General features: G+C 71.1%; 56 protein-coding genes and 1 pseudogene. 23 read left to right on the top strand and 34 right to left on the bottom strand.

What is annotated here, in order from left to right:
• Positions 1-164: 164 nt before the first annotated feature.
• Complete coding sequence (locus AB0447_RS21785; RefSeq protein ID WP_366478357.1) at positions 165-926, bottom strand: isoprenyl transferase; 762 nt, start codon at positions 924-926, stop codon at positions 165-167.
• Positions 927-1,051: 125 nt separating this feature from the next.
• Between AB0447_RS21785 and mgrA the strand changes: the two genes are divergently transcribed.
• Entirely contained in the window at positions 1,052-2,089 is a 1,038-nt protein-coding gene (mgrA, locus tag AB0447_RS21780) for an L-glyceraldehyde 3-phosphate reductase (protein WP_366478356.1), read from the top strand.
• Between the two features lie 131 nt (positions 2,090-2,220).
• Here mgrA and AB0447_RS21775 read toward each other — a convergent pair whose 3' ends face one another.
• Positions 2,221-2,985: an A24 family peptidase gene (locus AB0447_RS21775; RefSeq protein ID WP_366478355.1), complete on the bottom strand. Its 765-nt coding sequence runs from the start codon at positions 2,983-2,985 to the stop codon at positions 2,221-2,223.
• A gap of 97 nt (positions 2,986-3,082) precedes the next feature.
• On the opposite strand from AB0447_RS21775, the gene AB0447_RS21770 reads away from it, so the two are divergent.
• The 3 genes from AB0447_RS21770 (at position 3,083) to AB0447_RS21760 (ending at position 5,785) form a co-directional block, all read left to right on the top strand.
• Positions 3,083-3,547 (top strand): DUF192 domain-containing protein, encoded by a 465-nt coding sequence (locus tag AB0447_RS21770; RefSeq protein ID WP_366478354.1) that lies wholly within the window; start codon positions 3,083-3,085, stop codon positions 3,545-3,547.
• A gap of 39 nt (positions 3,548-3,586) precedes the next feature.
• The gene (locus AB0447_RS21765; protein ID WP_366478353.1) at positions 3,587-4,204 is read left to right on the top strand and encodes an SMI1/KNR4 family protein; all 618 of its coding nucleotides are present in this window, start codon (positions 3,587-3,589) and stop codon (positions 4,202-4,204) included.
• A 300-nt stretch (positions 4,205-4,504) separates the two neighbouring features.
• On the top strand, positions 4,505-5,785 hold the full coding sequence (locus AB0447_RS21760; protein WP_366478352.1) for an extracellular solute-binding protein: 1,281 nt from the start codon (positions 4,505-4,507) through the stop codon (positions 5,783-5,785).
• Positions 5,786-5,968: 183 nt separating this feature from the next.
• On the opposite strand, the gene AB0447_RS21755 is transcribed toward AB0447_RS21760, so the two are convergent.
• A complete protein-coding gene (locus AB0447_RS21755) occupies positions 5,969-6,577 on the bottom strand; it encodes a hypothetical protein (RefSeq protein ID WP_366478351.1) in 609 nt (202 codons plus the stop codon).
• 157 nt (positions 6,578-6,734) lie between these two features.
• Between AB0447_RS21755 and AB0447_RS21750 the strand changes: the two genes are divergently transcribed.
• On the top strand, positions 6,735-7,874 hold the full coding sequence (locus AB0447_RS21750; protein WP_366478350.1) for a serine hydrolase domain-containing protein: 1,140 nt from the start codon (positions 6,735-6,737) through the stop codon (positions 7,872-7,874).
• On the opposite strand, the gene AB0447_RS21745 is transcribed toward AB0447_RS21750, so the two are convergent.
• The 3 genes and pseudogenes from AB0447_RS21745 to AB0447_RS21735 all read right to left on the bottom strand — a co-directional run bounded on the left by AB0447_RS21745 (position 7,865) and on the right by AB0447_RS21735 (position 11,034).
• Entirely contained in the window at positions 7,865-8,194 is a 330-nt protein-coding gene (locus AB0447_RS21745; RefSeq protein ID WP_366478349.1) for a nuclear transport factor 2 family protein, read from the bottom strand. The two genes, AB0447_RS21750 and AB0447_RS21745, sit on opposite strands and share 10 nt — an antisense overlap.
• Before the next feature lie 208 nt (positions 8,195-8,402).
• Positions 8,403-9,234: pseudogene (locus tag AB0447_RS21740) on the bottom strand (polysaccharide deacetylase family protein).
• A 198-nt stretch (positions 9,235-9,432) separates the two neighbouring features.
• Positions 9,433-11,034 carry an MDR family MFS transporter gene (locus AB0447_RS21735; protein ID WP_366478348.1) on the bottom strand — a complete coding sequence of 534 codons (1,602 nt, stop codon included), beginning with the start codon at positions 11,032-11,034 and terminating at the stop codon, positions 9,433-9,435.
• Between the two features lie 105 nt (positions 11,035-11,139).
• Between AB0447_RS21735 and AB0447_RS21730 the strand changes: the two genes are divergently transcribed.
• Together AB0447_RS21730 and AB0447_RS21725 are read left to right on the top strand one after the other, a co-directional pair.
• Positions 11,140-11,715: a helix-turn-helix domain-containing protein gene (locus AB0447_RS21730; protein WP_366478347.1), complete on the top strand. Its 576-nt coding sequence runs from the start codon at positions 11,140-11,142 to the stop codon at positions 11,713-11,715.
• Positions 11,716-11,884: 169 nt separating this feature from the next.
• On the top strand, positions 11,885-12,931 hold the full coding sequence (locus tag AB0447_RS21725) for an SGNH/GDSL hydrolase family protein (RefSeq protein WP_366478346.1): 1,047 nt from the start codon (positions 11,885-11,887) through the stop codon (positions 12,929-12,931).
• Here AB0447_RS21725 and AB0447_RS21720 read toward each other — a convergent pair.
• Entirely contained in the window at positions 12,928-13,344 is a 417-nt protein-coding gene (locus AB0447_RS21720; RefSeq protein ID WP_366478345.1) for a nuclear transport factor 2 family protein, read from the bottom strand. The genes AB0447_RS21725 and AB0447_RS21720 overlap by 4 nt on opposite strands.
• 104 nt (positions 13,345-13,448) lie before the next feature.
• Here AB0447_RS21720 and AB0447_RS21715 point away from each other — a divergent pair, with 104 nt between their 5' ends.
• The 3 genes from AB0447_RS21715 to AB0447_RS21705 all read left to right on the top strand — a co-directional run bounded on the left by AB0447_RS21715 (position 13,449) and on the right by AB0447_RS21705 (position 16,140).
• Positions 13,449-13,994: a helix-turn-helix domain-containing protein gene (locus AB0447_RS21715; RefSeq protein ID WP_366478344.1), complete on the top strand. Its 546-nt coding sequence runs from the start codon at positions 13,449-13,451 to the stop codon at positions 13,992-13,994.
• Positions 13,995-14,098: 104 nt separating this feature from the next.
• Entirely contained in the window at positions 14,099-14,674 is a 576-nt protein-coding gene (locus AB0447_RS21710) for a Uma2 family endonuclease (protein WP_366478404.1), read from the top strand.
• Between the two features lie 275 nt (positions 14,675-14,949).
• Entirely contained in the window at positions 14,950-16,140 is a 1,191-nt protein-coding gene (locus tag AB0447_RS21705) for a S8 family peptidase (RefSeq protein ID WP_366478343.1), read from the top strand.
• 34 nt (positions 16,141-16,174) lie between these two features.
• On the opposite strand, the gene AB0447_RS21700 is transcribed toward AB0447_RS21705, so the two are convergent.
• The 14 genes from AB0447_RS21700 to AB0447_RS21635 form a co-directional block, all read right to left on the bottom strand.
• On the bottom strand, positions 16,175-16,807 hold the full coding sequence (locus tag AB0447_RS21700) for an OmpA family protein (RefSeq protein WP_366478342.1): 633 nt from the start codon (positions 16,805-16,807) through the stop codon (positions 16,175-16,177).
• A gap of 4 nt (positions 16,808-16,811) precedes the next feature.
• Positions 16,812-17,399: a hypothetical protein gene (locus AB0447_RS21695; protein ID WP_366478341.1), complete on the bottom strand. Its 588-nt coding sequence runs from the start codon at positions 17,397-17,399 to the stop codon at positions 16,812-16,814.
• A 31-nt stretch (positions 17,400-17,430) separates the two neighbouring features.
• Entirely contained in the window at positions 17,431-18,069 is a 639-nt protein-coding gene (locus AB0447_RS21690; protein WP_366478340.1) for a pilus assembly protein TadG-related protein, read from the bottom strand.
• Between the two features lie 2 nt (positions 18,070-18,071).
• Positions 18,072-18,257, bottom strand: a complete 186-nt coding sequence (locus tag AB0447_RS21685; protein ID WP_366478339.1) for a hypothetical protein — start codon at positions 18,255-18,257, stop codon at positions 18,072-18,074.
• Positions 18,258-18,364: 107 nt separating this feature from the next.
• Positions 18,365-19,051, bottom strand: a complete 687-nt coding sequence (locus AB0447_RS21680; protein ID WP_366478338.1) for a response regulator transcription factor — start codon at positions 19,049-19,051, stop codon at positions 18,365-18,367.
• Complete coding sequence (locus AB0447_RS21675; protein ID WP_366478337.1) at positions 19,051-20,478, bottom strand: histidine kinase; 1,428 nt, start codon at positions 20,476-20,478, stop codon at positions 19,051-19,053. Before AB0447_RS21675 ends, AB0447_RS21680 begins: the two co-directional genes overlap by 1 nt.
• A 2-nt stretch (positions 20,479-20,480) precedes the next feature.
• Positions 20,481-21,374, bottom strand: a complete 894-nt coding sequence (locus AB0447_RS21670; RefSeq protein WP_366478336.1) for a DUF5936 domain-containing protein — start codon at positions 21,372-21,374, stop codon at positions 20,481-20,483.
• Positions 21,375-21,377: 3 nt separating this feature from the next.
• Entirely contained in the window at positions 21,378-22,316 is a 939-nt protein-coding gene (locus AB0447_RS21665) for a type II secretion system F family protein (RefSeq protein ID WP_366478335.1), read from the bottom strand.
• Entirely contained in the window at positions 22,313-23,650 is a 1,338-nt protein-coding gene (locus AB0447_RS21660) for a CpaF family protein (RefSeq protein ID WP_366478334.1), read from the bottom strand. Before AB0447_RS21660 ends, AB0447_RS21665 begins: the two co-directional genes overlap by 4 nt.
• A 4-nt stretch (positions 23,651-23,654) precedes the next feature.
• Complete coding sequence (locus AB0447_RS21655; protein ID WP_366478333.1) at positions 23,655-24,278, bottom strand: TadE/TadG family type IV pilus assembly protein; 624 nt, start codon at positions 24,276-24,278, stop codon at positions 23,655-23,657.
• Complete coding sequence (locus AB0447_RS21650; RefSeq protein WP_366478332.1) at positions 24,278-24,673, bottom strand: TadE/TadG family type IV pilus assembly protein; 396 nt, start codon at positions 24,671-24,673, stop codon at positions 24,278-24,280. The genes AB0447_RS21655 and AB0447_RS21650 overlap by 1 nt, the downstream gene beginning before the upstream one ends.
• 3 nt (positions 24,674-24,676) lie before the next feature.
• Positions 24,677-26,014 carry a P-loop NTPase gene (locus tag AB0447_RS21645; protein WP_366478331.1) on the bottom strand — a complete coding sequence of 446 codons (1,338 nt, stop codon included), beginning with the start codon at positions 26,012-26,014 and terminating at the stop codon, positions 24,677-24,679.
• A gap of 7 nt (positions 26,015-26,021) precedes the next feature.
• A complete protein-coding gene (cpaB, locus tag AB0447_RS21640; RefSeq protein WP_366478330.1) occupies positions 26,022-26,723 on the bottom strand; it encodes a Flp pilus assembly protein CpaB in 702 nt (233 codons plus the stop codon).
• 39 nt (positions 26,724-26,762) lie between these two features.
• On the bottom strand, positions 26,763-27,596 hold the full coding sequence (locus tag AB0447_RS21635) for a hypothetical protein (RefSeq protein WP_366478329.1): 834 nt from the start codon (positions 27,594-27,596) through the stop codon (positions 26,763-26,765).
• A gap of 348 nt (positions 27,597-27,944) precedes the next feature.
• Here AB0447_RS21635 and AB0447_RS21630 point away from each other — a divergent pair, with 348 nt between their 5' ends.
• Together AB0447_RS21630 and AB0447_RS21625 are read left to right on the top strand one after the other, a co-directional pair.
• Entirely contained in the window at positions 27,945-29,636 is a 1,692-nt protein-coding gene (locus AB0447_RS21630) for a glycoside hydrolase family 18 protein (RefSeq protein WP_366478328.1), read from the top strand.
• Positions 29,637-29,746: 110 nt separating this feature from the next.
• The gene (locus tag AB0447_RS21625; protein WP_366478327.1) at positions 29,747-31,081 is read left to right on the top strand and encodes a M14 family metallopeptidase; all 1,335 of its coding nucleotides are present in this window, start codon (positions 29,747-29,749) and stop codon (positions 31,079-31,081) included.
• Positions 31,082-31,136: 55 nt separating this feature from the next.
• Here the strand turns inward: AB0447_RS21625 and AB0447_RS21620 are convergent, their stop codons facing one another.
• Entirely contained in the window at positions 31,137-31,559 is a 423-nt protein-coding gene (locus AB0447_RS21620) for a RidA family protein (RefSeq protein ID WP_366478326.1), read from the bottom strand.
• Complete coding sequence (locus AB0447_RS21615) at positions 31,556-32,302, bottom strand: IclR family transcriptional regulator (RefSeq protein ID WP_366478325.1); 747 nt, start codon at positions 32,300-32,302, stop codon at positions 31,556-31,558. The genes AB0447_RS21620 and AB0447_RS21615 overlap by 4 nt, the downstream gene beginning before the upstream one ends.
• Positions 32,303-32,549: 247 nt before the next feature.
• Here AB0447_RS21615 and AB0447_RS21610 point away from each other — a divergent pair, with 247 nt between their 5' ends.
• Positions 32,550-33,833 carry an alanine racemase gene (locus tag AB0447_RS21610; RefSeq protein WP_366478324.1) on the top strand — a complete coding sequence of 428 codons (1,284 nt, stop codon included), beginning with the start codon at positions 32,550-32,552 and terminating at the stop codon, positions 33,831-33,833.
• A 2-nt stretch (positions 33,834-33,835) separates the two neighbouring features.
• On the top strand, positions 33,836-35,410 hold the full coding sequence (locus AB0447_RS21605) for a D-aminoacylase (protein ID WP_366478323.1): 1,575 nt from the start codon (positions 33,836-33,838) through the stop codon (positions 35,408-35,410).
• Between the two features lie 193 nt (positions 35,411-35,603).
• Here the strand turns inward: AB0447_RS21605 and AB0447_RS21600 are convergent, their stop codons facing one another.
• Entirely contained in the window at positions 35,604-36,959 is a 1,356-nt protein-coding gene (locus tag AB0447_RS21600) for a carbohydrate-binding protein (protein WP_366478322.1), read from the bottom strand.
• A gap of 236 nt (positions 36,960-37,195) precedes the next feature.
• Between AB0447_RS21600 and AB0447_RS21595 the strand changes: the two genes are divergently transcribed.
• Positions 37,196-37,390, top strand: coding sequence for a hypothetical protein (locus tag AB0447_RS21595; protein WP_366478321.1), 195 nt, complete (start codon positions 37,196-37,198; stop codon positions 37,388-37,390).
• 116 nt (positions 37,391-37,506) lie between these two features.
• Here the strand turns inward: AB0447_RS21595 and AB0447_RS21590 are convergent, their stop codons facing one another.
• Both AB0447_RS21590 and AB0447_RS21585 read right to left on the bottom strand, forming a co-directional pair.
• A complete protein-coding gene (locus AB0447_RS21590) occupies positions 37,507-38,424 on the bottom strand; it encodes a LysR family transcriptional regulator (RefSeq protein ID WP_366478320.1) in 918 nt (305 codons plus the stop codon).
• Positions 38,425-38,746: 322 nt separating this feature from the next.
• Positions 38,747-39,724, bottom strand: coding sequence for a helix-turn-helix domain-containing protein (locus tag AB0447_RS21585; RefSeq protein WP_366478403.1), 978 nt, complete (start codon positions 39,722-39,724; stop codon positions 38,747-38,749).
• 98 nt (positions 39,725-39,822) lie between these two features.
• Between AB0447_RS21585 and AB0447_RS21580 the strand changes: the two genes are divergently transcribed.
• The 4 genes from AB0447_RS21580 to AB0447_RS21565 all read left to right on the top strand — a co-directional run bounded on the left by AB0447_RS21580 (position 39,823) and on the right by AB0447_RS21565 (position 42,410).
• On the top strand, positions 39,823-40,797 hold the full coding sequence (locus AB0447_RS21580; protein ID WP_366478319.1) for an NADP-dependent oxidoreductase: 975 nt from the start codon (positions 39,823-39,825) through the stop codon (positions 40,795-40,797).
• Between the two features lie 55 nt (positions 40,798-40,852).
• On the top strand, positions 40,853-41,545 hold the full coding sequence (locus AB0447_RS21575) for an alpha/beta fold hydrolase (RefSeq protein WP_366478318.1): 693 nt from the start codon (positions 40,853-40,855) through the stop codon (positions 41,543-41,545).
• A gap of 105 nt (positions 41,546-41,650) precedes the next feature.
• Entirely contained in the window at positions 41,651-42,100 is a 450-nt protein-coding gene (locus AB0447_RS21570) for a nitroreductase family deazaflavin-dependent oxidoreductase (protein WP_366478317.1), read from the top strand.
• A gap of 61 nt (positions 42,101-42,161) precedes the next feature.
• Positions 42,162-42,410, top strand: a complete 249-nt coding sequence (locus AB0447_RS21565) for a hypothetical protein (RefSeq protein ID WP_366478316.1) — start codon at positions 42,162-42,164, stop codon at positions 42,408-42,410.
• A gap of 23 nt (positions 42,411-42,433) precedes the next feature.
• On the opposite strand, the gene AB0447_RS21560 is transcribed toward AB0447_RS21565, so the two are convergent.
• The 5 genes from AB0447_RS21560 to AB0447_RS21540 all read right to left on the bottom strand — a co-directional run bounded on the left by AB0447_RS21560 (position 42,434) and on the right by AB0447_RS21540 (position 48,685).
• On the bottom strand, positions 42,434-43,603 hold the full coding sequence (locus AB0447_RS21560) for an aminotransferase class V-fold PLP-dependent enzyme (RefSeq protein WP_366478315.1): 1,170 nt from the start codon (positions 43,601-43,603) through the stop codon (positions 42,434-42,436).
• A 14-nt stretch (positions 43,604-43,617) separates the two neighbouring features.
• Complete coding sequence (locus AB0447_RS21555; protein ID WP_366478314.1) at positions 43,618-44,886, bottom strand: SidA/IucD/PvdA family monooxygenase; 1,269 nt, start codon at positions 44,884-44,886, stop codon at positions 43,618-43,620.
• 2 nt (positions 44,887-44,888) lie between these two features.
• A complete protein-coding gene (locus AB0447_RS21550) occupies positions 44,889-46,103 on the bottom strand; it encodes an ATP-grasp domain-containing protein (protein WP_366478313.1) in 1,215 nt (404 codons plus the stop codon).
• Between the two features lie 3 nt (positions 46,104-46,106).
• Positions 46,107-47,312, bottom strand: a complete 1,206-nt coding sequence (locus tag AB0447_RS21545) for an MFS transporter (protein WP_366478312.1) — start codon at positions 47,310-47,312, stop codon at positions 46,107-46,109.
• A 74-nt stretch (positions 47,313-47,386) separates the two neighbouring features.
• Positions 47,387-48,685: a DinB family protein gene (locus AB0447_RS21540; RefSeq protein WP_366478311.1), complete on the bottom strand. Its 1,299-nt coding sequence runs from the start codon at positions 48,683-48,685 to the stop codon at positions 47,387-47,389.
• A gap of 831 nt (positions 48,686-49,516) precedes the next feature.
• On the opposite strand from AB0447_RS21540, the gene AB0447_RS21535 reads away from it, so the two are divergent.
• Both AB0447_RS21535 and AB0447_RS21530 read left to right on the top strand, forming a co-directional pair.
• On the top strand, positions 49,517-50,692 hold the full coding sequence (locus AB0447_RS21535; RefSeq protein ID WP_366478310.1) for a lysine 2,3-aminomutase: 1,176 nt from the start codon (positions 49,517-49,519) through the stop codon (positions 50,690-50,692).
• Complete coding sequence (locus tag AB0447_RS21530) at positions 50,679-51,614, top strand: GNAT family N-acetyltransferase (protein WP_366478309.1); 936 nt, start codon at positions 50,679-50,681, stop codon at positions 51,612-51,614. Before AB0447_RS21535 ends, AB0447_RS21530 begins: the two co-directional genes overlap by 14 nt.
• 8 nt (positions 51,615-51,622) lie before the next feature.
• Here the strand turns inward: AB0447_RS21530 and AB0447_RS21525 are convergent, their stop codons facing one another.
• The 3 genes from AB0447_RS21525 to AB0447_RS21515 all read right to left on the bottom strand — a co-directional run bounded on the left by AB0447_RS21525 (position 51,623) and on the right by AB0447_RS21515 (position 53,508).
• Positions 51,623-52,072 (bottom strand): rhodanese-like domain-containing protein, encoded by a 450-nt coding sequence (locus AB0447_RS21525; protein ID WP_366478308.1) that lies wholly within the window; start codon positions 52,070-52,072, stop codon positions 51,623-51,625.
• 131 nt (positions 52,073-52,203) lie between these two features.
• Positions 52,204-52,680 carry a macro domain-containing protein gene (locus AB0447_RS21520; protein WP_366478307.1) on the bottom strand — a complete coding sequence of 159 codons (477 nt, stop codon included), beginning with the start codon at positions 52,678-52,680 and terminating at the stop codon, positions 52,204-52,206.
• Between the two features lie 87 nt (positions 52,681-52,767).
• Positions 52,768-53,508: a pentapeptide repeat-containing protein gene (locus tag AB0447_RS21515; protein ID WP_366478306.1), complete on the bottom strand. Its 741-nt coding sequence runs from the start codon at positions 53,506-53,508 to the stop codon at positions 52,768-52,770.
• Between the two features lie 431 nt (positions 53,509-53,939).
• Here AB0447_RS21515 and AB0447_RS21510 point away from each other — a divergent pair, with 431 nt between their 5' ends.
• Entirely contained in the window at positions 53,940-54,473 is a 534-nt protein-coding gene (locus AB0447_RS21510; RefSeq protein ID WP_366478305.1) for a SigE family RNA polymerase sigma factor, read from the top strand.
• A gap of 9 nt (positions 54,474-54,482) precedes the next feature.
• Positions 54,483-55,355, top strand: coding sequence for a hypothetical protein (locus AB0447_RS21505; RefSeq protein ID WP_366478304.1), 873 nt, complete (start codon positions 54,483-54,485; stop codon positions 55,353-55,355).
• The last annotated feature ends 558 nt before the right edge of the window (positions 55,356-55,913 follow it).

Here is a 55,913-nt window from a genome sequence, read left to right as displayed (position 1 = left end):
GCCGTCCGCTGAGACTCGACACCCGTGGATCGGGCGTCGACCTGCCAGTGATATTCCCTCGAACGTGCACAGCCATGCCATGGCATATGACGGACGCTCGGTGAATCCCTGGTGAAGGCCTTGCGAGGGGTGCGTGCGGGGCGGGCGTGGCTCCCGAGGAACCGTCAGGTGCCGTAGCGCCGGTGCCGGGCCGCGTAGTCGCGCAGCGCCCGCAGGAAGTCGACCTTCCTGAAGGCCGGCCAGAAGACCTCGCAGAAGTAGTACTCGGAATGGGCGCTCTGCCAGAGCATGAATCCGGACAGCCGCTGCTCGCCGCTGGTGCGGATCACCAGGTCCGGGTCGGGCTGGCCGCGGGTGTAGAGGTGCTCCGAGATGTGGTCGATGTCGAGGATCTCGGCGAGCTCCTCGATCGAGGTGCCCTTCTCGTGGTGCTCCAGCAGCAGCGAGCGGACCGCGTCGGCGATCTCCTGGCGGCCGCCGTAGCCCACGGCCACGTTGACGAGTATCCCCTTGACGTCGGCGGTGCCCTGCTCGGCTTCCTTCAGCACGGCCTGGGTGTGCCCGGGCAGGATGTCCAGATTGCCGACGTGGTGGACGCGCCAGCGCCCGTCCGCCGCGAGGTTCCGTACGGTGTTCTCGATGATCGCCAGCAGGGGGCGGAGCTCGACCTCCGGCCGGTCCAGGTTGTCCGTGGACAGCATCCACAGGGTGACGACCTCGACGTCGGTCTCCTCACACCAGCCCAGGAGCTCCGAGATCTTGTCGGCCCCGGCCTGATGGCCCTGCTCGGTGGTACCGCCGGACGCCTTCGCCCAGCGCCGGTTGCCGTCCAGGATGACGCCGATGTGCTTGGGCACCGCGGCATGGTCGAGGCGGCCTTCCACCCGGCGTGCGTACAGCCTGTACACCAGGTCGCGCAACTTCACGATCCTCCAGCCCCTCCGTGCAATGCCCCCGTGCGAATTGCGGTCCCCCGAGTGCGCCACATTACTGCGCACGGGGAGGGCTGGCCCAACTCGGTCTGTCACAAGTCCGTGATAGGGAGGACAACGTGACTGATACCAATCTCTATCGGGCAGAGGCCTCGCGGTACGACTCCATGGAGTACCGCCGCACCGGGCGCAGCGGCCTCAAGCTCCCCGCGATCTCCCTCGGCCTCTGGCACAACTTCGGTGACGACAGGTCCCTGGAGTCCCAGCGGGCCATCCTGCGGCGGGCCTTCGACCTGGGTGTGACCCACTTCGACCTGGCGAACAACTACGGGCCGCCGCCCGGCTCGGCCGAGCTGAACTTCGGCAAGATCTTTGCGCAGGACTTCGCGGCGCACCGCGAGGAGCTGGTGATCTCCACCAAGGCCGGCTACCTGATGCACCCCGGCCCGTACGGGGAGTGGGGCAGTCGGAAGTACCTGATGGGCTCGCTCGACGCCTCGCTGAAGCGGATGGGCCTGGATTACGTCGACATCTTCTATTCGCACCGGTTCGACCCGGAGACCCCGCTGGAGGAGACCATGGGCGCGCTCGCGTCCGCGGTCCGGCAGGGCAAGGCCTTGTACGTCGGCATCTCCTCCTACACCGCCGAGCAGACGGCGGAGGCGGCCGGGCTGCTGCGCGAGATGGGTGTCCGCCCGCTGATCCACCAGCCCTCCTACTCCATGATCAACCGCTGGACGGAGGAGGACGGTCTGCTCGACACCCTGGAGGAGGCGGGCATGGGGTGCATCTCCTTCGTGCCGCTCGCCCAGGGGCTGCTCACCGGCAAGTACCTGAAGGGCATCCCGGAGGGCTCGCGGGCCGCCCAGGGCAAGTCCCTGAACCCGGACCTGCTCTCGGACGAGGTGGTCCGCCGCCTCAACGGCCTCAACGAGATCGCGGCCCGGCGCGGCCAGTCGCTGGCCCAGCTGGCACTGACCTGGGTGCTGCGGGACGAGCGGATGACCTCGGCGCTGATCGGTGCGTCGAGCGTGTCGCAGCTGGAGGAGAACGTCGCCGCATTGGCCGGCGCCCCGCTGTCCGAGGCCGAACTGAAGGAGATCGACACCTTCGCGGTGTCCACCCCCGGCACCAACATCTGGGCCCAGCGCGGCTGACCTGCGCTTTTGCACCGGACGGGGCGGGAACAGAAAACGGGCCGGTCCGTGGGGGGGATACGGACCGGCCCGAGGGGGGGGTTCCACCATAACCCTTCGTAAAGCCTGCTGCGTGCATTGGCGCGCGACGATTACGCTCCGAATCCGCCCAGCAGCACTCCGGTAAGGGCGCCGCCGGCCATGAAGGGGCCGAACGGAAACGCCGTACGACGCCCCGCGCGCCCGGTGAGGAGCAGTCCGAGGCCGTACAGGGCGCCGTAGAGGAAGCCGAGGAACGCCCCGGCGATCCATACCCCCCACCCGTACCACCCAAGAGCGACCCCGAGCGCGAGCGCGAGCTTGACGTCTCCGAATCCGATTCCGGCCGGGTTGATCGCGAACAGCAGCAGGTACGCCGCGCCGAGCCCGGCCCCGCCGGCCACCGCGGCCGGCCAGGACCCGCCGGCCCCGGGCAGCGGGGCGACCGCGCCGAGCCCGGCCGCGACGGCGGCGGCCAGCGGCAGGGTCAACACGTCGGGCAGCCGGTGCACGGCGAGGTCCACGAGGGCGAGCAGCACCAGTACGGGCGCCAGCCCGACGAGGACGGCGGCCTCGGGCCGGGCCCCGACCGCAGCCCCGACCGCAGCGCACACCGCCGCGCACACCGCGGCGACGGGGCCGGGGTGCGGGCCGTACCGGTGGGGGGCGGGAGGATGCGGGGCGGGACGGTGCCGGGTGCCCTGGAGGCAGGCCCCGCAGCGGGCGGGTCCGAGCCAGCCCCCGATCGGATGTCCGCGGGGGCACCGGCCCTGCCAGGGTTCCCCCGGCTCCACCGAGAGCCGGTACGCGGCGCGCGGCAGCATCAGCCCGGCGGCCACGCCGTACACCGCGGCAAGAACGATCACGAGCAGCCCCATCCCGCCGACCCTAGGGATGCGCGGCCGGAAGGGCCATGGGCCCGGGGGCCCAATCCCCCTAACCTGGACCGACGCCCAGGGAAGGAGCACCGCCGCCATGCGCCACCGGCACCTCCGGGACGGCCCGGCCCTGCTGCACATCGGCCCGGACGGCCCGGACGGCCCCACGGACTTCGAGGATGCGGAGGGCGGGGCCGGTCTCGCCGTGCCGTTGGAGATCGCCGCCTCCTACCGGGCCCGGACCCGTGGCCTGCTCGGCCGGGACGGGATCGACGGCGCCCTGCTGCTGACCCCGGCCGCGAGCGTCCACACCTTCCGGATGCGCTTCGCGATCGATGTGGCCTACCTCGGTCGCGCCTTCGAGGTGCTGGCGGTCACCACGATGCCGCCCGGCCGGCTGGGGCTGCCCCGGCTGCGTGCCCGCCACGTCCTGGAGGCGGAGGCCGGCGCGCTGGCCCGCTGGGGCGTCCGGCCGGGCAGCCGGCTCGGCATCACCCTTGTCCGGGCGGACAGGACCGGCCCGCCGCAGGGCCCTGGTCAAGGCCCACGGGGTGCACGGTAAGTTGGGACGGTTGGGCAACAGGCGGGTCGGGGAGCGGCGATGACGGAGAACGCGCAGCTGAAGGCGCTGGAACAGCTCATGCCCGCCACCCACGGCGCCGATGAGGACATCGACTGGCAGGCCGCCGAGGCGGCCTGGCGCACCCGCTTCCCCGCCGACTTCGTCGCCTTCATGGGCCGCTTCGGCGCCGGCACCATCAACGGCGAGGCCAGCATCCTGCTGCCGCTGCCCAAGCCGGGCCTCCAGTGGGACCCGGCGGAGATGGCCGAGGAGACCGAGAACGCCCGGCAGATCTGGACCGCCGAGGGCGGCCGTGCCGCCTTCGACATCGATCCCGAGTCGATCCTCGCCTGGGGGGTGACGGCCGGCTCCGACATCCTGTGCTGGCTCACCTCGGATCCCGACCCGGACCGCTGGCCGGTTCTGGTCTGCGGCCGGCACACCGCGGACACCTTTACCGTCCATCCGTACGGCATGGCGGAATTCCTGTACCGGCTCTTCTCCGACGAGTTCGACGTGAGCCCGGTGAGCATCACCTTCTGGGACGGCGGGCGGCTCAGCTTCGTGCACTGGCGGAAGGCGCAGCGCCGCTGGCAGGAAGGCCGCAACCCGGAAACCGGCGACCCGGACCCGTACGCCGGTGAGTTTCCGGCCTGATCCGGCTCCCGACCCGCTCCCGGTCCCGTCCTGACCCGCTCCTGATCCCTGCCTGACCCCAAGACCCGTTCCGCCCGTCGGAAACGGGCATTCGGCATGTCTACGCGCGTCGGAATTGTCGATCACATATCGGAAAACACCAGCCGGAAAAGCGCCACTTGGAGCATTGACCACAAGTGCCGCCCCCGTGCAATCAATCACCCCGCCTTCAGGAGAGAATTCCGGCCATCGGGTCACCTCGGGACACCGGGGCCCGAAGCAACTCGTAAGTAACCAAAAGAAGACCAGGGGAATTCACCCGTGCGACGAAGATTCTTCGGGGCGGCCGCGACCACGGCCGCGCTCGGCCTCCTGATACCACTCTCCGGCTGCGGCAGTAGCTCCGGCGACGGCGAGGACGCCACCCTCAAGCTGGTCGCCGCCGAATACGGCAACACACCCGAGACCAGTTCCAAGGCCTTCTGGGACAAGGTGACGGCCGATTTCACCGCCCAGCACCCCGGCCTCAAGGTCGAGGTGAAGCTGCTGCCGTGGGCCGAGATCGACCGCGAGGTCAGCCGCCTGGTAAAGGCCGGTAAAGCCCCCGACATGGCCCTCATGGGCTCCTACTCGGACTTCGCCGCCCAGGGCAAGCTGTATCCGGCGGAGGACCTGCTCTCGGTCAGGGCGGAGGCCAACTTCCTGCAGCCCCTCGCCGAGGCCGGCTCGATCGGCAGCGCCCTCTACGGACTGCCCTTCGTGGCGAGCAGCCGGCTGCTCTTCTACAACGAGGGGCTGTTCGCCAAGGCCAGGGTCTCGCCGCCGAAGACCTGGTCGGAGCTGAAGGAGGCCGCCGAGGTGCTGAAGGGGAAGGGCGTGAAGTTCCCGTACGCCCTGCCGCTCGGCCCGGAGGAGGCGCACGCGGAGGCGATGATCTGGGAGCTCAGCAACGGCGGCGGCTACGTCGACAGCGCCGGCAACTACAGCCTGGCCTCCGAGCAGAACGTCCAGACCTTCAAGTGGCTCAAGGAGAACCTGGTCTCGCCCGGCCTGGTGGGCCCGGTCGCGCCCGGCCGCTTCAACCGCCAGGACGCCTTCAACGCTTTCGTGCGGGGCGAGGTCGGCATGCTGAACGGCTACCCCTCCCTCGCCCACGAGGCGCGGGCCAAGGGGATCTCCGTGGGCGCCGTGGAGATGCCGGTCAACGACGGGCTGAGCATCTCGGAGCGGCCGCCGGCGGTCGGCGTGGCCGACTGGATGGTGGCCTTCAACCAGAACGACCACCGGCAGCAGATCGGCACGTTCCTGGAATTCCTCTACCAGGACAAGAACCTCTCCGACTTCGCCGGCCGGTACCACCTGCTGCCGTCCACGGTCACCGCGTCCCGCACCCCTGCGGGCGGCGGAATGGACAAGAACGACCAGCAGTTCCTGGCCGCCCTGCGCAGTGCTCAGCTGTACCCGGTGAACAACCCGAACTGGGTGACGGTCAGCGACACCATCAAGCGCAACATCGGCCGGGCCGTGGAACCGGGCGCCGACGCCAAGGCCGTCCTCGAGGACATCGCGAACAAGTCCCGCGAGCAGTCCAAGAAGCCCTGACCCGCACCACCTGCTCGACGGTTCCGACCTGTGAGACCAGCTCAACCTGTTCGACCTGAATTTCCGGGCCTCTTCCCTGGCTGATCCGGCACGCGATCCGAGTCCGCAGCCCCCTTCGCCCCATAGCGCCCACAAGGTGCTCGGGCGCGGCCCCCCTCTTTCGCTCTCCTTCCCCCTCCCCGCTCAGCGGGAATCGCTCTGGCTGAATGCCGTCCGGTACTGCTCGCAGTCCGCGTTCCACTTCAGCCTGCCGCCGACGGACCCGTGGCCGGAGCGGGTGACCGACCACTCGACCGTGTAGGCCCCCGTGTCGCAGGCGATCCGCTTGCCGCCGGGCAGCGTGGCGCTGCCCTCGGCCGGGCGGTCCTTGACGTCGCTGTGCACCTCGGCCGCCTTGGTGCGGTCCGCCGTCCACAGGGTGGCGTGCAGGACGACGGGGTGCTTCCCGTTCGACGAGAGCGTCTTCTTCAGCAGCGCCACCTCGGAGACCGCCCAGGCGAACTCGAACTTCGGCTCCCAGGCAAGGGTCTTGGGGTCCGGGGTGTTCCCGCCCCAGTCCGGGTCGCCCTTCCCGCCGGTCCGGGGAACCATCGTGTAGACCACCCCCGGATGGAACCGGACCTGGCCCTCCACCTTGTACTTCTTGTCCTTGGTCGAACGCATCTCCTTCTCGCCGCCCGCAGGGTCCTGCAGGAACGAGCTGCCGTCGGCGGCGGAGGCCTCGACGAGGGTCGGGGTCAGGGCGGCGGCGGCCGTGGCGAGGGCGAGTGCGGCGATTCGGGTGCGCTTCATACCGGGAGCAACGGGGCCCTCCGGCGGCCCGGAACGACGCCGGGCGCGCATTCACCCGTACGGGAGCCAGGACCGGCGCGTCCCGGGAGTACGGAATATCACCGCACGAGTGCCGGTTGGGAGCGACGGGACAAGCCAAACGATCTCGGGGGACGGTATGAGCACGTACGGGGAAGTCAACGGCACGGTGGCGGCGGGCTGGGAGCCGGTGCGGGAGGAGTTCGCCGCCTTCATAGCGGGCGAGGCGCACTCGCCCGAGGCCCAGCTGGCGGTGGTCCACCAGGGCCGTCGCGTGGTCGACCTGTGGGCCGGCGAGGACACCGACGGGGACACGCTGTCCGGGGTGTACTCGATCACCAAGGGCGCGGCCCACCTGGTGGTGGCGCTGCTCGCACAGGACGGCGTACTGGACCTGGACCGCCCGGTGGTGGAGTACTGGCCGGAGTTCACCGGCGAGGGCAAGGAGCGGCTGACCGTCCGGCAGTTGACCGCCCACGGCTCCGGGCTGATCGGCACCGACGAGGGCTTCTCGGTCGAGGAGCTGGCGGACGACGCGCTGGTCGCGGCCCGGCTGGCCGGGCAGAAGCCGTACTGGACGCCCGGGACGGCGTACGGCTACCACGGCTTCGTCATCGGGGCGCTGACCGGTGAGGTGGTGCGGCGGGTGACCGGGAAGTCGCTTCAGGAGGTGTACGAGGAGCGCATCCGGGCCCCGTACGGGCTGGACCTGTACCTGGGTCTGCCGGCCGGGCTGAAGGACCGCTGGAAGCCGGTGCTGGCGGGCGTCCCCACGCCCGAGGGCGAGGCGCTCCAGGCGGCCGCCCCGGCTCCGCCGAAGCTGCTGGCGGTGGCGTTCAACCTGCACCGAACCCCGCCGATGGACATCGTCGGGTACGGCAACCATCCCGCGGTCATCGCGCAGGGCCCGGCCTCGGCGGGCGGCGTGGGCAGCGCGCGCGGCGTGGCCGGGCTGTACGCGGCCGCGCTGGACGGGCTGCTGAAGCCGGAGACGGCGGCCGAGGTGGCGCGGCTGCACACGCCGGGCGCGGACCAGGTCACCGGTGATGCCGACCACTTCGGGCTGGGTTTCGAGACCCAGCCGGCGGCCGGTCCGCAGGCCTTCGGGCACAGCGGCGCCTCGGGCGGGCAGTCCTTCGCGGACCCGGCGACCGGGGTCGCGTACGCCTACACCCGCCGCCGGTTCACGTTCCCCGTCAAGAACAACGCTCCGGAGAACGAGCGCTTCACGGCGGCGGCGCTGCGAGTGGCGCGGGAGGCTGCGGCGACTCAGGCCTGACCGGTCTCGAAGCGGCTGATCTTGCCGCCGCCGGGGGCGATGGTGAACCGCCAGGCGGTGCGCATCTCGCCCCAGGTGTCGTTGCGGAAGTCGGCGACCAGGGCGCGGCCGCCGTCGGACTCGGACTGGACGTCCATGTGGCCGGAGGAGTCGAAGATCTCCTTGTCGATCCACTCCTGGAGGTCCCGGTCCGAGCCGTCGTCGGACATGGTCGCGTCGGCGGTCAGGAGGCCGAGGAAGGCTTCCTTGTCGCGGGAGTTGATCGCGGCGACGAGGGCGCTGACGACGGGGTCGGACAGCTTGGCGGGCGAGATGGTCACGGGGGCTCCTGGGCTCCTGGGCTCCGGGTGGGGCAGGGTCGGACCCCTGCCCCACCAGGGAACACCGCGGGAGCCCCGGCGGCGCCGACCCTCACCCGTCCGGAGGCGGGCGGCGTGTCCGGAGCAGAGACGGGGGCGGGGTGACGCTCGGGGACAGGGGACGGTGCGTCAGGGGACGGTGCGTCAAGGGACGGTGCGTCAAGGGGCGTCAGGGGGCGGTGCGGACCGGGAAGCCGGTCGGACGGCCCTGCTCCTTCAGCCAGGCCAGCACCCGGTCGAGGGCCTCGACGGTCCGGGAGCGGTTCCCGCCTCCGTCGTGGAAGAGCACGGTCGGGCCGTTCTCCAGCTCCGACTGCACGGTGTCGACCATCGTCTGCACGCCCGGGGTCGTGTAGTCCTTGCTGTCCACGTTCCAGCCGAGCGGCCGCATGCCGTGGGCGGCGGCGATGCGCCGGCTGTCCGGGGTGAAGGCCCCGCCGGGCGCCCGGTAGTACTCGACCTCGGCGCCGCCGGCCGCGTCCTCGATCATTTTCGCGGCCTCGAGGATCTGCTTCTCCTGGTACTCCACCGGCTTCTCGTCCATGCCGGTGTCGTGGTCGATGGTGTGGTCGCAGAGCCGGTGGCCCTCGGCGACCACCCTCTTCACCAGGTCCGGGTGCTGTCGGGCCTGCGGGCCGACCATGCAGAACACCGCCTTGACTTCGTACCGCTTCAGCACGTCGAGCACCTTCGGGGTCCACTTCGGGTCCGGACCGTCGTCGATGGTGATGTTCACGGCGTTTCCGCCTCTCCGAGGCGTGCGCGATGCCCTCCGGCACCTTCGGACCCCGGGGTGCCCGGGGTGCCTGGGGCCCCTGGGGTATCGCCCGGCCGTTCACCTCACGCTCGCTCGCCACGCTCCCGCGGTTGCCGTCGGCGGCCGGACCGCTGTCGGCGAGGGCCCCCACGCCCCACACGGTGGCCGCGACCACCGCTGCCGACGCGGCGACGGCTATTCGGGCCCGGGTGTTCTGGGTGATCGCCTTGAGCGTGCGCGCCATAAAGTGTCCACCCCCCGTCCGGCTTGAGGTTCCGTCAGTCAGGACGTGGAGCTCAGCTCGAGGGTTCCCGGTCATTAGCCCATAAACTTCAGATAATGGGGCGTTCACGACACAACCCCCGGCGGATCCGTGGATCCACCGGGGGTTGTGTCGTCGGCCGTGCCATCGTCCGCGGTCAGCGGTACGGAAGAGCGGAGGTCAGCGCGCGACCGGCTCGCCGACCGCGGGGGCCGGGGCGGCCGGCTCGTCGGAGGGTTCGGCCGCGGCCGGGCCCGCACCGCGCAGCGGCACCTCCTTGACGAACCAGGCCGCCGCGAAGCCGAGGACCGCGACCACCGCGCCCAGCAGGAACGCCGAGTGCGTGCCGGCCGCCACCGCGTGCTGGTACGCCTCCCGCACCGCCTCCGGCAGCTTCGCCAGGCTGGCGGCGTCCAGCTGCGCCGATCCACCGGTCGCCGCACCGCCCGCTTCGCCCAGCCGGTCCGTCATGGTGTCCTGCACCCGGCTGGTGAACAGGGAGCCCATCAGGGCCACTCCGAAGGAGCCGCCCAGCGTGCGGAAGAGGGTGGCGGAGGAGGAGGCGACGCCCATGTCCTTCATCTCCACGCTGTTCTGGGCGACCAGCATGGTGATCTGCATCAGGAAGCCGAGACCGGCACCGAGGACGGCCATGTAGATGCCGGACTCGAACCGCGAGGTGCCGGTGTCCATCTGCGCGAGCAGGAACAGCCCGACCACCATCAGCGCGCCGCCCACGATGGGGAAGACCTTGTACTTGCCGCTGTTGGTCGTCACCCGGCCGGCCACCAGCGAGACCAGCATCATGGACAGCAGCATCGGGAGCAGCAGCAGACCCGAGTTGGTGGCGGACGCGCCCTGCACCGACTGCTGGAACAGCGGCAGGTAGAGCACACCGCCGAACATCGCGAAGCCGGTCAGGAAGCCGATCGCGGACATCAGGGTGAAGTTGCGGCTGCGGAAGATGTGCAGCGGCATGATCGGCTCGACCGCACGCCGCTCGGCGAACAGGAAGCCGGCGATCGTCAGCACTCCGACGGCACTGAGCCCGATGATCTCCGCCGAGCCCCAGGCGTACTCGGTGCCGCCCCAAGTGGTGACCAGTACGGTCGAGGTGATCGCGACGGTGAGCAGCGCGGCGCCCAGGTAGTCGATCGTGGCCTTGACCCGCTCCTTCTTGGGCAGGTGCAGGACCGCGGTCACCATGGCCAGCGCCACCGCGCCCAGCGGCAGGTTGATGTAGAAGGACCAGCGCCAGCCCATGTGGTCGGTGATGGTGCCGCCGACCAGCGGTCCGCCGATCATGGCGAGGGCCATCACGCCGGCCATCATGCCCTGGTACTTGCCCCGCTCTCGGGGCGGGATCAGGTCGCCGATGATCGCCATGACGCCGACCATCAGACCGCCGGCGCCGAGGCCCTGGACGGCACGGAAGCCGATCAGCTGGCCCATGTCCTGCGCCATGCCGCTGAGCGCGGAGCCGATCAGGAAGATGACGATGGAGGTGAGGAAGGAGCCCTTCCGCCCGTACATGTCGCCGAGCTTGCCCCAGATCGGAGTCGAGGCCGCGGTGGCCAGGGTGTAGGCGGTGACCACCCATGACAGGTGCTCCAGGCCGCCCAGTTCGCCCACGATCGTCGGCATCGCGGTACCGATGATCATGTTGTCGAGCATCGCCAGCAGCATCGCGATCATGAGCGCGAGCAGCACCACGCGCACGCTGCGCGGCTTCACCTCCCCCGAGGTGTCCGCCTTGCCGGAATTCCCGCCCTGGTCACTCACGTCGCCACTCCCCGTCCCGGGACTTACTTGCCGCCCGGCTAGTTCACTACACTGGGAAGGTAGACCCGTACTAGCCGGGCGTCAAGTAAGTAAGTGGGGAGAGCCATGTCCAGCAGTACGCAGCAGCGCCGCGGGAACACGCGCCAGCGCATCCAGGACGTCGCGCTGGAGCTCTTCGCCGAGCAGGGGTACGAGAAGACCTCCCTCCGCGAGATCGCCGAGCGGCTGGAGGTCACGAAGGCCGCGTTGTACTACCACTTCAAGACCAAGGAAGAGATCATCATCAGCCTCTTCCAGGACCTGACCCGGCCCATCGACGAGCTGATCACCTGGGCCGAGGCGCAGCCCCGCACCCTGGAGAACAAGCAGGAGATCCTGCGCCGCTACAGCAGCGCACTGAGCGGGGCGGCCCCGCTGTACCGCTTCATGCAGGAGAACCAGGCGACGATGCGCGAGCTCAGCATCGGCGAGACCTTCAAGCAGCGGATGTTCACCATGGTGGACCTGCTCCGCACGGACGACGCACCGCTCGCCGACCAGGTCCGGTGCGTCAGCGCGCTCTTCACGATGCACGCCGGAATGATGTTCCTCCAGCACGTGGAGGGCGACCCGGAGGAGAAGCGGATGGCCACGCTGGAGGTCGCCATCGACCTGATCACCCAGGCCCACCGGCAGGCATAGCGGCACACCGGCCGGCGCGGCGGGGAGCCGGGGCGGACCGGCTCTCCTTGAGGATCCGTCAAGCGGTACCACCCGTTCGAGGCATTACTCTCCGTAGTCAACGACGCTACTTTTGGTGACATGAGTCGCAGGGACCGGCCCGGGCTCACTCACCGAAAGAGGCGCCGCCATGAACGCCGTGAACGCCCTGAACACCTTGAACGCCTTGAACACCGCCAAGGCCGCCGCACTCGCCACGGCCACCGCACTCGCGGCGACCGCGGCCGCCCTCACACCGGCCGCGGCCGCCCCCCGCCCCGCTCCTGCCGAGTACGTCGCGATCGGCGACTCGTACAGCGCCAACACCTTCGTACGCCCCTGGAACGGCGGCCCCGCGGACACCTGCGGCCGGTCCCTGGTCAACTACCCCTCCCAGGCGGCGCGTCGACTGCAGGTCACCCTCACGGACGTGACCTGCGGGGCCGCCGAGGTCAGGGCGGGGGTCCTGGAGCCACAGCCGGCCGAGGGGCGGTACGGCCCCAATCCGCCACAGCTGAACGCCCTGAGCCCGACCACCTCCCTGGTGACCATCGGGGTGGGCGGGAACTCCCTCGGCTTCGAGGACATCCTGCGGGAGTGCCTCGCCCGGGGCCTCGGCGCCCTCGGCTTCGGCAAGCCGTGCACCACGTACTACACACAGAGGGACGGCGCGGCCTGGCTCTCCCAGAAGTTCGCCGATCTCGACGCCGACTACACGGCCATGCTGAAGGCCGTCCACCAGCGCGCACCCCGCGCCAAGGTCGCCCTCGTCGGATACCCGGCCATCGTGGGCAGCAACGCGACCACCAACACCGGCTGCACCTGGGGGCAATGGCGCCGGTTCGGGACGGTCGCCAAGGGGGACATGCCGTGGCTGGACTCCGTCGAGAGACGCCTCAACGACCTCATCCGCAACCAGGCCACCCAAGCGGGCCATGCGTACGTCGACACGTACACGCCGAGCGCCGGGCACGGCGTGTGCGCGCCCAGCGGCCAGAAATGGATCTACGGGGTGAAGGACGACCTGACCGGCGAGGGCACCCAGCAGGACGACCGGCCCCTGCCGTCCTGCGCGCTGATCCCCGGCGACGGCGAGGCCTGCACCTTCATCCATCCGAACGCCAACGGCGCCCGCAGCCAAGCCGATGCGGTCACGGCGGCACTGATCGGACTCGGTGCAGCCGCCAGGCCCTCCTAGACCGACCGGAGCCGGCGCTCCGACTCCTCGATCGGGATGTCGTTGATGCTGGCCTCGCGCCGCCGCATGAGGCCGTCGTCGGCGAACTCCCACTGCTCGTTGCCGTGGCTGCGCCACCACTGGCCGTCCGCGTCGTGCCACTCGTACTCGAAGCGCACGGAGATCCGGTTGCCGGTGTACGCCCACAGCTCCTTGCGGAGCCGGTAGTCGAGTTCGCGGGCCCACTTGTCGGCGAGGAAGGAGCGGATCTCGTCCCGGCCCCGGAGGAACCGGTCGCGGTTGCGCCACTCGGAGTCCTCGGTGTAGGCGAGGGCGACGCGTTCGGGGTCGCGGGTGTTCCAGGCGTCCTCGGCGGCCTGCACCTTGGCGCGGGCGGTCTCTTCGGTGAAGGGCGGCAGGGGCGGTCGGGTCATGGCGATGCCTTCCAGCAGGAACCGGCGAAAGTAGAGAACGCTCGTTCTCCACTCTACGAGAACGCGCGTTCTCCTCACAGCCGAATCCGGACTACCCTTCCCCCATGGACGACGAAGAGGCCAGGACCCGCCTGCTCGACACGGCGGAGGCGCTGTTCTACACGCACGGCATCCAGGCCGTCGGCATGGACCGCATCCGCACCGCCTCCGGGGTCCCGCTGAAACGGCTGTACCGGCTCTTCCCCGCCAAGGAATCCCTGGTCACCGCCTACCTGGAACGCCGGGACGGCCGCTGGCTGAACTCCCTCCGCGCGGCGGCCACCCGCCCGTCCGACCCCCGGGACCGGGTACGCGCGGTCTTCGACTGGCTGGCGGAGTGGTTCGCCGAGCCCGACTTCCGGGGCTGCGCGTTCATCAACGCGTACGGAGAACTCGGCCCCACCGCCCCGGAGGTCGTCCGCACCCACAAGTCAGAGCTCCGCACCCTCCTAGCCGACCTGACAACCGGCCCACCGACTCTCGCCGACCAGCTCCTGATCCTGGTCGAGGGCGCCACGGTCCTGGCCTCCTTCACCCCTGGACCGACCCCGGCCCACCGGGCCCGGGAGGTGGCGGAGCTGCTGGTCCCTGCCACAGACCCGAAGGGGTGAGGGAGGCACAAGCCGGGGCGATGGGGGGCTGCGGCGCTAGCCTGAGGTGAGGCCGAGAACGCGATGAGTACACCGCAGCCGCCCGGAGGACCACGGTGACCACCATGATCGAAAAGCCCACCCCCATAGACACCGAGGTGGGGGCGCAGACCTTCGAGGACCTGCTGCACACCGTTGAGGAGATGGATACTCCAGACGGCTTCAAGGCAGAGCTCATCCGGGGGAAGATCGTCGTGTCACCGTGGTCCAAGCTGCGCTATTTCCTGCCCATGGAGTCCCTGAAGGAGCAGCTGAAGCCACACGCGCCCGATGGGCATGCAACGGACTACGCCCCGTTTCTGTTCAGCTTCCCCGCGGCAGGTCGCGCCTACGGGCCGGATCTCTTCGTCGTTGACCGATCCATCTTCCAAGGCGACGGCCGGCACGGAGATGCGGGTGCCTTGGCTCTGGTCGCCGAGTTCACTTCAGTCTCCACGAAGGACGCAGACTGGTGCGAGAAGCTGCAGGTCTACGGGCAGCTCGTGCCGTTGTACCTGGTGGTCGACATGCAGGACCGGGAAATCACCTGCTTCTCCGACCCGTCGCCGAGCGGCTACCGCTCTCACCGGACGGTCTCGTTCGGGAAGCCGCTGACCGTGCCCGCTCCCTTCGACTGTGAGATCGACACCACGGACTTCTAGCCGGTGACGGCTTTCGGGTGAATCGCGCCGGTGGATGCGGGGTGACCGGCGGGGCTTGGAGGGGACGAGGTGAACCCTTCCTGCACGGGCGGAAACGGCTCCGGTCGGGCTGTTTGACCTGCGCTTTCGCGGGCCGGGTGGGGTTGGGCCAGGTGGATGGCCCGATTTCAGCAGCAGGTGTGGCGGCGCCGAAGGGATGAGTGGTCGTCAGCGACGGGGGATGCCCCACGCGCGAGGCCCCACACTGACGCACGACTCACCCCTGGAGCCGTTCCATGCGCCTGCTCGCGCGCTGTATCGCCGCCGCTGCCCCGCTGATGCTCGTACCGCTGGCCACCGCTCCCGGGGCGGCCGCCGACGACGACGTCCGCGCCGTGCCCCTCGCGGTGACCAAGACCTCCGGCGTCCCCATCCCCAACAGCTACATCGTCACCCTGAAGCAGGGCACCGACGCGGCCGGGTTCGTCAAGAAGGTCCCGCAGCTGGGGAAGGCGAACCACACGTACGGCAGTGCCCTGTCCGGGTTCGCGGCCACGCTGACCGAGACGCAACTGACGTTCGTGCGCAGCTCGCCGACGGTGACCTCGGTGGAGCAGAACACGGAGGCCAAGGTCTTCGACGACGGCAGCCGTGCCCTGGGGGCCACCAACGTGTGGGGCCTGGACCGGATCGATCAGCGGAACCTGCCGCTGGACGGGCAGTTCACCACCGCGGGCAACGGGGCCGGGGTCAGGGCGTACGTCGTGGACACCGGCATCGACTACACGCACACGGAGTTCGGCGAACGGGCCTCGTTCGGCTTCGACGCGATCGGCGACGGGCGCAACGGTGCGGACTGCCAGGGACACGGCACGCATGTGGCGGGCACAGTCGGCGGCAGCACGTACGGGGTCGCCCGGAAGACCTCGCTGGTCAGCGTGCGCGTGCTCGACTGCGACGGCAAGGGTGACTACGCCGGGGTCATCGCCGGCATGGACTGGATCGCCAAGAACGGCGTGAAGCCGGCCGTCATGAACGGCTCCCTCGGCGGGCCGAGGTCGGCGGCCGTGAACGCCGCCGTCAATGCCGTGTACGCCGCCGGCATCACGCCGGTCATCGCCGCCGGCAACAGCGCCGTCGACGCCTGCACCATCTCACCGGCGAGCGCCGAGAACGCCCTGACGGTCGGTGCCACCAACCAATGGGACGAGGAGACCGGCTTCTCCAACTGGGGCGAGTGCCTTGGGGTCTACGCCCCCGGCCAGAACATCACCTCGGCCAAGCTCGGCGGCGGAAGCGTCGCCCTGAACGGGACCTCGATGGCCGCGCCGCATGTGGCGGGGGCGGCGGCCCTCTACCTGGCGGCGAACCCGAGGGCCACCGGTGAGGACGTGGCCGCGTGGGTCTACGACAAGTCCACCAAGGACGTCATCACGTCGATCAGCCAGTCCTCCCCGAACCGCCTGCTCTTCACCGACGGCCTCTGACCGTTCCGGGCCCCGGCCAGTCCTGGGCCGGTGCCTAGTTCGTCGCGCCCCGGGGGAAGGTGATCTCGACGCGCCGGTTCTTCTTGCGGCCCTCTTCGGTGTTGTTGTCGGCGATCGGGTAGTCCTCGCTGTAGCCGCGGATGTCGAAGGTGACGGCCGGGTTGGTGACGGTCTTGGCGAGCTCCCGCTGCACGGCGTCGGCGCGCTTCTTGGAGAGCACCTTGCCGTGCTCGTAGCTGCCCTGGTCGTCGGTGAAGCCGAAGACTCGGACGCGGGTGGCCTTCTGCTGGTTGATCTCGCTGCCGATGGCTTGGATGCGGGCGGAGGCCTGGGCGTTGAGGACGTCACTGTCCTCGGGGAACAGGACCTCCGCCTGGAGCGCCATCATCACGCTCTGGTTCGTCTCCTGCCGCCGCTGCTCCCCGCCGAGGTCTTCTACCACCTCGGCGATGTCCAGCACCTTGGGAGGTGCCAGGACGCCGCCCTGGGGCATCTTGAGCCCGGGCGAATTGGAGTCGATCGCCACGGGCGGGGCGGCGGAGGGCTCGGTTCCGGGCGGCGTGGTGGGGTCGTCTGCGTATGCGCTGCCGGCGCCGATGAGGTGCGCCCCGGCGATGACCAGGCCGACTATGGCTGTGGCGGCGGTTGCGCGGTGGCGTGTGGTCATGGGGTCACCCGGAGATCTTGATGGTTACCGTGGCGAACGTGGGCAGGCCGAAGTCAACTTCAGTGGTGTTGGCCGGCGGTGCCGGGAACTGAGCAGTGATGGAAACCGACTTGCCCGCGCCGATGCTGAAGATGTCGGTGCTGCACAGGCAGCGGCCCTCTGTGTCCCGGAGCACGTAGTAACGCTTCTTGCCCGCCCTGTCGACCACCGTCGCACCTGCGATCGAGCCCGGGCTTGCGTTCTTCTCGGCTCCCCGCCACGGGGGCGTTTGCCCAAACGGGCGGGAACTGTTGTTCTTGATCTGCCCATTGACAGTGAGGAACCCACCCGGATCCCGTACCGCCGAGTTGATCAGCAGCACGATGCCTTCCGGACCGTTCGACGTCGCGATGACTTCGACCGGTGCCGTGCTCGTGCTGGTGGGCGCAGGCTTTTGAGACTCCGCACCCTGGGTCTGGGCCACGGGCGTATTGCCCTTGCCCTTGGGCTTCTCGTCATCGCCCATTCCGCACCCGGCCAACGTGAGGGCCAAGACCGCCGCCACCGCTGCGGCCGCTCCCCTGCGGACCTTCGCCGTCTGCCGAATGCTCATTTACGCCGCTTCCTTGTCTCTCGCTCCACCATCAGCCGTCCAGCCGCACCTTGAACAGACTCCGCGCCAGATCGGCCAGCTTCCCTGGGTTCAGGGGATCCAGCTTGAACGCTCTGTCGTCGTCGCACTCAAAGTTGACCGGATCGGGATCTGGCTTGTCCGTTTCATCGCCAGGCGGGGGCGTCGGCTCCGGCGTGGGATCCGAGCTGAGCGAACAACGCGGCTCGATCACAGCCGTGGCGGTCGCCGTCGCATGGAACGTGTCGGAGCCGGGGATGACTGACTTTCCCACCGTGTCGTTCGTCTGCACAGTCACGGTGAACCGCGGGAGAGAGGGTTCACAGATGACGGGAGCTTCACCTGAATCGTTCAGGGCGGCAAAGGACTCGGCCTCGTCGCAAGCCCCCTCTGCATCGAAGAATTCGCCGTCCAGGATCTCTTGCCACTCCTCCGGCTTGAGATCCTGCAGAACGAGTCCCGTGAAGACGCTGTCTCTCGCCTCACGGGCAGCTGCCAACGCTGCAGCATCGGCGGCGCCTTGCGCCTGGCTACGCGTGGCTCCTGCCATTCCCACAACGACGAAGGCGAGGGCGGCAAAGAGCAGGACCGCAACCGTCCCGACATAGAGAGGGAACGCCTGCCCTTGATCCCGGGCCCCAGACGCAACCAACCTCAGGTGCCCCCGCCACCCGTGATGTCCGTGACCGCCTGGGTGATGGCGCTGGCGATCTGCGTCCCGATCCCCGATCCGAGAATGGCGCCGATGATCAGGACGATCACCACAATGATCCCCAGGTACTCGAAAGCCGTCTGGCCCTCGTCCCTGCCGTTCAAACGGCGCCACTTGAGGTTCCGCACGGTGTCCTCCAGGTCCGGTCCCGCTGTCGACTCGCGGACCGTACGCAACCGCGGGCGCGCCTGCAAAGGGTCCTGGGGCCCATCTACGGACCCACTGCGCATCCCGTCTACCCATGACCCGGCGCCCCCGAACGGATCGTTCCCAGCCAGCGGGCTATCGCCTCGCTGCGGCTCGCGCTGTGGAGCTTCGCGAAGATGCGGTTGATGTGGTTCTTGACCGTCTTTTCGCTGATGAAGCAGGTGGCTGCGATCTGCTGGTTCGTCATTCCGGACGCGATCAGGTCCATCACCTCCACCTCCCGCGAACTCAGCCCGAACGAAGCATGGTTGGGAACCCGTTCCGAAGACTGTGCCACAATCCGTTGCGGATGCGAAGACCCCCGCAGTTCCGCCAGCAGGGCTCCCGCCGCCGTCGGGGTGAAGTGGGGGCGGCCCTCGTGGACGTCGCGGATGGCGCGGGTCAGGTCGTCCGGCGTGAATTCGCCGTGGACGAGGTAGCCGCCGGCGCCCAGGAGCAGGGACTCGCGGACCACCTCGCTCTCCTGGCTGTACGTCAGCATCAGTACCTGCGCCAGCTGCACCAGGTGCGGCAGGGCCGAGATGCCGTCCACGCCCGGCATGCGGACGTCCAGCAGGACCACGTCCGGGTGGTGGCTGCGGGCCAGGGCGAGGGCTTCGCCGCCGTTGGCGGCCTGGGCGACCACCTGGAGGTCCTCGTGGGTGGCCAGGAGTGCGGCCAGGCCGGCCCGGACGACCGGGTTGTCGTCGGCGATCAGGATGCGGAGCGGCGGCATCAGGCGCTCCCCCGGGCGGTGAGCGTGAGGCGGACCCGGGTGCCCGGGCCGGTCGGGCGGGGGCCGATGTGGAGGTCGGCGCCGATCGCGGCCGCGCGTTCCGTCATGCCGAGCAGGCCGAAGTGGCCCCGGCCCCGGAGGTCCGACGGGTCGACCCCGCCGGGCGGCAGGCCGCGCCCGTCGTCCTCGATGGTGAGGACGAGGAGGGAGTCCGGGCCCGAGTCCGGGTCTGCCGTGATGGCCCGGACCTCCACCCGGGTGGCGGCCGCGTGCCGGCGGACGTTCTCCAGGGCCTCGGAGGCCACTGCCAGCAGGTGGCGGGCGACGTCGGACGGCAGGTCGGGAAGTGGGCCGACGGTGCCGAGTTCCGCCGGCGGACAGGCTGCCTCCGTCAGGGACCGGAGCGCCGAGGTCAGGTCGGCCGCCGAGGTCAGGTCGGCGGACGGGGTCAGGTCGGCAGACGGGGTCAGGTCGGCAGACGGGGTCCGGCCGGCGGACGGGGTCCGGCCGGCGGACGGAGTTGGGTCGGTGGACGGAGTCAGGCCGGCGGACGGAGCCAGGTCGGTGGCCGGGGACCCGTCGGCGGACGGGAGCCCGACGGCGGTCGGCTGGGCGTCGGCGGCCGACGGCGTGTCGCGGCGCAGGTCCGCGAGGAGGGCGCGGGATTCTGTCGCCGCGCGGCGGGCCGAGCGGGCGATCAGGTCGGCCCGGGAGCGGAGCTGCTCCGGGTCCGTGGTGCGGGGCAGGGCCTCGGCGGCGAGGGCCAGGCCGTGCAGGGTCTTGGCCAGCGAGTCGTGCATCTCGCGGGCCAGCCGGGTGCGTTCCTCGGCCACGGCCAGCCGCGCCCGGGTCTCGGTCAGCGCCCGCCCGGCCTCGCCGAAGCGGAACAGCAGCCCGCGCAGGCAGGCCCCGGCCGCGCCCGCGAGGAGGCACAGGCTGCCGAGGAGCAGCCCGCCGGCCAGGGCGGCCACGACCACTGCCTGGACGGCCGCGTACACGGCCGAGCCGCGCCAGCCGTAGACGAGCCCGGCCAGCAGCGGCGTACCGATGGCGACCAGGCCGAGCGGGGAGTCCAGGGTGGCCGGGATGAGCAGGAGCAGGGTCCAGGCCATGTCGGCGGCGAGCAGCCAGCGGTGGCGGAGCAGCAGTGGCCCGAACCGCTCCCAGTCGCGGAAGAGGAGGTACGAGAGCATGAAGCTGAACAGGATCGCGCCGCCGACCAGGTAGGCCGGTCCGCCGGGCGCCGTACGGCCCAGGGCGATCGGGGCGCCCAGGGCGATGAGCGCCAGCCGGAAGCCGAAGACCTGGCGGCAGAGGGACTGGAGTGCGTTCACCTGGAGGGTGAGGGCGGGTTCCGGGCGGCGGGCCCGGGCCGGAACGGTCGCGGTGCCGGTCCACAGGGGGGCCGGAAGGAAGCCGGAGGACATGGTCAGTCGCCTTCCAGCAGTGCGCCGAAGTCGATGTCCGCGCCGTACACGAATCCGCCGATGAGCAGGATCATCGTGCCGGGCAGCATGAACATGGTGACCACGAAGGTGGCCTTGGGGACGGCCCGGGCGGCCCGGCGGCGGGCGTTCTGGGCGTCCGTACGCCGCATGTCCTCGGCGATGGCGATGAGGGTGTCGACGATGGGCGAGCCGAGTTCCTCGCCCTGCTGGAGGGCGGTCACGAACTGGGCGACCTGCTCGCTGTCGTTGCGGCGGCGCAGTTCGTCGAAGGCCTGCCGGCGGCTGACGCCCATGTCCATCTGCTGGAGGGTGATGCGGATTTCGTCCGACCAGGGGCCCTTGTACTTGTCGGCGACGCGTTCCAGGGCCTGCCGGAAGCCGAGCCCGGAGCTGACGACCACGGCCAGGACGTCCAGGAAGTCGGGCAGGGTCCGTTCGATGTGGTCGCGGCGGACCCGGATCGCCGACCACAGTCCGGCCTCGATCCAGAACAGGCCGAAGGCGACCATGATCAGGGACAGGATCAGCTGGCCGTTGAGGAGCATGGCGAAGGCGCCGGCGCCGCCCAGGGCCCCGTACACGGCGCGGCGGGCGGCGTAGCGGTCGATGGTCAGGCCGGCCGGGTTGCCGGCCATGTCGATCTGGCGGCGTTTGCGGGCGACCTGTTTGGGGCCCATCAGGCGCAGGACGAGGGGGGCGTACCGGATGCCCATCCGGTCGACGACCGAGCCGACGGCGGTGGTGCGGGTGGCGCCGACCTCCAGGGCGAGGGCGAGGTCGGTGGGGAGTTTGGTCTCGGCGCGGTAGAGGCGGATGCCGTGGAAGGCCCCGAGGACGGACAGGGCCAGGGCGAGGGCCAGCAGCAGGGCGGTCACCGGCTACACCTCGATCTTCGACAGGCGGCGGATGGAGACGAAGCCGAGGGCGAAGAGGCCGAGCGCGGCCAGTACGGCGATCTGGCCGGGGACGGAGCCGGTCATCCGGTCCAGGGCGCCCGGCATGATCGCGTCGACGAGCAGGAGGGAGCCCAGCCCTATGAACGGCATCAGGTAGGCGGTCACCGTCACCTGGGACAGCTGGGTGCGGATCTCGCGGCGGGTCTCCTTGCGCTGTTCCAGGGTGACGGTCAGGTTGCGGAGGCTGCCGACGATCGCGCCGCCCGCGCGGGAGGACAGCACGAGGGTGGAGACGAGGACGACGAGTTCCCGGGAGGGCAGCCGGTCCGCGAGTTCGCCGAGGGCCTCGTCGATGGAGTGGCCGACGGCCAGCCGGTCGGCGACCCGGGCGAGTTCCTCCCCGGCCGGTGCCTCCAGCTCCTCCGCGGCCATGCCGATGGCGGTACGGAGGGCCAGCCCGGCCTGGGTGGCGTTGGCCAGGATGCGGGCCAGCTCGGGGAGCTGGTTGATGAAGCGCTCCGTACGGCGGGTGCGCTGCCAGTTGAGGAAGGCGTTCGCCGACCACAGGCCGATCAGGCCGGCCACCGGGCCGAAGAAGGGGGCCAGCAGGGCGGAGGCGATCAGCCAGACGCCGGCCACCGAGGCGGCCATGTACACGAGGAACTCGCCCGGGGTGAGTTCGAGGCCGGTCGCGGCCAGCTGGCGTTCGATCCGGCGGCCGAGGCGGGTGGGGCGCAGCCGCCGGTCCAGGGAGCGGAAGCGGCGCCGGCGGCCGGCGGGCTCCGGTTCGCCGCTCGCGGAGAGCCGCTCGATGAGCGCGGCGCGCTGGGCCCGGCCCTTGGCGTAGGCGTGGACGCCCAGGACCAGGAGGGCGCAGGCGAGGAGCGTGGCGCCGAGGGTGAGGAGTACGGGTGTGGTCACAGGGCGATCCGGGTGGTGAGCTGGTCCTCGGTTGCGGCGACCCCGAAGGCCTGCGGGATCGGCTGGTTGTTCATGTAGAGGCGTTCGGCGATGCGGCGCGGCAGCGGGTAGTACTCGAAGTGGCCGTGCACCCGGCCGTCGCCGCCGAGCGGCTGGGCGGCGAACCGGCAGACGGTGATGATCCGGAAGGGTTCGCGGCCGTGCGAGTCGAGGATGGAGATCTCGGTGATCCGGCGGGAGCCGTCGGCGAACCGGGTGAGCTGGACGACCACGTTGACGGCGCTGTTGATCTGGTCCTGGAGGGCCTCGAAGGGCACCTCGACCTCCGACATGGAGGCTAGGGTCTGGAGCCGCATCAGGGCGTCCTCGGCGCTGTTCGCGTGCACGGTGGCGAGGGAGCCGTCGTGGCCGGTGGACATGGCCTGGAGCATGTCGAGGGTCTCGCCGCCGCGGACCTCGCCGACGATGATGCGGTCGGGGCGCATCCGGAGGGAGTTTCGGACCAGGTCCCGGATGGTTATCCGGCCCTTGCCCTCGACGTTGGCGGGCCGTGATTCCAGCCGGATGACGTGGGACTGCTGGAGCTGGAGTTCCGCCGAGTCCTCGATGGTGATGATCCGTTCGCCTTCCGGGATGAGACCGGAGAGGGCGTTGAGGAGGGTGGTCTTGCCGGTGCCGGTGGCCCCGGAGACGATCACGTTCATCTTGGCCTGGACCAGGCCGGAGAGGAGCAGCAGCATCTGCTCGTCGAGCGAGCCGAGGGCGATCATCTCGGGGAGGGTGAAGGCGCGCGGGAAGCGGCGGATGGTGAGGGTGGCGCCGGTCAGGGAGAGCGGCGGGATGATCACGTTGACGCGTTCGCCGGTGGGGAGGCGGGCGTCGACCATCGGGTTGGCCTCGTCCACGCGGCGATTGACGGCGGAGACGATGCGCTCGATGGTCTGCATCAGCTGCTCGTGGGAGGCGAAGCGGAGGGGAAGTTGCTCGACCCGGCCGGCCCGCTCCACGTAGATGTGGTCGGGGCCGTTGACCATGATCTCGGAGATGGAGGGGTCTTCGAGGAGCGGCTCGAGCACGCCGAGGCCGAGGGCTTCGTCGACGACCCGGCGGATCAGCTGGGCGCGCTCGACGGTGGAGAGGACCGGGCCCTCGCGGCTGATGATGTGCCCGAGGACCCGCTCCAGGCGGGCGCGGCGCTCGGCCGGGGCGAGCGAGGACATCTCGGCGAGGTCGATCTCTTCGAGCAGCTTGGCGCGGTAGGCGGAGACGAGGCGGCCGTCTTCGCGGGGGCTGTGGCGGTCGTCCGGGGTGTTGACCCGGGAACGCAGGCTCATGGGTTCAGGGGCCTTCCGGGTCGTCGTTGGGCATGGTGGCAGTTCGGGTGCGGGGCTCGAAGGACAGTCCCGGCACGATGGAGTTGACCGGGATGGTCACGGTCGCGGTGAGGGCGTCCGTGCCGCTGACACCGACGATGGCGCTGCCCCGGATGCTCTCCTTGATGGAGTCGCGTCCGGCGGCCTCGCCGGTGGGGATGTCGGTACGGGCGGCCGTACGGGCGGCCACCCGGGCGGCGTTCTCCGCCTGCTGCTCGACGTACGCGATCCAGCCGAGCTGGATGCCGGCGAGGGCGATGAGCAGGAGGATCGGCAGGAAGCCGAGGTACTCCAGGGCGGCTTGGCCGCGGTCGCGGTGGGCGCGGCGCGCGCCGGGTACCGGGGCGCCGGCCCGGGCAGCCCCGTGCCTCAAGCGCCGGCGGGGCTGGGTGGGTGCCGTCCGGCCGGGGCGGCCGGGCGCGCCGGGCAGGCCGGGTACCGGGGCGCTGCTCCGGACCCCGCGCCTCAAGCGCCGGCGGGGCTGGGTGGGTGCCGCCGGGCCGGGGCGGCCGGGCGCGCCGGGGTGGCTCGGGCTGGAGTCGGACGGGGGGAGCACGGGCCCTGCCGAGGCCGAGGTGTGGGCGTGCATCAGCCGGTCTCCTCTTCCATCGCCGCTCCCGCCTCGCCCGTCACCGACAGGCCGGTGTTCAGGCCCGGGAACAGGGCCGGGATCTGCAGCCGGACGGAGACCCGGTACAGGCCCGTGGCCGGCGGGGCCGGGCAGGTCGGCGTGGTCTGCCAGCTGCCGGGGATGTGTTCCCGGGCGGCCGCGTCGCAGGCGCCCGGGTCGCCGCTGACCGCCCCCGCCCGGGCCGCCTCGTCCGCCGCGTTGCCCGCGAGGGAGAACGCGTAGCCGATCAGGACGCACTGCCACACGGCCGCGATCAGGAGCAGGATCAGCGGCAGCATGCCCAGGAACTCGAGGGCGACCTGGCCGCGGTCGCCGGCTTGCGCGGTGGCGGGGGCCCGCGCGGGTCTGGGCATCGGTCAGCCCTCCCGGGCCGGGCGGCGGCGCCAGGAGGCGAGGGCGCCGCGGTCGCCGCCGCGCAGGCGGGCGACCGGGCCCTGGGGACGCAGGGCGAGGGTGGCGCCCGGGGGCGCGTCGCCCGCGGCGGAGCGGGCGGCGGGGGCGGCGGACTCCTCCGGGCTGCGGAGCAGGCCGAGTTCCCCGGCGAGGGTCCACAGGGCCTGCTTGACCGAGGACCGGTTGTCGAGGTCCTGAACGCGGCCCGCGTCGACCACGGCCTGGAGTTCCTTGAAGTTCGCCGGGACCGGGGTGCGGGTGGGCCGGGTCTTGGTGATCTTCTCGATCAGGGAGGGCTGTATCTCGGTGTGCTTGGTCCAGCGGTTGACCACCAGTGCGGTGTCCTCGGCCTTGCGGACCTGGAGCCGTTCCCACATACGGACCATCCGCTTGGCGGCCCGGACGGCGACCACGTCGGGGGTGGTGACCAGGACCGCGACGTCGGCGAGCTCGACGGTGGCGGCGCCGGCACCGGAGAGCTGGGTGCCGCAGTCGACGACGACGAGGTCGTAGCGGTGCCGCAGGGCGGTGATGATGAGCCGGGCGGCCCGTTCGTCGACCTCCTCGCCGCGTTCGCCGTCGGCGGGGGCCAGCAGCAGGGCGAGGCCGGCCTGGTGCTCGTACACGGCGTCGCCGAGGACGCGCGGGGAGATGTCCTGGATGCCGGCCAGGTCGGCGATCGAGCGGCGGAACTGGACGTCCAGGTAGGAGCCGACGTCGCCGGCCTGGAGGTCCATGTCGACCAGGGCGACCTGCCGTCCGGCGGCGGCCGCGGCCAGGGCGAACTGGACGGCGCAGAAGGTGGTGCCGACCCCGCCCTTGGCGCCGGTGACGGTGACCACGCGGCCGCTGCCCGGGCCGGTGAAGACGTCCGCGCCGGCGCTCGGGCCGAGGTGGCGGCGTACTCCGGCGGCCCATTGGGCGGCGGCCTGGACGCGGGCGGCGAGTTCCTCGTAGGTGAGCGGGAGTCCGACCAGGCCGCGGGCGCCGGAGTCCATGGCGGCGGAGAAGAGGGCCGGGCCGGCGTCGGAGGTCAGCAGGACCACACCTACCGCCGGGAAGCGGAGGGCGACTTCGCGGATGAGGTCGAGGGCGGGCAGCGGGCCGATCCGCTCGTGGACGAGGACGACCTCGGGGAGTTCGTCGATGGACCCGGCGGCCTGCCGGGCCAGGGTGTCCAGCAGGGCGGTCGAGTCGTGCAGCGGGGCGGCCGGCGCGGCGGCCGGGAGCTGGCCGAGCAGGGTGATCAGGACGCGGGCGGCCTCCGGGTCGGAGACGGCGGGAAGGATTCGGGTGGTCATGCCGGCCTCACTTGTCCCCGTCGAGGGTGTACCAGCGGTCGGCGGGCGGGACGGATCCCTCGGTGCCGGGCGGGAGCAGGGCCAGCCGGACGTGTTCGGCGAAGGACTCGGCGTAGGCGATGCGGTTGACGTCCTTGTTGCCGAGGGCGAAGGTGATCGGCACGGCCTCGGGGGTGCCCTTGCGCTCGCCGGACTTCTCCACCGGGGTGAGCCGGCCGACTTCGATGACCCGGGCGTTGACCACGATGATGACGGACCGGTCGGGGTCGGTCGGCCGCTTGCCCTTGAAGGTGGCGGTGATGTTGACCCGGTCACCGGAGTGGATCTTCCCGGCGACGCCGGTGGACGCGTCGATCATGATGGCGATCTCCTGTTCGCCGGCCTGGAGCTTGGGCCGGTCGACGACCATGTCGGCCTGGAGCAGGGAGCCCTTCTTGAGGGTGGTGAGCGCGATCTTCCCCTTGACCGCGCCGAGGTCGGTGACGGCCGTCGGGGGCCGCCAGCGTTCGGGGATGGTCACCTGCTCGAACTTCCCGGCGTCCAGCGGGCTGTAGGCCGCTATATCGCTCTTGACCCGGTACGCGACGACCTCGGGCCCGACCTTCGAGTTGACCTCGCCGATCACCGAGATCACCCCGGCGAATGCGCCGAGTGCGCACAGGACCGAGAGGAGCAGCAGGATGACGCCGCGGCGCTGGCGTGAGTTCATGGGCCGGGGACCTCGTCGTTCGTGGGTCAGGAGCGTGGGTCAGGATCTGGCGAGTGCCGGGATCGGGGTGGCGCAGAAGCCGCAGCGGTCGCCGATGAGTTCGAGGCCGCACCATCGGCAGTCCTCGCGGCGGACGGAGGCGACGAGCTGGTAGAGGACGCCGATGTCGGGGATGGCCGCGGCGAACTCGATCAGCTTGGGGGTGGCCCACCAGGCGGGCGAGTCGGCGGGCAGCGGGTTCTCCAGCACGCCCTGGACCTGCCAGGCGGGGGCCAGTTCGGTGGCGACCCAGTCTCCGGCGAGCTGGCCGCGGGCGAAGGTGAGGTGGGTGGCGAATGCGGGGCCGGGCGGGAGTGCGGCACCGGGGCCGAGTTTCACCAGGTGCGGGGCCGGGTTGGCGAGTACGGCGAACTGGGCGCCGGGGGCCCAGGAGCGGGCGTGCGCCTTGAGGGCCACCGGGATCCGGTCGAGTTTGGCGACCGAGCCGAGGAGGGCGCCGGCGTGGATGTAGTGGGACAGCAGCCGCGCGGCGGAGGCGATGATTCCGGGGCTGAAGTCGCACATGGTGAGCTGGCGCAGCTGACGGACCAGCAGGGCGGTGCCGAGCGGCGGCAGATCGATGTCGAGCAGGGCGATCCGGTCGCTCTCCAGGATGGCGCGTACGGTGTGCAGCCGGCGGACGGCCGGCGCGGGCAGCCAGGCCGGTACGACGACCAGCAGGTGGCCGTGCCGCTCCAGCAGGGCGGCGGTCTCGGCGAGCGCATGCTCCAGATCGAGCCGTTCGGGCGGGTGCAGCACCGCGGCCGGCGGGGTGTGCCGGTCGGGGGCGGGCAGCACCAGGTCGGCGCTGGTGACAGCGATGGCGGTCGGCACGCGAATCCCCCTGTTCCCCTGATCCCCCCGCACGCCGCAGACGTCCGCGTGGTCGTCGCGTACGCGCGCATGCTGCGCGACCGCAAACGATCGACGCGCTTCCCTCCTGCCTCAGCACCTTATCCGCGTCCTTCCTGGCGGGGCAGGCCCTTGCCAATTCCCGTGCATGGAGCACCTGTCACAGGTGGCGGGAAACCCGGACAACCGGGAAGGGAACTCCGATCGTTTCCAGCCACATTGCAAAGACTCTTGACACGGAGATTGGTCTGGACCAACTTGGCTGCGGGATCCCCACTCCCTCCCCACCGCGCCACCCCTCCCCTACCCCTCCCCCCACCGGAGCCATACGTGAACCGCATACGCTCCCTCGCCCTGCTGGGCGCCGCCACCCTCACCGCGACCGGTCTGGCAGCCTTCACCGCCGGGACCGCGCAGGCCGCCGACGTCAACGTGGCCCGCAACGGCGGCTTCGAGTCCGGGCTCGCCAACTGGAGTTGCGCGGGCGACAGCGGAGCCGCCGTCCCCTCGCCCACCTACGCCGGGGCCGGCGCCCTCAAGGGCACCCCGAGCGGCCAGGACAACGCCCGCTGCAGCCAGACCGTCACGGTCAAGCCGAACTCCACGTACACGCTGAGCACCCAGGTCCAGGGCAGCTACGTCTACCTGGGCGCGTCCGGCACGGGCACCCAGGACGTCTCCACCTGGACCCCCGGCTCGGGCGGCGGCTGGCAGAAGCTGTCCACCACCTTCAACACCGGGCCGAGCACCACACAGGTCACCGTCTACACCCACGGCTGGTACGGGCAGCCCGCCTACCACGTGGACGAGTTCAGCGTGTTCGGCCCGGACGGCGGCGGGGGCACCGACCCCGGCCCCGGCATCCCCGGAGCGCCCGCCGGACTCGCGGTTTCCGGCCAGAGCGCGAACGCCCTCACCCTTTCGTGGAACGCGGTCTCCAACGCCACCGGCTACCACGTCTACCGGGACGGCAGCCGGGTGGCCACGGTCACCGGCACCAGCAGCCAACTCACCGGTCTGGCCCCGTCCACCACCTACTCCCTCCAGGTGAGCGCGTACAACCAGGCGGGTGAAGGTCCGAAGTCCGCCCCGGTCAGCGGCACCACGTCCCCCGGCGGCAACCCCGGCAACCCGGCCGTGCCCCGGCACGCGGTCACCGGCTACTGGCAGAACTTCAACAACGGGGCCACCGTCCAGAAGCTCTCGGAGGTCCAGGCGCAGTACGACATCATCGCCGTCTCCTTCGCCGACGCCACCACCACACCCGGGGCCATCACCTTCAACCTCGACTCGGCCGGCCTCGGCGGCTACACGGTCGCCCAGTTCAAGGCCGACATCGCGGCGAAGAAGGCGGCCGGGAAATCGGTCATCCTCTCGATCGGCGGCGAGAAGGGGACCATCACGGTCAACGACTCCGCCTCGGCGAACAACCTGGCGAACTCGGCGTACGCGCTGATGCAGGAGTACGGCTTCAGCGGCATCGACATCGACCTGGAGAACGGCCTCAACGCCACCTACATGACCCAGGCACTGCGCTCCCTCGCCCAGAAGGCCGGACCCTCCCTGGTCATCACCATGGCCCCGCAGACCATCGACATGCAGTCGACCTCGAACGCCTACTTCCGGACGGCGCTGAACATCAAGGACATCCTCACCGTCGTCAACATGCAGTACTACAACAGCGGCTCGATGCTGGGCTGCGACGGCAAGGTCTACTCCCAGGGCTCGGTGGACTTCCTCACCGCACTGGCCTGCATCCAGCTGGAGGGCGGCCTCGACCCCTCCCAGGTGGGCCTGGGCCTGCCCGCCTCGACGAGCGGCGCGGGCAGCGGCTACGTCTCCCCGACCGTGGTGAACAACGCGCTGGACTGCCTGACCCGCGGCACGAACTGCGGCTCGTTCAAGCCGTCCCGCACCTACCCGTCGCTGCGCGGGGCGATGACCTGGTCGACGAACTGGGACGCGAAGGCGGGCAACGCCTGGTCCAACTCGGTGGGTCCGAAGGTGCACTCGCTGCCGTAGCCGGGCATGTGTGGGGGTGGCCGGTTTCGGCCTCTTGACCGGTCCATGACAGAGGCGCACGCTGTGCGCGTCCGCACGGCTACCCCCACACTCCCGACCCAGGAGATCGCATGCGGCTACACACCCGCCGGAGGTCCGTCGTCACGGCGGCCCTGCTGGCGCTCGCGCTCGGCGCACCCGCCTACGGCATGAGCGCCACCGCCTCGGCCCCTCCGACGCCGTCCACCGCCACCCAGGACGAGGCCATCGGCCAGTACCGGATCCACGGGCCGTCCACCGCGGCCGACCGGACGGCACTGCTCGGCACCGGAGTCTCGATCGACGAGGTCGACGACCACACCGTGGTCGTCAGCGCCGACACCATGCAGGCCAAGAAGCTGCGCTCGCTCGGCTACAAGCTCGACGCTCTGGCCGGCCCGCCCGACCGCTCGCTGCCCGGGATCGCGGCGACGCCCATGGACTTCCCCTCGGCCGACTCGAAGTACCACAACTACGCCGAGATGAGCGCCGAGATCGACCAGCGGATCGCCCAGTACCCGAACATCATGAGCAAGCGGGTGATCGGCAAGTCCTACCAGGGCCGCGACCTGGTCGCCATCAAGATCAGCGACAACGTCGGGACCGACGAGGCCGAGCCCGAGGTGCTCTTCACCCACCACCAGCACGCCCGGGAGCACCTGACCGTCGAGATGGCCCTGTACCTGCTCCGCGAGTTCGGCGAGGACTACGGCACCGACTCCCGGATCACCAACATGGTCAACGGGCGCGAGATCTGGATCATCCCGGACCTCAACCCGGACGGCGGCGAGTACGACATCGCCACCGGCTCCTACCGGTCCTGGCGCAAGAACCGGCAGCCCAACTCGGGCTCCTCGTACGTCGGCACCGACGAGAACCGCAACTGGAACTACAAGTGGGGCTGCTGCGGCGGCTCCAGCGGCAGCAAGAGCTCCGAGACCTACCGCGGCACGGCCGCCGAATCGGCCCCCGAGGTGAAGGTGGTCTCGGACTTCGTCCGCAGCCGGGTGGTCGGCGGCAAGCAGCAGATCAAGGCGGCCATCGACTTCCACACCTACAGCGAGCTGGTGCTGTGGCCGTTCGGCTACACCTACAACGACACGGCCCCCGGCCTGACCGCAGACGACCTGGGCGCCTTCAAGGCGGTCGGCCAGAAGATGGCCGCGAGCAACGGCTACACCGCCGAGCAGTCCAGTGACCTCTACATCACCGACGGCACCATCGACGACTGGCTGTGGGGCAGCCAGAAGATCTTCGGCTACACCTTCGAGATGTACCCCCGCAGCTCGGGCGGCGGCGGCTTCTACCCGCCCGACGAGGTGATCGAGCGCGAGACCAGCCGGAACCGGGACGCGGTGCTCCAGCTGCTGGAGAACGCGGACTGCATGTACCGGTCCATCGGCAAGGAATCGCAGTACTGCGTCTGAGCCGTGCACAGCTCGGGGCGCCCCACCGCCAGGGGGGCGCCCTTCGCGTCCGGTGTCAGCCCAGGACCGCCAGCGCGTCGATCTCGATCAGGAGACCGGCGGGCAGGCCGACGTACACGGTGGTCCGGGCGGCCGGCGCCTGCTCGAGGCCCTGCTCCTCGAAGTAGGCGTCGTAGAGCTCGTTCATCTCGGCGAAGTGCCCGGTGTCGGTCAGGTAGACGCGGATCATCATCACGTCGTCCCAGCCCGCACCGCCCGCCTCCAGCACCGAACGGACGTTCTCCAGCGTCTGGAGCGTCTGCTCGCGCAGGGTCGGCCCGGCAGTGGTCGGCGGCTGCCCCTCGACGTGCGGGAGGAACCCGACCTGGCCGGCCACCTGGAGGATGTTCCCCTTGCGCACGCCGTGCGAGAACTTCGCGGGCGGGGCGGTGTGGGTGGGCGGGGTGAGGGCGGTCTTCTTCCCGGTGTGGTCCGTCACTCGGTCTCTCCTGAGTAGTCCTGGCTGATGGCATCGGCGGTACGCAGCACCTGTGGCAGCAGTTCCAGCAGTTCCCCGCTGCCGACCAGCATGCTGGGCGCGGACACCGAAAGGGCCGCCACGACCCGCCCGCCGGGGCCGCGCACGGGTGCGCCGAGGCAGTTGACGGTGTCCTCGTGTCCGCCGAGGTCGGTGGCCCAGCCCTGTTCGCGTACGAGGGCCAGTTCGCGGAGGAAGGCCTCCGCGTCCGGGGTCGAACGGGCGGTGTAGCGGGGGTATTCGATCCGCTCCGCCAGGGCCCGCCGTTCGCTCTCGTCCAGGCCGGCGAGCAGCACCTTGGCGACGGCGGCGACGGTGAGCGGGACGGGGCGGCCGATGCGGGAGTACATCCGGACGGGGTAGCGGCTGTCGACCTTGTCGACGTAGACGACCTCGTCGTCCTGGTGCAGGGCGAGGTGGACGGTGTGGCCGGTGTCGGCGTTGAGCGCGGCGAGGTGGGGGTGGGCGGTCTCCCGGATGTCCAGGTTCTCCATGGCCTCCGCGGCGAGGGCGAAGAGCCTGCCGCCGAGCCGGTACCGGCCGTCCGCCTGGCGGTACACGAGCCCGTGTTCATGCAGCGTCCGCAGCAGGCGCAGGGCGGTGCTCTTGTGCACGTCCAGCTCCGCTGCGACCTGGCCCAGGCCGGCCGGCCCTCTGGCCAGCAGCGGCAGGATGCTGAGCGCCCGGTCGAGCGTTTGGCTCACGTCGTGTCCTGTCCTGTCCGTGCGCAGCCCTGCGGGCGGCCTCTTCCCCACCCCGCCCCTTCCCGAACTGGGGCCTGCGGCCCCAGCCCCCGCTGGGCGCTTCGCGCCGGATGCGCTCAAACGCCGCGCGGGCTGGGATGCCGTGTCGCGGCTTCACGTTGACCCGCCGTCACCTCGGATGTTAGACAGCAGCGAGCGGCATCCGCAACGACCGTTGCGGAGCACGCAACAGCCCGGGAGGAATCGAATGGCCAGCGAAGCGATCCGGCGGCTCGCCGACGAGGCGGTCGACCACCGATTCAAGGGCCTCCCCCCGGATGCCGAGGCGGCCGGGCTGACCGTCGGGCAGCTGGCCGCCGAGCGGCGCGGGCTGTACACGGGCGGGTTCACCACCCCCGTGCTGACCCTCGACGCGGCGGCGCTGGAGCACAACCTGGCCGCCCTCGGCGCGTTCTGCGACAGCCACGGGCTCGCGTTCGCCCCGCACGGCAAGACCTGTATGGCCCCGCAGCTGTTCGAGCGGCAGCTGGAGCTCGGCGCCTGGGGCATCACCGTCGCCATGCCCCATCAGGCCCGCGTCTGCCGGGCGTTCGGGGTCCGGCGGATCTTCCTCGCCAACGAGCTGGTCGATGCCGCCGCCCTGCGCTGGGTTGCCGCCGAGCTCACCGCGGACCCGGACTTCCGCTTCGTCGCGTACGTCGACTCCGTACGCGGCGTGGAGCTGATGGACTCCGCCCTCCAGGGGCAGCAGGCCACGGTGGACGTGGTGGTGGAGCTCGGCGCGGGCGCCGAGGGCCGGACCGGGGTCCGGACCGAGGAGGAGTGCGTGGCCGTCGCCGAGGCCGTCGCGGCCTCCGGCCGGCTCCGCCTGGTCGGGGTGGCCGGCTACGAGGCCACCATGCCCGGCGCCGACGCCGGCACCGTCCGGGTCTGGCTGCGCCGGCTCACCGCGCTCGCCGCGGACTTCGACAAGCGCGGCCTGTTCGCGGACCTGGGGACCACCGAGCAGATCATCGTCAGTGCGGGCGGCAGCGAGTGGTTCGACGCGGTCGCCGAGGTGTTCGCCGAGATCCCCGAGCTGTCCCGCCCGGTATTGAAGCTGCTGCGCTCGGGCGCGTACGTCTCCCACGACCACGGCTGGTACTCCAACCTGACCCCGTTCAACCGGATCCCGGAGGAGGGCGGTCTGCTGCCGGCGTTCCGGCTGTGGACCCAGGTGGTGTCCCGGCCGAACCCGGGCCAGGCCTTCGTCAACGCCGGCAAGCGGGACATCGCCTACGATCTGGGGCTGCCGCAGGTGGTCGCGGTGCGGGGCGCCGACGGCACCGAGCGGCCGGCCGACGGGATCCGGGTGGAGAAGCTGTCCGACCAGCACGCCTGGCTGGAGACCGGGCCCGAGGTCCGCCTGGAGGTCGGGGACTGGATCTCGCTCGGCATGGCGCACCCCTGCACCATCTTCGAGAAGTGGCCGCTGATCCCGGTCGTCGAGGCCGACGGCACGGTCACCGACTACATCCGGACGTTCTTCTAGCCGTGGACCTGGTGTTCCGGGGAGCCCGTGTCGTCGACGGCTCGGGCGGGCCCTCGTACACCGCCGACGTCGGTGTGCACGAGGGCCGGATCGCGGCCGTCGGGCGGGCCGCCCGGCAGGTCCGGTCCGGCCGGGAGACGGTCGACGCGGGCGGGCTGGTGCTGGCTCCCGGGTTCATCGACATGCACGCCCACAGCGATCTGGCGCTGCTCCGGGACCCGGACCACAGCGCGAAGGCCGCCCAGGGGATCACCCTCGAAGTCCTCGGCCAGGACGGCCTGTCGTACGCGCCCGTCGACGACCGGACCCTCGACGGGGTGCGGGCGGCCATCGCGGGCTGGAACGGGGACGGCTGCGATGTGGACATGGACTGGCGGACGGTCGGCGAGTACCTGGACCGCCTCGACCGGGGCATCGCCGTCAACGCCGCCTACCTGGTGCCGCAGGGCACGGTACGGGCGTACGCGCTCGGCTGGGCGGACCGCCCGGCGACCCCGGCCGAGCTGGACCGGATGCGCGCCCTGGTCGCGGAGGGGCTGGCGCAGGGCGCGGTCGGCATGTCCTCCGGGCTGACCTACACCCCCGGGATGTACGCCTCCGGTGCCGAACTGGCCGAGCTGTGCCGGGTGGTCGCCCGGTACGGCGGCTACTACTGCCCGCACCACCGCTCGTACGGCCGCGGGGCGCTCGCCGCCTACGCGGAGATGGTGGAGCTGACGGCGCGGGCGGGCTGTGCCCTGCACCTCGCGCACGCCACCATGAACTTCGCCGAGAACGAGGGCCGGGCGGGCGAGCTGCTGGCCCTGCTGGACCGGGCCCTGGCCGCCGGCGCGGACATCACCCTGGACACGTACCCGTACACGCCCGGCTGCACCACCCTGGTGGCGCTGCTGCCGAGCTGGGCGAACGAGGGCGGTCCGGCGGCGGTGCTGGAGCGGCTGCGGGACGACCGGGAGGCGGAGCGGATCCGGTACGCGCTGGAGGTGGAGGGCGCGGACGGCTGCCACGGGGTGCCGGTGGACTGGTCGGCGGTCGAGGTGTCCGGGGTGCGCGATCCGGCGCTGTCCGGTTACGTGGGGCGGCGGGTGGACGGCTGGGACACGGCCCGGCACCTGCTGCTGGCGGACCGGCTGGGCACGGCGGTCCTGCAGCACGTGGGTCATGAGGAGAACGTCCGGGCGATCATGCGGCACCCGGCGCACACCGGGGGCTCGGACGGCATCCTGCAGGGCGCCAAGCCGCATCCGAGGGCGTACGGCACCTTCCCGCACTACCTGGGCCGGTATGTGCGGGAGTTGGGGGTGCTGGGCCTGGAGGAGTGCGTGGCGCACCTGTCGGGCCGGCCGGCGGCGAGGCTGCGGCTGCCCGACCGGGGCCTGGTCCGGGAGGGTTACCGGGCGGACCTGGTGCTCTTCGATCCGGAGACGGTCGCGGCGGGTTCGACGTACGCGGAGCCGCGGCGGCTGCCGGCCGGGATTCCGCACGTCCTGATCGACGGGCGGTTCGTCATGCGGGACGGGCGCAGGACCGATGTACTGGCGGGGCGATCCGTGCGCCGTACCGGTGCGACCGTGTGACCTTTGTGCCGGGCCCGTGAGGTGAGGGGCGGGTGCCGCGGCTCCCCCTCGAAGCCGCGGCACCCGTGCACGGGGTTCCCGGGTTTGCGGGTTTCCCGGTTTGCGGGTTTCCCGGTTTGCGGGTTTCCCGGTTTGCGGGTTTCCCGGTTTGCGGGTTTCCGGGTTCCTCTTCCCGGATTCCGTATTCCCGGGCCTACAGGCGCTGCCAGAGGGCGGGGACGTTCGGCGGTTCCCAGCCGGTCTGGGCCTGGTGGCCCTGGATGCAGCGGTAGGAGGCGCCGCCGTGGGTGACGGTGTCGCCGGCCTTGTAGACCGTGCCGGCCTTCCAGGTGCCGCCGGGCTCGGGATCGCCCGGGCCGGGGCCGCTGCCGGTGGTCTTCAGCGTCAGCCCGTACGCGGACAGGATCGGGTTGAGCGGCTGGAAGAAGGTGGTTCCGCCGCTGGAGCAGTTGCCGGAGCCGCCGGAGGTGACGCCCTGGGCCTGGCTGCCGGATATGTAGGAGCCGCCGGAGTCGCCGGGCTCGGCGCACACCGTCGTGCGGGTCACGCCGGAGATGGTGCCCTCCGGGTAGGTGACGCTGGTGTTGTGCTGCTGGATGGTCCCGCAGTGCCACCCCGTGGTGGAGCCGGACCGGCACACCGAGGCGCCGACGGGCTGCAGCACCGAGCCGGTGACCTGCACGTTCGCGCCGCCGCTGCCCTTGACGTAGGGGGTGGCGGTCCACTGGCCGTTGGCCGCGACCCAGGCCATGTCGCTGCCGGGGAACACCGAGCCCTGGAAGCTGCCCTGGGCGACCTGGTTGTAGCCGCTGGTCGTGGTCCCGGCGCGACCGCAGTGGCCGGCGGTGGCGAACCCCTGGGTGGTCCCCTTGGTCACGGGGAAGCCGACCGAGCAGCGGCCGCTGCCGTTCATGTAGTAGGCGTCCCCGCCGCGCAGGTCGTAGAGCGGGCGCGGCGCCTGGGTGGTGCGTACGACGCGGACCAGCGCGGAGTCGGTGCCGGTGGCGGCGAGCAGCCGGGCGGCGGCCCCCGGCGCGGTCTCCTCGACGACCACGGTGTTGCTGCGCTGGTCGACGTACCGGACGGGGGTGGTGGCGGTGGCGGCCCGGTCGAGGGCGGCCTTGGCGGTGTCGAGGACGCCGAGGGCGTGCGGGACCACTGCCGGCCGGGCGCCGGCCGCGCGGATCGCGGCGGCGTCGGCGGGGCGGGTGGTGGCCACGGTCAGGGTCTTCGCATCCGGGCCGTCCACCCAGGCCCCGGCGAAGCCGGCCGCGAGCCGGTCCCGGAGCAGGGCGGCGGTGGCCCCGGCCTCGGCCTCGTTGACCAGGCGGGCCTTGGCCTGCGTGGGGGTCAGGCCGAGATCGCGCTGCATGGCGGCGAGCAGCTCGGGCCGGGCATCGGCGGCACGCAGTGCCACGGCGGCGGAACGGGTGGAGGCGGCGGGGGCGGTGCCGGAGTCCGCGGTGGCGGCTCCGGCCTGGCCGCCGGCGAGCAGCAGCCCGGCGGCGGCCAGGGCGGTACACGCCGCGCGGGCGTGTCGCTTGAGCATGGGGGATCTCCTCGGTTTCCGTCAGGAGCGGTGAGGGTCTGCGGAGAACCGTAGGAACGGGAACGGGTGGGCGGGAGCTGTCAGTTGGCCCCTCCCTCCGCGTTATGGCCGCGTCATGGCGGCCTCATCGCCGGGTGGGGCCGGCCTTGCGCGGGCCCCGGTCCGGTGGTCGACATGCGTTCATGCCGCCGTGGCCGGAGGATGGGGGTCCGGGGGGTATCCGAGGGAGGTACGACATGGCCGGTGAATCGGAACAGAAGCCCAAGGGTGAAGGCCGCCCGGTGAAGCTCTGGACGGGCGGCGAGCGGCCCTACGACCCCGAAGACCTGGTGATGGCCACGGGAGCCGATCCGACTCCGGAGCGGGTCGAGAAGGCCCGGAAGCTGATCGAGAAGGAGGGCCCGACGGTCATCGAGCGCTACCTTCCGTAGCCGACCCACCTCCACTCCCCGTACCCCGGCCCCGGGACGGGACGGTCGCCTCGGGACCGGGTTAGGGGGTGTCCGGTGGATCAGGGCCGGAGCCGCCCTGATCCGCCGGACACCCCCTAATGGTGTGCGGAGGCCGAGCGGGAGAGGGCTTCGGTGTGGGCTGCGCGGGCGTGGTCGAGGACGGCCGCCGCGCGGGTAGCGGCGCGGGCCGCCGGGTGCCAGCCCAGCAGGTGCCGCCAGACCAGCGGGGTCCCGGCCAGCGGCCTGGTGACGATGCCGGGGGTGGCCGGGAAGGTGGCCCGGCACAGCCCCACCGCCCGCCCCACCTGCACCAGGTGCACGCAGGACGCGGTGTCCGTCTCGTACACGCACGCCGGGGTGAACCCCGCCCGCACGCACGCCGCCGCGAAGCAGTCCCCGAAGCAGCCGTCGCCCGGTACGTCCGTCCACGCCTCCGCGGCCAGCTCCGCGAGCCCGATCTCCCGCCGGGCGGAGAGCGGGTGGTCCGCCGCGAGCATCACGTGCACCGGGTCGCGGGCCACCTCCAGCCAGGCCAGCCGTCCCGGCTCGGGCGGCGCGCTCTCCCCGCACACCCCGATCAGCGCGAAGTCGAGCCGGCCCTCGGCGACCCCGCCCGCGATCTCCCGTTCCGACCAGGAGGTGTGGGTGGTGACGGGTGCACCCGGGTCGGCCCGGGCGATCCGGTCGACGAGTCCGCCGAGCAGCGGCCCGTGGGTGCCGCCGAGCCGGTAGCCGCCCGCCCCTTCGCGGGCGAACCGCACGGCCTCCTCCTGGAGTTCGCAGAGCGCGGGCAGCACCACCCGGGCCCGCTCCAGGACCAGCTCCCCGAGCGGGGTGGTCCGCACGCCCTCGCGGCCGCGCAGGAACAGCGTTCCGCCCAGGGCCCGTTCGATCCGCTTGAGCTGCGCGCTGAGGGCCGGCTGGGCGAGTCCGAGCGCGGTGGCGGCCCGGGTCAGGCTGCCGGCGTCGGCGATGGCCCTGACCGTCCTGAGGTGCCTCAACTCCAAGTCCATGAGGTGAGCTTGGGCGCACCCCCCACCCTGGACAAGATGTAGGTCCAGACCAATCCGGCCCGCGCTGGGGGGCGCCGGGCGGGCCGGGCCCGGCCTGATCGACAAGACACGCCCCAGGTGCGCGGCGCCGGAAACGTCCCGGCCTCCGGCGGGCCCTGCAGGCCCGCGGCAGCCGGCTCGTACGCACGGGCCGCGTCCTCGTCGCCCGAGACCCGGGCCAGCGCGGCCAGTTCGCCGTACACCTGCGCCTCTCCCCGCGGCATTGTCGATCGTCCGGTGCTGCAAGGCCCACCCAGACCATCGGGCCCGGTCAGTCCCGGCCTCAGCGGGACTGCGCCGCCTTGGCGCGGAAGGTGTGCCGGTACGCCAACGGTGCCACCCCGATCGCCGCCGCCAGGTGCCGCCGCAGCGAGGCCCCCGTGCCCAGCCCGGCCTCGGCCGCGATCCGGTCCACCGGCAGGTCCGTGACCTCCAGCAGCCGCCGCGCGTGCTCGATCCGCTGCCGGGTCAGCCACTGGCCCGGCGTCATGCCGACCTCGTCCCGGAACCGCCGTGAGAAGGTCCGTACGCTCATCCCCGCGTGCCGGGCCAGCTCGGCCAGGGCGATCGGCCCGCCCAGCCGGCCCAGCGCCCACTCACGGGTGGCGGCGGTACTCGCCCCGGAGCTCTCCGGCACCGGCCGTTCGATGAACTGGGCCTGCCCGCCCTCCCGCCACGGCGGCACCACGCACAGCCGGGCGACCCGGTTGGCGACCGTACTGCCGTGGTCCCGGCGCAGCAGGTGCAGGCACAGGTCCACCCCGGCCGCCACTCCGGCGGCGGTGAGCACCTGGCCGCCGTCCACGAACAGCACGTCCGCATCCACCTGCACCTGTGGAAAGGCCCGCTGGAATTGCTCGGCCTCGTTCCAGTGGGTGGTGGCACGGCGCCCGTCGAGGAGCCCGGCGGTGGCCAGGACGTACGAGGCCGTGCACATGGAGACGATGCGGGCGCCGGCCGGCAGGCTCCGGAGGGTCCGGGCGAGTTCGTCCGGCAGCCAGTCCCGCTCGGCGTCCTCCCCGACACCGCAGGTGAACGGCGGGATGACCAGGGTGTCGGCGGTGGCGACGAGCTCCCCGCCGTGCTCCACGGTCACGCTGAAGTCCGCGCCGGTGCGGACCGGCCGGCCGTCGAGGCTGCAGGTCAGCACCTCGTACAGGGGCTCGCCGGACGGCCCCTCCGCCGTGCCGAAGATCCGTACCGGAATGGTCATTTCAAACGGATACACGCCGTCCAGGGCCAGCACCACGACCCTGTGCACGCCACGCACGCCTCCACCTTCACCCATGGCCGGATCTTTTCACATCGTGTCACTCCGGCCACTCGTCCGCCCCGCCCCCGCCCGGCACTCTTGATCACATGACGACGACGCAGACGACGCAGACCATGCAGGCCATCACCCAGACCGCCTTCGGCGGCCCGGAGGTGCTGGAGCTGACCACCACCACCCGCCCCGAGCCCGGCCCCGCCGAGGTGCTCGTACGGATCCACGCCGCGGCCGTGAACCCCACCGACGTCTGGCACCGGGCCACCGGCGGCCTGGCCGGCACCGACGTGCCGCCCGTCCCGCTCGGCTGGGACCTCTCCGGCACCGTCGAGGCCGTCGGCATCGGCGTGACCCTCTTCCGTCCCGGTGACGAGGTGTTCGGCATGCCCCGCCACCCGGCACCCGCCGGCACCTACGCCGAGTACGCCACCTCCCCCGCCCGCCACCTGGCCCGCAAGCCCGCCAACCTGGACCACGTACAGGCGGCCGCGCTCCCGCTGGCCGCACTGACGGCCTGGCAGGCCCTGGTGGACACGGCCGGCCTGCGCCCCGGACAGCGCGTCCTCGTCCACGCGGCGGCCGGCGGCGTCGGCCACCTGGCCGTCCAGATCGCCAAGGCGAAGGGCGCGTACGTCATCGGCACGGCCAGCGCCGCCAAGCACGACCTCGTCCGCTCCCTCGGCGCGGACGAGGTGATCGACTACCGGTCCGTGGCCTTCGAGGAGGCGGTGGCCGAGGTGGACATCGTCGTCGACACCATCGGCGGCGCGTACGGTCCCCGCTCCCTGCGCACCCTGCGCCCCGGCGGGATCGTGGTCTCGCTCGCCTCCCCGGCCGAGGCGGCCCTCGCCGAGGAGGCGGAACGGCTCGGCGTCCGGGCCGTCTTCATGGCGGTCGAGGCCGACCACGCGGGCCTGCGGGAGATCGCCGCCCTGGCGGAGTCGGGCCTGCTGCGCCCGCACATCGCGGAGGCCCTTCCCCTGGCCCAGGCCGCCGCGGCGCACGAGCTGTCCGCCACCGGCCGCACCGTCGGCAAGATCGTCCTGACCACCGACGTGCTCGCCTGACGCCACCCCGCCCCACGCCATCCCGCCCGGCCCTGACGCAAGGAGACCCCAGCCCATGTCGACGTACATCCTCGTGCCGGGCGCCTGGCACGGCGCCTGGACCTTCGAACCCCTCGCCCGCGAACTGCGCCGGGCCGGCCACGAGGCGTACCCCGTCACCCTCACCGGCGTCGGCGCCCGCCGCCACCTCCTCACCCCGTCCGTCAACCTCGACACCCACATCGAGGACGTGGTCAACCTCCTCACCGACGAGCAGGTGGACGACGCCGTGCTGGTCGGCCACAGCTACGGCGGGATGGTCATCACGGCGGTCGCCGACCGCCTCCCGGACCGGATCAAGGGCCTCGTCTACGTCGACGCGATGGTCCCCGAGGACGGCGACTCGACGTACTCCCTCGTCACCGAGAACGAGCGGGCCTGGTACCTCAACGGCACGGAAGAATCCGGCTACGCGAGCGCGCCCCTCCCCTTCTTCGACCCGCGCGCCACCCCGCACCCGCTGGCCTCGCTCCTCCAGGCGGTCCGCCTGAAGGGCGATCTGACCCGCTTCCCGGAGAAGTCGTACGTCTACGCGACCGCCTGGCCGACCCCCTCCCCCTTCGCGGCCCTCCACGACCGCCTGGCCGCGACGTCGGGCTGGCGCACCCACGCGGTCGACTCGGGCCACAACGTGATGCGGGACGCCCCGGCCGAACTCCTCGAGATCCTCCTCGGCCACGGACTGGACCGCCCCACCCCGGGTATATGAACCGACAACCGCCTCAAACCGGACTTTTGTCGTTACTCCGTGCGTTGCTTCTCGTTAACCGCGCAAGGCGCTCAAGCACCGCTGACGCACGGAGGCAGGCCGCACATGCACCAGGTCGACGCCGACTGGGACCACCCCACGGACCCCGAGCCGGGCTGGAAGCTGGACCACGTCCGCGAGTACGTGGAGACGGCCGGGGCGGCCGGCCACATCTGGCACGGAGTCCCCACGCTCCTCCTCACCACCCTCGGCCGGGTCTCCGGCCGCGCCGTCCGCACCCCGCTGATCTACGGCGAGGACCCCGACGACGGCCGCTACATCCTGGTCGCCTCGGCCGGCGGCGCCGCCGAGCACCCCCACTGGTACCGCAACCTGGACGCCGAACCGGAGGTCCGCGTCCAGATCGGCCCGAAGGTCTTCCAGGCCAAGGCCCGCACCGCCACCCCGGACGAACGCGAGGTGTACTGGGGCCTGATGACCGGCCTCTGGCCCCAGTACGACGACTACCAGGCCCGCACCGACCGCGAAATCCCCCTGGTCATCGTCGAACGCTGACCCGGGCCCCCTCGGGGGCGTCCGGGATGCGCGCGCGACGGTCCCGACGGAAGCTGGGCGCATGCACCACGCGCCGATCGTCGTCCACCGGATCCTGCCCTCGGGGGGCCGCCGCGTCACCCTCCTGGTGAGCGGCCACGACGAGCCCCTCGGCCTGGCCCGGTCCGACGCCGACGTGATCGAGTTCCTGCGCCGGGCGGACGTGCCCGACCCGGACGAGGTCGTGCTCGAAGACTCCCCGCTGGTGGAGTGGGTGGGTGGCGAGCCCCACCGGTACGAGGCCGAGGAGCCCACCACCGACCTCCCCTGACCAGAGGGGTCCCGATCGGCGGGTCAGAGGCCCGCGAGCGTCCCCGTGAGCAGGTCCTGCTCGCCGTCGGTGTTGTAGTAGTGGACCGAGGCCCGGACCACGGCCGCCGGTTTGTCCGGGCGGGTGTCGAACCGGGCGCGGGAAGGGAACGAGAAGTCCGCCGTCACGCCCGCCTCCCGGAGCCGGGCGACCAGGTCCTGCGCGGTCCAGCCGTCCTTGGTGAAGGTGACGATGCCGCTCTGCACGGTGCCCCGGTCGTGGACCCGGACGCCGGGCAGCCTGGACAGTTCCGCGCGCAGCCGGCCGGCCAGGGCCGCTATCCGGTCCCGGATGGTGTCGATGCCGAGGGTGAGGACGTCGTCCACGGCGGCGCCGAGGCCGAGCAGCCCGGCCACGTTCCGCTCCCAGGTCTCGAAGCGCCGGGCGTCCGCCCGGAGTTCGTACGCGTCGGGTCCGGTCCAGGTGGCCGCCCGCAGGTCCAGCAGCGGCGGGTCGAGGGTGCCCACCACGTCCTGGGAGACGTAGAGGAATCCGGTGCCGCGCGGGCCGCGCAGGTATTTGCGGCCCGTGCCGGACAGCATGTGGCAGCCGATGCGGCGGACGTCCAGGGGCAGTTGACCGGCCGACTGGCAGGCATCCAGCAGGTACAGGGCGCCGGCCCGGTTCGCGAGCTCGCCGATGCCGGCGGCCGGGTTCACCAGCCCGTCGTACGTGGGTGCGTGGTTGACGGCGACCAGCCGGACCCGGCCGCGGCCGAGCAGCTCGGCGAGCGAGCGCAGGCAGACCTGGCCGTGCTCGTCGTCGGGGATCGGCTCGACCTGGACCCCGTACCGGTCACGGGCCTGGAGGAAGGCGAGGGCGTTGCTGGGGTACTCGCTGCGCGAGGTGAGGATGCGGTCGCCGGGCTGGAAGGGGATGGCGTAGAAGGCCATGTCCCAGGCCCGGGTGGCGTTCTCCACCAGGGCGATCTCGTGCGGGCGGGCGCCCAGCAGCCGGGCCACCGAGGTGTACACCGCCTCCAGCCGCCCGGCCGCCAGGTCGGCGGCCACGTAGCCGCCGACCCGGCGCTCCAGCAGCAGGTGGTCGATGACCGTCCGGGTGACCCGCTCGGCCGGGAGCGCGGAGCCGGCGTTGTCGAAGTACGCCGATTCCGCGCAGCCGGGGGTGTGCGCCCGTAGCTGTGCCACGTCCATGGTGCGGGGCCGGCCTACTCGCCGGCCGCGGAGACCAGGTCCCCGACGATGTCCGCGGCGCGCACCGCCATGGTGCTGAGCAGCGAGTCGGCGATGCCGTGGGTGGCCTCGTTGACGCCCTGGAGGTAGAGCCGGGCGTGGTCGCCGTCGTCCTCCGCCGTGCGGACCCGGTAGCTGCGGGTGACTTCCGGTCCTCCGGGCAGGCCGAGCCGTTCGGCGAGGTCGCGTACGACCGCGGGCATGGCCGGGTCGTAGCCGGTGCCGAGGAGGACCCGGTCGCAGCGCAGCTCGGACTCGGCTCCGGTGCCGCGGTCCCGCAGGGTCAGCAGGACGCCGTCCTCGTCCTCGGCGGCCGCGACGACCTCGGTGGCGGTGAGGACGCGCAGCCCCTCCTTGCCGTCCAGGCGGTCCCGGTACATCTGGTGGTAGAGGCTGTCGAGGAGCTCGGGGGTGACACCGGAGTAGTTGCTGCGCGCCATCTCGCCGAGGACGAGGTCCCGGCCCTGGGCGGTCATCCCGAAGAACTCCTCGGAGGCGGCCGCGGAGTAGAAGCGGCCGGTGAACTTGGAGGAGACGTAGGGGGTGAGCCCGATCCCGCGGACCACCAGGACCGGGGAGCAGGTCGGCAGGGCCTCCTGGACGGCCTGCACCATTTCCACGGCGCTCTGGGCCCCGCCGATCACGGCGATCCGCTGCGGGACGTCCCGGGGCAGGTCGGCGATCCGTACGGAGTATTCGCTGCTGTGGATGACGCGCTCGGCCGGGAGCCCCCGGAAGGGCTGCGGGATGCGCGGGTCGCGGCCGCCCGCGACCACGAGGTGGCGGGCGCGGACCGTGGATCCGTCGGAGAAGCCGACCTGCCAGTGGGCGAGTGCCCCGGAGGCGTCGCGTACGGGCTCGATGCGGACGGCCCGCCGGCTGTACTGGACCCGGACCCGCTCCAGGCTGCCGGCCACCCACCGCAGGTAGTCGGAGATTTCGCTGCGGTAGGGGGTGAAGGTGCCCAGGCTCATGAAGTCGTCGAGCCTGCCGGTTTCGTGCAGGTAGTTGACGAAGGTGAAGCGCGAGCGGGGGTTGCGGAGGGTGGCGAGGTCCTTGAGGAAGGAGACCTGGCTCTGCGCCCAGGGGATCAGCAGTCCGCGCTGCCAGACCGTGTTCTCGCTCTGCTCGACGAGCAGGGTGTCGGCGGCGAGCTCCGGTGCGAGCTCTTCGAGGGCGACGGCCAGTGCGAGGTTGGCCGGGCCGGCTCCGATGCCGAGTATTCCCACGTCAGTGCTTGTCACGGTCAGCCTTCCTCGGTGGTGACGTCGATCCGGTAGTGCCGGCCGAGCGTTTCGATGCGCTCGTGCACCTGTGCCTCGGAGTCGGCCTTCAGCAGTACGAGTCCGGCAAAGGTCGCGGAGTGGACCACGCCGGTGGTGCGGTCCCCGGGCTTCACGCGGACGTCGGCGTGGACGACACCGGGGGCCTTCAGCAGGTCTTCCTCGGAGCTGATGGCGGTGATCGTGCCGAGCGGCCGGGGCAGCATGTACTGGATCAGGTGGTCCGCCGGGGCGATGCCGGCGCAGGTGACCGGGTCGTCCAGGGAAGTGGCGAGGAATTCCATCCAGATGTCCACGCCGTACTGGTGGAGCAGCTGTTCGGCGATGCCTCCGCCGCCCGGCCGGCTGGCCACTTCTCCGATCAGGTAGCCGCGGGGGCTCTTGAGGACTTCCAGGTGGGTGACGCCGTCGGTGAGGCCGAGGGCCTTCACGGCGGCGGCGTGCAGCTCCCTGACCTCGGTGGCGTCCGGGTGGTCGTCGGGGAGGGTGTACGAGCCGACGAGCGCGCCGACGCTGGCCAGGACGGGCTGGAAGTAGCGCGAGACCGCCGCGAAGTGCACCTGGCCGCCGACGACGACGGCGTCGCAGTGGAACTCCGCCTCGATGTCGACGTACTCCTCGGCGAGCTGGGGGTACGGGGATTCGCGGAGCTGACGGGTGAGTTCGGCCGTGGCGAGGCGGTCGGCCTCCGCCTCGTCGTGGACCACGAAGACGTCCTCGGAGCCGCCGCCGATGGCCGGCTTGACGACGACCGGCCAGCCCAGCAGGGCGCCGGCCTCGGTGACCTCGGTGAACTGCGCGAGCTGTATGAAGCGGGCCACCGGCAGGCCGGCCGCGGCGAGGCGCTGCTTCATGACGTGCTTGTTGGAGAAGGCGTTGGCCACCTCGTAGCCGGGGCCGGTCAGGCCGAAGTACGAGCGGATGTAGCCGCCGGCCTGGAGGCTGAGCTCGGAGGGCGAGACCACGTACTCGAACGGGTTGCGCTTGCGGATCTCCAGCGCGGCGAGGCGGACCTGGGTGAGGTCTTCGACAGTGTCGACGACGGTGACGTCGGTGTCGTCACGGTAGAAGTGCCGGTATCCCGGTGTGGTGATCACCGAGAGCCGGATGCCGGAGCGTTCCTGCAGCAGCCGGGCGGCGGGCTCTCCGCTGGTGTTGATCAGCAGAACGTTTTTCATGGCTCAGGTCCTCGCCTTGCTGGGGGAGATGCGCTCGGGTCCGGCCGCCGGCCGGCCGGTGCCGCGGCGCTGGAACGTCCACACGGTGACGGCCAGCAGGGCCGCGGCGGACACGGGGAAGAACACCTGGAGGGATCCGGTGAGGTTCACGGTGAGCCCGAGCAGCAGGGCCGATACCGGCACGGCCCCGGTGATGAAGGTCCGGATCACCGCGTTGACCCGGCCGGAGAGTTGGTCCGGAATCTCCTTCTGCCGGTAGGCCATGGTCGCGGCGTTGACCCCGCCCTCGCCGAGGCAGAGCACGCAGAATCCGGCGACCACCGCGAGCGGGGCGCTGACCAGGAGCCCGAGGGAGCCGACGGCGGCGATCCCGAGCCAGAGGGCGATCTGCCGGTGGCGGTTGTCGCCGGTCAGGGCGCGGGGACTCAGCCATGCGCCGAGCGCGGCGGCGACGGCTCCGCAGGAGACGGCGATGCCCAGCGCGGTCGGGGACCAGTCCCAGTGGTCGCCGCCGACGGTGAGCAGGGTGGGTTCGAGCGCTCCGGCCCCCAGGTTGTAGAGGGCCACGGCCAGGGTGAGTCTGCGCAGGTCGGGCCGGGCGCGGAAGTACGCGATGCCCTCCTTGAGCATGTCGGACAGCGAGCCGGCGGCCGCCTGGGGTTCGGCCTTCGGCATGAAGACCACGGTCAGGGCGGTGAGCAGAAACGTCGCGGCGTCCAATTCCAGGGCCCAGGTGGTGCCGACGCCGGCGATGGTGAAGCCGGCGAGGGCGGGTCCCACGAACCGGGCGACCAGGAGGATGGAGGTGAACTGGCTGGAGGCCTTGTCCAGCCGGTCGCGCGGGACGAGCGCCGGGATGAGGCCGTAGTCGCCGGCCACGTCCGACACCACGTTGGCCAGGCCGAGGACGAACAGCGACAGGAAGACCGCCCCTATCTGCTGGTGGGCCAGGAGCAGCGGGATGATCGCGACGGCCGCGCCCTGGATCAGCTCGCCGCCCGCGAACAGCGCCCTGCGGTCGTACCGGTCGATGAAGGTGCCGAGGAACGGCGCCGCGAGGTAGGGGGCGGTCTGCGCGGCCACGCTGAGGACGGCCAGCAGACTCGAGTCGGTCGACTCCAGGAGAGCCCACGGAATCGCTATGTAGAGGAAGGTGTTGCCCACGGTGGATACCGCGGAGGCTCCTGTCAGCAGCCAGAAGGCTCTCATGAAGTGCTACCCCATCGGGTTGTGGCCGGGCCGGCCCGCACGGTGTGGGTGCGGGCCGGCCCGGTGGATCGGCGTCAGACCGCGGCGACCTGGCTGAGCAGGCGCGCTGCCTCGTCGGCCCGCTCGTTGATCGTGGCCGTCAGGGCGTCCACCCGGTCGGACATGAAGCCGTCGGCTCCGATGAGCGCGGCTTCGGCGGTGCCGAGGCCGGCGAACAGGCGGGAGGCGAACCGGTGGTTGGCCGTGTGGCGGTGGCCGGACGCGTCGAGGATCTTGTCGATCGAGACGGCGTGGTCCCGGGGGTGCCAGATGTAGCGCTTGAGGCGGAACCGCAGCTCGACCGGGCCGAGCTCCCACCATGCGGAGCGGATGCCGAGCTCCTTCTCGGTGATGTCCGAGTAGTCCTGCGTGTTGCGCAGGTGCAGGCGCTCGTAGAGGGCGAGCAGCTCGTGCAGGCTCTCGTGGCTGCCCAGCGGCTCGCCGTGCTCGGCGACCGTGTCGGTGGCCGGGACGACCTCCGGGGACAGGCCCTGCCGGCCGCGGTCGAGGGCGTGCAGGATCTGCGGCCGGTACGCCCACCACTCGGCCATGATCACGTGGGCGAGGTTCTCGCGGATCGACCGCTCGGAGCGCAGCGGGGTCTTGTCCAGCAGCGCGTCGGGGACGCCGACGAACAGCGACTGGAACTCGCGGTAGGCGAAGCGGTGCTGGCCGAGCAGGCGGTGGGTGTCGTTGAACTCGGGGCCGTGCTTGGCGCGTTCGCGCTCGGCGATGACGGCGAAGTCGCACAGCTCCTGGTAGGCCTGGAGCACGACCTCGCGCAGGCAGTCGGAGTACCACTGCCAGTCGCCGGGGCCGGGCTTGCCGATCCAGTCCTGCATCAGGACGCTGTCCGGCAGTGCGGCGACGGTCTGCGCGAAGCGCTCGACGGCGGCGGCCAGCGGCGAGGTGGTGACCTGCCGGCGCATGTCCCAGGAGGTGTCGATCGTGCCGCTGTCGCCGGCGACCTTGCGCCAGCGCTCGGCCTCCTCGACCGTGACGCGGTCGTGCGGGTGACGGGCGAGGGCCTCGTCGAAGAGGCGGATGGCCTCGCCGTACTTCTTCTTGCGCAGGGCGGCCTTGCCCCGGCCGACCAGCAGCTGGGCCTTGAACGACTCGGGGGTCAGGTGGCCCGCGGTGTCGTGGAAGACCGTCTGGTAGCCGACGGAGAGGCGGGTGCGGCGCGGCGCGCCGTTCCACTCGTGGTAGCGGGTCTGGTCCGGTGCGAGCAGCTGCACGGTCGGGGACCAGATGAAGATGTGGTTGTTGATGATGTCGGTGCTGGCCCGGTCGGGGTCGGTGGTGACCACCCGTACCGGAAGTGTGTATTCCATGATGTCCCGAGCGATCTCGGGGTCGGAATAAATACTTCTGTCGTGCCCCGTGCACCCCGAACAGTCGGGTGAATGAAGGTCCAGCAGTACCGGCTTGTCTTCGACCTCGGACCTCTTCAAGAGGGTCTGAAAATCGTGCTGATTTGCCCAGTTGATTGCCAACGTACGCCCTTCCCGCGCCTTGGTTGGGACCGGCGAGGATGCGGACAGAGCAGCCCTCCCTCCCCACCACGATCTTGAACCTACACGCCGTGGATCATCGACTGTCAAGACGTTGAGACCCACTTGCTAATGGAAAGTGTCCAACATGTGGGCACTTGAAGCATTCAGCACAAACTCGGACACAAGCGGGCCATACCGGCCGGTCAGTCGAAAGATCGCCTCGCTGGGCCTCGCAGAAAATCCCAGGTCATCTCTTGATCGAGGATCTTTCCATCAGGTAGAGATGATCCGGGGGATGCACGAGCCGGCCACCCGTCAGCCGTTTGCTAGCCATTAATTATCGCAAAGCGACTCGTCTCGGAGATCGTTACTGAGCGCCACAGGAGCTCCTCCTGGTCGCCCGAACGGTGGGGTCTGTCAACCATGATCATTGCGAATAACTCGGACACATCGGCGGATGTCTCCATACAGTCGCTGGAACCTGTGCGAGCATCGCAGCCGTACGAGTACCAATTTCAGCCAGTGACCGAACCGGACTGGACCAGATTTCCCGGCTGGAGCGGCGTGACGGCCGAAGAATGGGGCTCGGCCCAATGGCAGCGCGCGCACTGCGTCAAGAATGCGCGACAGCTCCAGACGGTTTTCGGTCAATCGCTCGACGAATCGTTCATGGCCGACCTGGCACGCGACCAGAGCGAACGCGCCACCATGTCCATGCTGATCACGCCACAGATGCTCAACACGATGGTCCCCGACCTCGCCCCCGGCGAGCCCGGCCACCTGGACCGCTTCTACGCCGACCCGGTGCGCCGCTACATGCTCCCGGTCTTCAGCGACCGCCACGCAGAGTGGCCTTCGCATCCGTTTGCGAGCCGCGATTCGCTGCACGAGGCGGAGATGTGGGCGGTCGAGGGACTGACCCACCGCTACCCGACCAAGGTGCTGGCCGAGCTGGTCCCGACCTGCCCCCAGTACTGCGGCCACTGCACCCGCATGGACCTGGTGGGCAACTCGACCCCGCAGATCACCAAGCTCCGCCTCGGACTCAGGCCGGCCGACCGGCTGGAGCGCATGCTGGAGTTCCTGCGGACCAGCCCCTCCATCCGCGATGTCGTGGTCTCCGGCGGCGACGTGGCCAACGTGCCCTGGCAGCGGCTGGAAGCGTTCCTCTACGCCCTGCTCGACATCCCCAACATCCGCGACATCCGGCTGGCGACCAAGGGCCTGATCGGCCTCCCCCAGCACTGGCTCCAGAAGGACGTGCTCGACGGCCTCGCCGCGGTCTGCGCGAAGGCCCGCCAGCGGGGCGTGCAGATCGCCGTGCACACGCACGCCAACGCGGCGCAGTCCGTCACCCCGGCCGTGGCGCGGGCCACCACCGCACTGTTCGAGGCGGGCGTGCGCGACGTACGCAACCAGGGCGTGCTGATGCGCGGGGTCAACGACTCCGTCGAAGCCCTGCTGGACCTCTGCTTCGGCCTGCTCGACGGCGCGGGCATCATGCCCTACTACTTCTACCTCTGCGACATGATCCCGCACAGCGAGCACTGGCGCGTGTCCGTGCGGGAGGCACAGCAGTTGCAGCGCGGAATGATGGGCTACCTGCCCGGATTCGCCACCCCGCGGATCGTCTGCGACGTCCCCTTCGTCGGCAAGCGCTGGATCGACCAGGTCGACTCGTACGACCGCGAACGCGGCATCTCCTACTGGACGAAGAACTACCTGACGCCGCTGGAGGCCGACGACCCGACCGCCTGCCGGCGGGCCTACCCCTTCTATGATCCGATCGACACCCTGCCCCAGGAAGGCCAGGACTGGTGGAGGAACACGCATGAGGGTCATTGACGAACACGGCCTCTCGGTCGCCCTGATCGAACCCGGCGAACTGGCCGCGGAACCATGGGCGACGGCGGACCCGCACATCGACGTGGTGCGGATGCAGAACCCTCCCGCCGAGCTCTGGCCGGAGCTGGACGCCCGCGGCTTCATCCGCAAGCCGGAGATGCTGACCTGGCTCGCCCGACTCCGGTCCGACGAGGACGAGTTCCTCGCCCGCCTGGAGACCAAGGCCCGCCAGGACATCCGCCGCTCCCAGCGCCGCGCCGCCGAAGCACTGCGCGAGGTCGTCCAGGACCGGGTCGAGCCGGAGACCCTGGACCGCTTCCTCACCCTGTACGAGGAGCGGGTCGCCGGGATGCAGTACGGCGTCCCCTATGCCCGGCGCCACCGGGAGGCCGTGCTGCACGGGCCGCAGAAGTACTTCGCGGTCTTCGCCTTCGAGGGGGAGGAACTCGTCGGCGGCTGCCTGGTACTGGAATGCCCCGACGAGGACGCGATCCGCATCCGCTTCTCGGCGGTGAGCGAGTCCTGGCGCAAGTCCAGCCTGGCCCGCACCCTCTACTTCGCGGCCATGCGGACGGCACGCCTCAAGGGCTACCTGTGGGCGACGCTGGGAGACGAACCGAACCTGTACGGGCACCTGACCCAGGCCGGGCTCTTCGCCTTCAAGGTGAACATGGGATTCGAGGCGATCGCGTCGCAGGAATTCGCCGACCCGACCGGCTGCGACGAAGCGGACCTCGTCCTGAACCTCACCGCCCTGAACGACCCGTGCCTGATCCTCGGATATTCCCCCGAACCCGACGGGCCGGCCCTGACCGGGCACCTCATAACCGAGGCCGGCGCGGACGCCCGCAAATTCTCCGCCCCATTCCTCGCAAAAACAGAACTGCGCCCCCCGGGCCCGCCCCGGGGAACACAGAACTAGCGGACGAATCAGGCCGACGGATTCTCGGACTTCCCGGACTCGACCGGGAATCCGTCACGCTTCCAGTACTCGAACCCCCCGATCATCTCCTTGACCCGGAAGCCGAGCACGGCGAGCTTCGCGGCACCCTTGGTGCCGGCGTTGCAGTCCGGCCCGAAGCCGTACGTCACGTACGTGGCCTCGCGGTCCAGGCCGACGACGTGCTCGGCGGCAAGGTCCCGGTGCGGCAGGTTCAGCGCACCCGGTATGTGGGCCTCCAGGTAGGACTCCGCGCTGCGCGTGTCCACGACGACGACGCCCGGAACCTTGTGGGAGATGTCGTGCTCGACATCCGACGGATCGCATTCAGAGGCGAGCTTCGCCAGAAAATACGCGGCCGACGTCTCGGCAGTGGCCGGGACGCCGGCCACCTTGCTCTCGGCCCGCAGGAATGCGAAAAGCTCGTGACTTTCGGACACCGATTCTCCTTCGTAAGGAATTACGATCTGTCCGCGCCAGATTATGATCCACCTCGCCATTTCCGCAACCATGGTTTTCCCCACGCGCGGCGTTCAGCCCGGCCGGCTCCCGGGACGGCTCCCGGGACGGCTCACCCGAAGTCGTACACCGTCACCTCGATCCCGCGGGCGCACAACGCCTCCGTGATCAGCGGCTCGACACGCGACCACTTGCCGCCCGCCAGCCCGCACCCGATGCGCGGCATGTGCACCGAGGCCCCCTGGGCCTCGGCATGGCCGGCCAGCGCGCCGAGGCAGCGCTCCAGCGCGTCGTAACGGATCGGCGGCCCGCCGCTGCCCGTCCGCATCCCCCGCTGCCCGACCATGTTGGCCACCCACACGTCCGGCCGCACCTGCACCAGCTGCACGGCCCCCAGCCCGAAGTCGTTCTTGGCCCGCGCCCTGTGCCAGGCCCTGAACTCCGCCTCCGGCTGCGGCCACCGCCGCGAGACCGCCAGCACGAACCCCTTGCCCCACCCGCCCAGGTCATTGCACACGTGCGCAATGACCTTCGGCCCCTTGGCCTGCGGACTGGTCGCATCCCCTGCGATGACCCTCAGCACCCTCATCCCCCACCCGTGTCGGCGAAGGTCCAGTGTGCAGGGACGATCCGACATCACCGGGCCCCTCCACCACGCGGATGAGGCCTGGTTCTCTCAGCGAATTTCTTCGCCGCCCTTCCACAGCGTGCAGTTCGGAGCCTGTTCGCCTCCCACGAAGCCGTCCTTCATGTCCTCCCGAGGACCCAGCATCCTTCCGGTCACTTCGTCCCAGTGCGGCTGCAGGACCACGCCGGCCAGCACCTGCAAGGGCACACCCTTCGGCCAGCACGTGTAGGCATTCACCTTGGCCCCGATGAAGGAATGAGCAGTGCCCAGCTCGGCGTGGGTGAGGTTCGCGCCATGCAGCAACGCCCCCCTGAGGTCTGCGCCCAGAACTGTCGCCTGGTACAGGTTGGCGCCTATCAGCTCAGCCCTTTGGAGCTTGGCTCCTTTGAGGTCGGCTCCTCTGAGATCGGCCTCCCGGAACCGGAATTCCTGCAGATCGATGTTGTGGAGGTCGGCGTTGTGCAGCTCCTTGCCGCTGAAGTTGATGCCGTCGATGTTCCGTGTCCCAGGCGTGAACCCCGGTATGGATTGGGCGATCTCGATGTTCGCTCTCCACGACGCGTACTTCTGCGACTCCCCGAGGGAGTGTTCCAGAAACAGAGCCGACAGGCCGATGGCGATGCCAGTGACAAGGCCGCCACCTATGGCAGCGAGCACTTCTATCCGGGGCTCGGACTCCGGTTCTCTGACGGCCATCTTCCAGGCGAGGGCCGCACCCACCGCGCCGAGGACTCCGAGGACGAGCAACACACCGATCAGAGCCCAGGACCACGGACCTGTGTCCGGCACGGGGACCATCCCCAAAACACGCAGACCAAGGCAAAAGACACCTCTCTTCTTCTGTAACCCCGATGCCCGGTGATCGCAACCGACCTTTCAGCATGCAGGCGTCGAGGAGTCGCACTGCGCCAGGCCGCGGCGCGGATCGACCCGCTCCGCCATGAGCTACGCCACGCGTGCATCGGCCCCGTCGACGGCGACCCAGGCCAGTCCGGGCTGCCGGTGGCGGGCGAGTTCGTCGACGGACAGCGGCTCGTCATCGGTGACCTCCGCCATGCCGATGCCGTGAAAGCACCGTTGCCGCAGGTCGCAGGTCGCAGGTCGCAGGTCGCAGGTCGCAGGTCGCAGAAATTGGGTTTCAACCTTTAGCGTGCGGCAGCGCTCTGAAGAGGAGTGACAGGCAAGGGCCCCCTCGAACCGGGCCCCCGAAAGGAGAGCAGATGCCGGACAACGGCCGGGGCTCCGAAGCGCCGCAGGGCTTCCACGGCCCCGAGAGCTTCGAGACCTTCGCCCGGGCAAGCCAGAGACGGCTGTACCGGACCGCGTACCTGCTGTGCGGAGACACGGACACAGCCCGGGACCTGACGCAGACCACGCTCGCCAAGATGTTCCAGCACTGGAAGCGGGCGAGTGCCGCCGACCACATAGAGGCCTACGCCAGGACCGTGCTGACCCGCACCTACCTGGCCGAGCGGCGGCGCCGGCTGCGGGACCTGCTGGCGCACTCCCGCCCCGACCCCCGGCCTGCGCCCGACCACGCCGATCTGCGGGTGACCCTGCTGTCGGCCCTGGCAGAGCTCCCGCCCCGGGCCCGCGCCATGGTCGTCCTGCGGTACTGGGAGGACCAGAGCGTCGAGTCCGTCGCCGAGCTTCTGAAGTGCAGCGAGTCCACGGTCAAGAGCCAGTGCTCACGCTCCCTGGCGAAGCTGCGCGCCCAACTGGGCGAGGCCCACAACTACGCCACGTGGAGCTGAGGAACCGCCATGGGAGACAACATGCCAGAAGACCACCAGAACGCCGTGCTGGTCAGGGATGCGATGGAACGAACGGTCGCGGAACTGCCGACGGTCCACGACCTGGTGCCCACCGCGGTCGCCCAGGGCCGGCGCCGCAGGCTGCGCGCCCGGCTCGGCACCGCCACCGTGGTCGCCTGTGTGGCCGGGGCCGTCGTGTTCGGCGTCGGGGCACTGCCCCTCGGGGGCGGCGGTGAGACGACGATCCGGCCCGCCGCCACCGGCACACCCGCGCCCAGCGAGTCGCTCGCCCCGTCCCCGGTCCCGGAGCCGAAGCCGTACCGGACACCGGTCCACATCGAACCCACCAGCTCCGACGAACCGTCCATGGCGAACCTGCCGGCCGCGGAGCGGGAACGGCGGGAGCAGTTCCAGCAGCGGGCGGCCCTCCTCCTCGACGAGCTGCTGCCGGACGCGGTGGGCCTGATCCGGCCGATCGACCTGAACGTGAACCACTACCAGGGCGAGACGAAGGACGGCAAAGCCTTCCGCATCATCTTCTCCGTACGGCCGTCCGGCGGCGGCTCCCCCCTGAAGTCCTGCCCCGAGAAGACCGCCGTCGTCAAGGACTGCGAGCGGGCCACCCTGCCGGGCGGCCGCCAGGCCATCGCGTTCAGCTTCCTCTCCGACTCGCCGGGGACCACGGCCACCCTGGTCCAGTTCTCCTACGGGAACAGCGACGTCTCCCTCACCGTCAACCCGGACCCAGCGGCCAAGGCCACCGCCCCGGTCACCAGCAAGCAACTCCTGACGGCTGCCGGCGACCCCCGCTTCCTCGACCTGGTCCAGTACGCCGACAAGAACCCGATGCAGGAACGGCAGATTTCCATCCCGGGGGGCTGATCCGGGGGCGGGGCGAGGGCGGGGGTGACGCTGCTGGGGGGTACGGGGCGCACGGCGGGGGCGGGCTTCTTTGGCCCCTGCTCGGGGGCGGGGTGGGGCGGGGGCTCTGCAGGCTTCGGTTGGACGGAAGCCAGGCGTTGGCGGGGTACGGGGCGCACGGCGCGGGCCTGCTCCTTTGCCCCCTGCTCGGGGGCGGGGTGGGGCGGGGGTGCCACCCACCCCTGGGGGCTTCGCTTGGACGGAAGCCAGACACTGGCAGGGGTGCGGGGCGCACGGCACAGGCCTGCTCCTTTGCCCCCTGTTCGGGGGCGGGGTGGGGCGGGGGTGTGCCGCCCACCCTTGGGGGCTTCGGTTGGACGGAAGCCAGAGGCTGGGCGGGGGGTGCGGGGCGCACGGCGCAGGCCTGTTCCTTTGCCCCCGCTCGGGGCCGGGCCGGGACGGGGGTGTGCCACCCACCCCTGGGGGCTTCGCCCGGACGGAAGTCAGAGGCTGGGTGGGGTTGGTGGGTTGCGGGGTTTTGCTTGGGCGGGGTCGGAGGGTGCCCGGGGGCTGCCCGTC

This window comes from Streptomyces sp. NPDC051211 (genome assembly GCF_040689505.1).
Classification (GTDB): Bacteria; Actinomycetota; Actinomycetes; order Streptomycetales; family Streptomycetaceae; genus Streptomyces.
This window is presented reverse-complemented; position numbering and strand designations above follow the sequence as displayed.

Coding starts and splice junctions, on each gene's coding strand:
- AB0447_RS21775 (WP_366478355.1), bottom strand. CDS start 2,985: ATGGGGCTGCTCGTGATCGTTCTTGCCGCGGTGTACGGCGTGGCCGCC.
- AB0447_RS21770 (WP_366478354.1), top strand. CDS start 3,083: ATGCGCCACCGGCACCTCCGGGACGGCCCGGCCCTGCTGCACATCGGC.
- AB0447_RS21765 (WP_366478353.1), top strand. CDS start 3,587: ATGACGGAGAACGCGCAGCTGAAGGCGCTGGAACAGCTCATGCCCGCC.
- AB0447_RS21755 (WP_366478351.1), bottom strand. CDS start 6,577: ATGAAGCGCACCCGAATCGCCGCACTCGCCCTCGCCACGGCCGCCGCC.
- AB0447_RS21750 (WP_366478350.1), top strand. CDS start 6,735: ATGAGCACGTACGGGGAAGTCAACGGCACGGTGGCGGCGGGCTGGGAG.
- AB0447_RS21730 (WP_366478347.1), top strand. CDS start 11,140: ATGTCCAGCAGTACGCAGCAGCGCCGCGGGAACACGCGCCAGCGCATC.
- AB0447_RS21725 (WP_366478346.1), top strand. CDS start 11,885: ATGAACGCCGTGAACGCCCTGAACACCTTGAACGCCTTGAACACCGCC.
- AB0447_RS21720 (WP_366478345.1), bottom strand. CDS start 13,344: ATGACCCGACCGCCCCTGCCGCCCTTCACCGAAGAGACCGCCCGCGCC.
- AB0447_RS21715 (WP_366478344.1), top strand. CDS start 13,449: ATGGACGACGAAGAGGCCAGGACCCGCCTGCTCGACACGGCGGAGGCG.
- AB0447_RS21710 (WP_366478404.1), top strand. CDS start 14,099: ATGATCGAAAAGCCCACCCCCATAGACACCGAGGTGGGGGCGCAGACC.
- AB0447_RS21705 (WP_366478343.1), top strand. CDS start 14,950: ATGCGCCTGCTCGCGCGCTGTATCGCCGCCGCTGCCCCGCTGATGCTC.
- AB0447_RS21700 (WP_366478342.1), bottom strand. CDS start 16,807: ATGACCACACGCCACCGCGCAACCGCCGCCACAGCCATAGTCGGCCTG.
- AB0447_RS21695 (WP_366478341.1), bottom strand. CDS start 17,399: ATGAGCATTCGGCAGACGGCGAAGGTCCGCAGGGGAGCGGCCGCAGCG.
- AB0447_RS21680 (WP_366478338.1), bottom strand. CDS start 19,051: ATGCCGCCGCTCCGCATCCTGATCGCCGACGACAACCCGGTCGTCCGG.
- AB0447_RS21675 (WP_366478337.1), bottom strand. CDS start 20,478: ATGTCCTCCGGCTTCCTTCCGGCCCCCCTGTGGACCGGCACCGCGACC.
- AB0447_RS21660 (WP_366478334.1), bottom strand. CDS start 23,650: ATGAGCCTGCGTTCCCGGGTCAACACCCCGGACGACCGCCACAGCCCC.
- AB0447_RS21655 (WP_366478333.1), bottom strand. CDS start 24,278: ATGCACGCCCACACCTCGGCCTCGGCAGGGCCCGTGCTCCCCCCGTCC.
- AB0447_RS21650 (WP_366478332.1), bottom strand. CDS start 24,673: ATGCCCAGACCCGCGCGGGCCCCCGCCACCGCGCAAGCCGGCGACCGC.
- AB0447_RS21645 (WP_366478331.1), bottom strand. CDS start 26,014: ATGACCACCCGAATCCTTCCCGCCGTCTCCGACCCGGAGGCCGCCCGC.
- cpaB (WP_366478330.1), bottom strand. CDS start 26,723: ATGAACTCACGCCAGCGCCGCGGCGTCATCCTGCTGCTCCTCTCGGTC.
- AB0447_RS21625 (WP_366478327.1), top strand. CDS start 29,747: ATGCGGCTACACACCCGCCGGAGGTCCGTCGTCACGGCGGCCCTGCTG.
- AB0447_RS21610 (WP_366478324.1), top strand. CDS start 32,550: ATGGCCAGCGAAGCGATCCGGCGGCTCGCCGACGAGGCGGTCGACCAC.
- AB0447_RS21600 (WP_366478322.1), bottom strand. CDS start 36,959: ATGCTCAAGCGACACGCCCGCGCGGCGTGTACCGCCCTGGCCGCCGCC.
- AB0447_RS21595 (WP_366478321.1), top strand. CDS start 37,196: ATGGCCGGTGAATCGGAACAGAAGCCCAAGGGTGAAGGCCGCCCGGTG.
- AB0447_RS21590 (WP_366478320.1), bottom strand. CDS start 38,424: ATGGACTTGGAGTTGAGGCACCTCAGGACGGTCAGGGCCATCGCCGAC.
- AB0447_RS21580 (WP_366478319.1), top strand. CDS start 39,823: ATGACGACGACGCAGACGACGCAGACCATGCAGGCCATCACCCAGACC.
- AB0447_RS21575 (WP_366478318.1), top strand. CDS start 40,853: ATGTCGACGTACATCCTCGTGCCGGGCGCCTGGCACGGCGCCTGGACC.
- AB0447_RS21570 (WP_366478317.1), top strand. CDS start 41,651: ATGCACCAGGTCGACGCCGACTGGGACCACCCCACGGACCCCGAGCCG.
- AB0447_RS21565 (WP_366478316.1), top strand. CDS start 42,162: ATGCACCACGCGCCGATCGTCGTCCACCGGATCCTGCCCTCGGGGGGC.
- AB0447_RS21560 (WP_366478315.1), bottom strand. CDS start 43,603: ATGGACGTGGCACAGCTACGGGCGCACACCCCCGGCTGCGCGGAATCG.
- AB0447_RS21550 (WP_366478313.1), bottom strand. CDS start 46,103: ATGAAAAACGTTCTGCTGATCAACACCAGCGGAGAGCCCGCCGCCCGG.
- AB0447_RS21545 (WP_366478312.1), bottom strand. CDS start 47,312: ATGAGAGCCTTCTGGCTGCTGACAGGAGCCTCCGCGGTATCCACCGTG.
- AB0447_RS21540 (WP_366478311.1), bottom strand. CDS start 48,685: ATGGAATACACACTTCCGGTACGGGTGGTCACCACCGACCCCGACCGG.
- AB0447_RS21535 (WP_366478310.1), top strand. CDS start 49,517: ATGGCCGACCTGGCACGCGACCAGAGCGAACGCGCCACCATGTCCATG.
- AB0447_RS21530 (WP_366478309.1), top strand. CDS start 50,679: ATGAGGGTCATTGACGAACACGGCCTCTCGGTCGCCCTGATCGAACCC.
- AB0447_RS21520 (WP_366478307.1), bottom strand. CDS start 52,680: ATGAGGGTGCTGAGGGTCATCGCAGGGGATGCGACCAGTCCGCAGGCC.
- AB0447_RS21510 (WP_366478305.1), top strand. CDS start 53,940: ATGCCGGACAACGGCCGGGGCTCCGAAGCGCCGCAGGGCTTCCACGGC.
- AB0447_RS21505 (WP_366478304.1), top strand. CDS start 54,483: ATGGGAGACAACATGCCAGAAGACCACCAGAACGCCGTGCTGGTCAGG.